This is a genomic window from Desulfonispora thiosulfatigenes DSM 11270, assembly GCF_900176035.1.
Taxonomy (GTDB): Bacteria; Bacillota; Peptococcia; order Peptococcales; family Desulfonisporaceae; genus Desulfonispora; species Desulfonispora thiosulfatigenes.
Genome location: NZ_FWWT01000005.1, coordinates 1 through 57,671 on the forward strand (window position 1 = coordinate 1; position 57,671 = coordinate 57,671).

General features: G+C 30.9%; 59 protein-coding genes, 1 pseudogene and 1 riboswitch. Of the genes and pseudogenes, 8 read left to right on the forward strand and 52 right to left on the reverse strand.

Features of this window, described 5'->3' with window-relative positions; all coding sequences use genetic code 11:
• Positions 1-154 precede the first annotated feature (154 nt).
• The 16 genes from B8965_RS00035 to B8965_RS00105 all read right to left on the reverse strand — a co-directional run bounded on the left by B8965_RS00035 (position 155) and on the right by B8965_RS00105 (position 14,110).
• Positions 155-457, reverse strand: a complete 303-nt coding sequence (locus tag B8965_RS00035) for a hypothetical protein (protein ID WP_084051824.1) — start codon at positions 455-457, stop codon at positions 155-157.
• Positions 458-486: 29 nt separating this feature from the next.
• Positions 487-1,647: a DEAD/DEAH box helicase gene (locus tag B8965_RS00040; protein WP_084051825.1), complete on the reverse strand. Its 1,161-nt coding sequence runs from the start codon at positions 1,645-1,647 to the stop codon at positions 487-489.
• A 246-nt stretch (positions 1,648-1,893) separates the two neighbouring features.
• Complete coding sequence (locus tag B8965_RS00045; RefSeq protein WP_084051826.1) at positions 1,894-3,102, reverse strand: methyl-accepting chemotaxis protein; 1,209 nt, start codon at positions 3,100-3,102, stop codon at positions 1,894-1,896.
• Positions 3,103-3,327: 225 nt separating this feature from the next.
• A complete protein-coding gene (locus tag B8965_RS00050) occupies positions 3,328-4,308 on the reverse strand; it encodes a LysM peptidoglycan-binding domain-containing protein (RefSeq protein ID WP_084051827.1) in 981 nt (326 codons plus the stop codon).
• A 149-nt stretch (positions 4,309-4,457) separates the two neighbouring features.
• Positions 4,458-4,589, reverse strand: coding sequence for a hypothetical protein (locus B8965_RS12835; RefSeq protein ID WP_278336301.1), 132 nt, complete (start codon positions 4,587-4,589; stop codon positions 4,458-4,460).
• A gap of 101 nt (positions 4,590-4,690) precedes the next feature.
• The gene (locus B8965_RS00055; RefSeq protein ID WP_084051828.1) at positions 4,691-5,575 is read right to left on the reverse strand and encodes a radical SAM/SPASM domain-containing protein; all 885 of its coding nucleotides are present in this window, start codon (positions 5,573-5,575) and stop codon (positions 4,691-4,693) included.
• Positions 5,576-5,779: 204 nt separating this feature from the next.
• Positions 5,780-6,157, reverse strand: a complete 378-nt coding sequence (locus tag B8965_RS00060) for a desulfoferrodoxin (protein WP_084051829.1) — start codon at positions 6,155-6,157, stop codon at positions 5,780-5,782.
• 42 nt (positions 6,158-6,199) lie between these two features.
• Complete coding sequence (gene rbr, locus B8965_RS00065; RefSeq protein ID WP_084051830.1) at positions 6,200-6,736, reverse strand: rubrerythrin; 537 nt, start codon at positions 6,734-6,736, stop codon at positions 6,200-6,202.
• Between the two features lie 84 nt (positions 6,737-6,820).
• Positions 6,821-7,399 carry a class I SAM-dependent methyltransferase gene (locus tag B8965_RS00070; protein ID WP_084051831.1) on the reverse strand — a complete coding sequence of 193 codons (579 nt, stop codon included), beginning with the start codon at positions 7,397-7,399 and terminating at the stop codon, positions 6,821-6,823.
• A gap of 65 nt (positions 7,400-7,464) precedes the next feature.
• Positions 7,465-8,577, reverse strand: a complete 1,113-nt coding sequence (gene mnmH / locus B8965_RS00075; RefSeq protein ID WP_084051832.1) for a tRNA 2-selenouridine(34) synthase MnmH — start codon at positions 8,575-8,577, stop codon at positions 7,465-7,467.
• A gap of 70 nt (positions 8,578-8,647) precedes the next feature.
• The gene (tenA, locus tag B8965_RS00080) at positions 8,648-9,319 is read right to left on the reverse strand and encodes a thiaminase II (protein WP_084051833.1); all 672 of its coding nucleotides are present in this window, start codon (positions 9,317-9,319) and stop codon (positions 8,648-8,650) included.
• Positions 9,320-9,331: 12 nt separating this feature from the next.
• Positions 9,332-9,928 (reverse strand): energy-coupled thiamine transporter ThiT, encoded by a 597-nt coding sequence (locus B8965_RS00085; RefSeq protein ID WP_084051834.1) that lies wholly within the window; start codon positions 9,926-9,928, stop codon positions 9,332-9,334.
• A 104-nt stretch (positions 9,929-10,032) separates the two neighbouring features.
• Positions 10,033-10,138, reverse strand: a riboswitch (TPP riboswitch).
• Between the two features lie 181 nt (positions 10,139-10,319).
• Positions 10,320-10,517 carry a cold shock domain-containing protein gene (locus B8965_RS00090; protein WP_084051835.1) on the reverse strand — a complete coding sequence of 66 codons (198 nt, stop codon included), beginning with the start codon at positions 10,515-10,517 and terminating at the stop codon, positions 10,320-10,322.
• Between the two features lie 271 nt (positions 10,518-10,788).
• A complete protein-coding gene (locus tag B8965_RS00095; RefSeq protein WP_084051836.1) occupies positions 10,789-11,544 on the reverse strand; it encodes an exodeoxyribonuclease III in 756 nt (251 codons plus the stop codon).
• 78 nt (positions 11,545-11,622) lie between these two features.
• Positions 11,623-13,269, reverse strand: coding sequence for a methyl-accepting chemotaxis protein (locus B8965_RS00100; RefSeq protein ID WP_159446224.1), 1,647 nt, complete (start codon positions 13,267-13,269; stop codon positions 11,623-11,625).
• Between the two features lie 184 nt (positions 13,270-13,453).
• Complete coding sequence (locus B8965_RS00105; RefSeq protein WP_084051838.1) at positions 13,454-14,110, reverse strand: hypothetical protein; 657 nt, start codon at positions 14,108-14,110, stop codon at positions 13,454-13,456.
• Positions 14,111-14,419: 309 nt separating this feature from the next.
• Here B8965_RS00105 and B8965_RS00110 point away from each other — a divergent pair.
• A pseudogene (locus tag B8965_RS00110) lies at positions 14,420-15,984 on the forward strand (FAD-dependent oxidoreductase).
• A gap of 191 nt (positions 15,985-16,175) precedes the next feature.
• Here the strand turns inward: B8965_RS00110 and B8965_RS00115 are convergent.
• The 6 genes from B8965_RS00115 to B8965_RS12855 form a co-directional block, all read right to left on the reverse strand.
• A complete protein-coding gene (locus B8965_RS00115) occupies positions 16,176-16,835 on the reverse strand; it encodes a TetR/AcrR family transcriptional regulator (protein ID WP_084051839.1) in 660 nt (219 codons plus the stop codon).
• 25 nt (positions 16,836-16,860) lie between these two features.
• Complete coding sequence (locus tag B8965_RS12840) at positions 16,861-18,117, reverse strand: efflux RND transporter permease subunit (protein ID WP_084051840.1); 1,257 nt, start codon at positions 18,115-18,117, stop codon at positions 16,861-16,863.
• A 59-nt stretch (positions 18,118-18,176) separates the two neighbouring features.
• Positions 18,177-19,964, reverse strand: a complete 1,788-nt coding sequence (locus B8965_RS12845) for an efflux RND transporter permease subunit (RefSeq protein WP_084051841.1) — start codon at positions 19,962-19,964, stop codon at positions 18,177-18,179.
• Positions 19,961-21,235 carry an efflux RND transporter periplasmic adaptor subunit gene (locus B8965_RS00130; RefSeq protein WP_084051842.1) on the reverse strand — a complete coding sequence of 425 codons (1,275 nt, stop codon included), beginning with the start codon at positions 21,233-21,235 and terminating at the stop codon, positions 19,961-19,963. The genes B8965_RS12845 and B8965_RS00130 overlap by 4 nt, the downstream gene beginning before the upstream one ends.
• A 212-nt stretch (positions 21,236-21,447) precedes the next feature.
• Positions 21,448-21,750, reverse strand: coding sequence for a nitroreductase family protein (locus tag B8965_RS12850; RefSeq protein WP_278336302.1), 303 nt, complete (start codon positions 21,748-21,750; stop codon positions 21,448-21,450).
• Positions 21,751-21,763: 13 nt separating this feature from the next.
• The gene (locus B8965_RS12855; protein WP_278336303.1) at positions 21,764-22,009 is read right to left on the reverse strand and encodes a nitroreductase family protein; all 246 of its coding nucleotides are present in this window, start codon (positions 22,007-22,009) and stop codon (positions 21,764-21,766) included.
• Positions 22,010-22,166: 157 nt separating this feature from the next.
• On the opposite strand from B8965_RS12855, the gene B8965_RS00140 reads away from it, so the two are divergent.
• From B8965_RS00140 to B8965_RS00150, 3 genes are all read left to right on the forward strand, one after another.
• Complete coding sequence (locus B8965_RS00140; protein WP_084051993.1) at positions 22,167-22,853, forward strand: response regulator transcription factor; 687 nt, start codon at positions 22,167-22,169, stop codon at positions 22,851-22,853.
• Positions 22,850-24,253: a sensor histidine kinase gene (locus tag B8965_RS00145; protein ID WP_084051843.1), complete on the forward strand. Its 1,404-nt coding sequence runs from the start codon at positions 22,850-22,852 to the stop codon at positions 24,251-24,253. The genes B8965_RS00140 and B8965_RS00145 overlap by 4 nt, the downstream gene beginning before the upstream one ends.
• 98 nt (positions 24,254-24,351) lie before the next feature.
• Positions 24,352-24,813 carry a DUF2680 domain-containing protein gene (locus tag B8965_RS00150; protein ID WP_084051844.1) on the forward strand — a complete coding sequence of 154 codons (462 nt, stop codon included), beginning with the start codon at positions 24,352-24,354 and terminating at the stop codon, positions 24,811-24,813.
• A gap of 295 nt (positions 24,814-25,108) precedes the next feature.
• Here B8965_RS00150 and B8965_RS12525 read toward each other — a convergent pair whose 3' ends face one another.
• Positions 25,109-25,264 (reverse strand): hypothetical protein, encoded by a 156-nt coding sequence (locus B8965_RS12525; RefSeq protein ID WP_200805834.1) that lies wholly within the window; start codon positions 25,262-25,264, stop codon positions 25,109-25,111.
• A gap of 211 nt (positions 25,265-25,475) precedes the next feature.
• Here B8965_RS12525 and B8965_RS00155 point away from each other — a divergent pair, with 211 nt between their 5' ends.
• The 3 genes from B8965_RS00155 to B8965_RS00165 all read left to right on the forward strand — a co-directional run bounded on the left by B8965_RS00155 (position 25,476) and on the right by B8965_RS00165 (position 28,022).
• On the forward strand, positions 25,476-26,615 hold the full coding sequence (locus tag B8965_RS00155; protein ID WP_341451525.1) for an MFS transporter: 1,140 nt from the start codon (positions 25,476-25,478) through the stop codon (positions 26,613-26,615).
• 65 nt (positions 26,616-26,680) lie between these two features.
• Positions 26,681-27,499, forward strand: coding sequence for an ion transporter (locus tag B8965_RS00160; RefSeq protein ID WP_084051846.1), 819 nt, complete (start codon positions 26,681-26,683; stop codon positions 27,497-27,499).
• Between the two features lie 73 nt (positions 27,500-27,572).
• Complete coding sequence (locus B8965_RS00165) at positions 27,573-28,022, forward strand: CBS domain-containing protein (RefSeq protein ID WP_084051847.1); 450 nt, start codon at positions 27,573-27,575, stop codon at positions 28,020-28,022.
• A 58-nt stretch (positions 28,023-28,080) separates the two neighbouring features.
• Here B8965_RS00165 and B8965_RS00170 read toward each other — a convergent pair whose 3' ends face one another.
• The 27 genes from B8965_RS00170 to B8965_RS00300 all read right to left on the reverse strand — a co-directional run bounded on the left by B8965_RS00170 (position 28,081) and on the right by B8965_RS00300 (position 54,743).
• The gene (locus B8965_RS00170; protein ID WP_084051848.1) at positions 28,081-29,289 is read right to left on the reverse strand and encodes an NADP-dependent isocitrate dehydrogenase; all 1,209 of its coding nucleotides are present in this window, start codon (positions 29,287-29,289) and stop codon (positions 28,081-28,083) included.
• A 94-nt stretch (positions 29,290-29,383) separates the two neighbouring features.
• Entirely contained in the window at positions 29,384-30,967 is a 1,584-nt protein-coding gene (locus B8965_RS00175; protein WP_084051849.1) for a ClC family H(+)/Cl(-) exchange transporter, read from the reverse strand.
• A 111-nt stretch (positions 30,968-31,078) separates the two neighbouring features.
• The gene (locus tag B8965_RS00180; RefSeq protein ID WP_084051850.1) at positions 31,079-31,345 is read right to left on the reverse strand and encodes a hypothetical protein; all 267 of its coding nucleotides are present in this window, start codon (positions 31,343-31,345) and stop codon (positions 31,079-31,081) included.
• Between the two features lie 163 nt (positions 31,346-31,508).
• Positions 31,509-32,735: a phenylacetate--CoA ligase family protein gene (locus B8965_RS00185; protein ID WP_084051994.1), complete on the reverse strand. Its 1,227-nt coding sequence runs from the start codon at positions 32,733-32,735 to the stop codon at positions 31,509-31,511.
• A gap of 4 nt (positions 32,736-32,739) precedes the next feature.
• Entirely contained in the window at positions 32,740-33,327 is a 588-nt protein-coding gene (locus tag B8965_RS00190) for an indolepyruvate oxidoreductase subunit beta (RefSeq protein ID WP_341451501.1), read from the reverse strand.
• Entirely contained in the window at positions 33,327-35,117 is a 1,791-nt protein-coding gene (gene iorA / locus B8965_RS00195; RefSeq protein WP_084051851.1) for an indolepyruvate ferredoxin oxidoreductase subunit alpha, read from the reverse strand. Before iorA ends, B8965_RS00190 begins: the two co-directional genes overlap by 1 nt.
• A gap of 406 nt (positions 35,118-35,523) precedes the next feature.
• The gene (locus B8965_RS00200; RefSeq protein ID WP_084051852.1) at positions 35,524-36,069 is read right to left on the reverse strand and encodes a permease; all 546 of its coding nucleotides are present in this window, start codon (positions 36,067-36,069) and stop codon (positions 35,524-35,526) included.
• Positions 36,066-36,545: a permease gene (locus B8965_RS00205; RefSeq protein WP_084051853.1), complete on the reverse strand. Its 480-nt coding sequence runs from the start codon at positions 36,543-36,545 to the stop codon at positions 36,066-36,068. Before B8965_RS00205 ends, B8965_RS00200 begins: the two co-directional genes overlap by 4 nt.
• Positions 36,546-36,589: 44 nt before the next feature.
• On the reverse strand, positions 36,590-37,363 hold the full coding sequence (locus B8965_RS00210) for a 4Fe-4S binding protein (RefSeq protein ID WP_084051854.1): 774 nt from the start codon (positions 37,361-37,363) through the stop codon (positions 36,590-36,592).
• 216 nt (positions 37,364-37,579) lie between these two features.
• The gene (locus B8965_RS00215; RefSeq protein ID WP_084051855.1) at positions 37,580-37,927 is read right to left on the reverse strand and encodes a four-helix bundle copper-binding protein; all 348 of its coding nucleotides are present in this window, start codon (positions 37,925-37,927) and stop codon (positions 37,580-37,582) included.
• 75 nt (positions 37,928-38,002) lie between these two features.
• A complete protein-coding gene (locus B8965_RS00220; protein ID WP_143334174.1) occupies positions 38,003-39,121 on the reverse strand; it encodes a diguanylate cyclase in 1,119 nt (372 codons plus the stop codon).
• A gap of 72 nt (positions 39,122-39,193) precedes the next feature.
• Complete coding sequence (locus B8965_RS00225; RefSeq protein ID WP_084051857.1) at positions 39,194-39,700, reverse strand: beta galactosidase jelly roll domain-containing protein; 507 nt, start codon at positions 39,698-39,700, stop codon at positions 39,194-39,196.
• Between the two features lie 241 nt (positions 39,701-39,941).
• Positions 39,942-40,592, reverse strand: coding sequence for a CBS and ACT domain-containing protein (locus tag B8965_RS00230; protein ID WP_084051858.1), 651 nt, complete (start codon positions 40,590-40,592; stop codon positions 39,942-39,944).
• A 14-nt stretch (positions 40,593-40,606) separates the two neighbouring features.
• A complete protein-coding gene (locus B8965_RS00235; protein WP_084051859.1) occupies positions 40,607-41,311 on the reverse strand; it encodes an ABC transporter ATP-binding protein in 705 nt (234 codons plus the stop codon).
• The gene (locus B8965_RS00240) at positions 41,304-42,086 is read right to left on the reverse strand and encodes an ABC transporter ATP-binding protein (protein WP_084051860.1); all 783 of its coding nucleotides are present in this window, start codon (positions 42,084-42,086) and stop codon (positions 41,304-41,306) included. The genes B8965_RS00235 and B8965_RS00240 overlap by 8 nt, the downstream gene beginning before the upstream one ends.
• Positions 42,087-42,100: 14 nt before the next feature.
• Positions 42,101-43,069 (reverse strand): branched-chain amino acid ABC transporter permease, encoded by a 969-nt coding sequence (locus B8965_RS00245; RefSeq protein ID WP_084051861.1) that lies wholly within the window; start codon positions 43,067-43,069, stop codon positions 42,101-42,103.
• Positions 43,070-43,072: 3 nt separating this feature from the next.
• On the reverse strand, positions 43,073-43,951 hold the full coding sequence (locus B8965_RS00250; protein ID WP_084051862.1) for a branched-chain amino acid ABC transporter permease: 879 nt from the start codon (positions 43,949-43,951) through the stop codon (positions 43,073-43,075).
• Between the two features lie 87 nt (positions 43,952-44,038).
• Positions 44,039-45,244 (reverse strand): ABC transporter substrate-binding protein, encoded by a 1,206-nt coding sequence (locus B8965_RS00255; RefSeq protein WP_084051863.1) that lies wholly within the window; start codon positions 45,242-45,244, stop codon positions 44,039-44,041.
• A gap of 492 nt (positions 45,245-45,736) precedes the next feature.
• Positions 45,737-46,336 carry an acetate uptake transporter gene (locus B8965_RS00260; protein WP_084051864.1) on the reverse strand — a complete coding sequence of 200 codons (600 nt, stop codon included), beginning with the start codon at positions 46,334-46,336 and terminating at the stop codon, positions 45,737-45,739.
• A gap of 31 nt (positions 46,337-46,367) precedes the next feature.
• Positions 46,368-47,108 carry an amino acid ABC transporter ATP-binding protein gene (locus B8965_RS00265; RefSeq protein WP_084051865.1) on the reverse strand — a complete coding sequence of 247 codons (741 nt, stop codon included), beginning with the start codon at positions 47,106-47,108 and terminating at the stop codon, positions 46,368-46,370.
• Positions 47,109-47,125: 17 nt separating this feature from the next.
• The gene (locus B8965_RS00270) at positions 47,126-47,905 is read right to left on the reverse strand and encodes an amino acid ABC transporter permease (protein ID WP_084051866.1); all 780 of its coding nucleotides are present in this window, start codon (positions 47,903-47,905) and stop codon (positions 47,126-47,128) included.
• 66 nt (positions 47,906-47,971) lie between these two features.
• On the reverse strand, positions 47,972-48,814 hold the full coding sequence (locus B8965_RS00275; RefSeq protein ID WP_084051867.1) for a transporter substrate-binding domain-containing protein: 843 nt from the start codon (positions 48,812-48,814) through the stop codon (positions 47,972-47,974).
• Positions 48,815-49,053: 239 nt separating this feature from the next.
• Entirely contained in the window at positions 49,054-49,980 is a 927-nt protein-coding gene (locus tag B8965_RS00280) for a radical SAM protein (RefSeq protein ID WP_084051868.1), read from the reverse strand.
• A 99-nt stretch (positions 49,981-50,079) separates the two neighbouring features.
• Complete coding sequence (gene uvsE / locus B8965_RS00285; protein ID WP_084051869.1) at positions 50,080-51,336, reverse strand: UV DNA damage repair endonuclease UvsE; 1,257 nt, start codon at positions 51,334-51,336, stop codon at positions 50,080-50,082.
• Between the two features lie 23 nt (positions 51,337-51,359).
• Positions 51,360-51,692 (reverse strand): CGGC domain-containing protein, encoded by a 333-nt coding sequence (locus B8965_RS00290; RefSeq protein WP_084051870.1) that lies wholly within the window; start codon positions 51,690-51,692, stop codon positions 51,360-51,362.
• Positions 51,693-51,817: 125 nt separating this feature from the next.
• The gene (locus B8965_RS00295; protein WP_084051871.1) at positions 51,818-52,915 is read right to left on the reverse strand and encodes a YibE/F family protein; all 1,098 of its coding nucleotides are present in this window, start codon (positions 52,913-52,915) and stop codon (positions 51,818-51,820) included.
• 139 nt (positions 52,916-53,054) lie between these two features.
• Entirely contained in the window at positions 53,055-54,743 is a 1,689-nt protein-coding gene (locus B8965_RS00300; RefSeq protein ID WP_084051872.1) for a methyl-accepting chemotaxis protein, read from the reverse strand.
• A gap of 218 nt (positions 54,744-54,961) precedes the next feature.
• Between B8965_RS00300 and B8965_RS00305 the strand changes: the two genes are divergently transcribed.
• Positions 54,962-55,528 (forward strand): pyridoxamine 5'-phosphate oxidase family protein, encoded by a 567-nt coding sequence (locus B8965_RS00305; RefSeq protein ID WP_242941890.1) that lies wholly within the window; start codon positions 54,962-54,964, stop codon positions 55,526-55,528.
• Between the two features lie 154 nt (positions 55,529-55,682).
• On the opposite strand, the gene B8965_RS00310 is transcribed toward B8965_RS00305, so the two are convergent.
• Positions 55,683-56,507 carry an undecaprenyl-diphosphate phosphatase gene (locus B8965_RS00310; protein ID WP_084051873.1) on the reverse strand — a complete coding sequence of 275 codons (825 nt, stop codon included), beginning with the start codon at positions 56,505-56,507 and terminating at the stop codon, positions 55,683-55,685.
• 226 nt (positions 56,508-56,733) lie between these two features.
• Positions 56,734-57,609, reverse strand: coding sequence for an SDR family oxidoreductase (locus B8965_RS00315; protein ID WP_084051874.1), 876 nt, complete (start codon positions 57,607-57,609; stop codon positions 56,734-56,736).
• Positions 57,610-57,671 lie beyond the last annotated feature (62 nt).

Sequence of the window (57,671 nt, forward strand, 5' to 3'; positions counted from 1 at the left end):
GTATCATTTCTTAAAATAATTACTCCTTCATTTTTCTAACTTTCTTTCTAATGAATTGAACTTTCCCGACCAACCTTCATGATTACCCGTCAACAAAATAAATAGGAGCTAATTTTTTTTAAACCTCTTAATAAGTTTTAAACTTTTGTCTTCATCATATTTTCTCCGATCTATCAAATCCCCCGTAATTACAATAATGTCGGGTGTTTTCTTTTTTTAAAATTTTAATCATATTTTTATTATTATTGCCAAACTTTTTACTATGTAGGTCTGATAGATGAATAATTTTAAAGCCTTTAAAACCTTTTAAAGATTTATTACTATTGATTTTATAATGGCTAATCATTAAACCATTATTTTCATAATATAAAAAACCTATTATAAAAACCACCAATGCTAAGACTAGAATTAGTTTACCTTTAATGGATCTCACCTCATTTTGAAAATCAAAAAGCATCTATCTTGAGGCTAGATGCTTTAATTGTACTATTTCTTTTTGTTAATCTTTTTATCTACGATATTACCTTTATACATATCTTTTTCTTCTATTTTAATTTTATATGCTCTTTCATAACTTTTTAACAAAAATAACTCTTTTTCAGTAATTATAGATATTGATATACCTGTAGCACCCGCTCTTGCTGTTCTTCCTGCTCTATGCAGATAAACGTGAGGGTCTTCTGGAATATCAAGACTGAAAATATAATCTATATCCTTGATATCTAATCCTCTAGCAGCTATATCAGATGCAAGTAAAAGATTAGTTTTGCCAGAACTAAAGTTATTTAAGGCTTTTTTTCGTTCTTCTTTCCCTACATCTCCATATATAGACTCCAACTTTAAACCATGATATTCTAAATTAGCTACTGACATTTCAATATTATAGGCATTATTAATAAAAGCAATTGCCCTTTTTGGATTAAGTGCATGTACTAATTTACGTAAAGTTAATAATTTATCTCTTCTTTCACAAACAAAGTACATATGTGTTATGTTTTCATTTACTATACTTTTTGGATTAATTTTAATTAATTTAAAATCCTTCATTATCTCTTTTGAGACTGTTAACGTTTTTTCGGGTATTGTTGCAGAAAATAGCATTATTTGCCTATCCTTTAACGTAGTCTTTATCACTGCTTTAATATCATTAAGATTATTCTTATCTAGTAATTTGTCGGCTTCATCTATGACAATTGTTTTAACTGTATGAGGCTTAATTTTTTTCAACTTTATTAGTTCTAAGATCCTTACTGCTGAGCCTACAATAATATGTGGTTTTTCATTTTTCAACACTTCTATTTGTCTTTTAATATTTACATTACCTATAATTACAGCTGAAGTAATATTTAAATCTGAATTATCTACTAAAAGTCTTATTTGATTATTAACTTGAATCGCTAGCTCATGAGTAGGAGCTAAAATAATTACTTGATTATCTCTTTTTTCAGCATCAATTTTTTGAAAAATCGGAATTAAATAGGCCAGTGTCTTACCACTACCCGTTTGAGCCTCTCCAATAATATCTTCATTCAAAAGTGCCTCTGGTATTACTTCTTCTTGTATCTTTGTAGGTTTTTCAATTTCTTGTAATTTTAATCCTTTAATTATATTCTGGTCAACACCAATTTCTTCAAACGTTTTATCCATATAATAATATTACTCCTCTATGTGTATAATTTAAATCTTCTCTTGGTTGAATTGTATCCTACTTTAAAAGTCTTTACAAATATAATATAAATAGGATGTATGTTTACTTATTATACCCAAACTTATAAAATTTAAAAACTTTCTGTTATACTTAACCCATTAGATAAAGCATAAAAAAGATGGTCTACTCGACTTTAAATAATCGAATAACCATCTGCAATAAATTTTCCAAAATTCAAATATAACTTAGTTCAAATGTGCGTGTTCAGCTAATCTATTTACCTCTCCTTGAACCTTTTGAGCTATTTCCGCAAGTTCTCCCCCTACTTTAGCTACTTCTTCCATAGCCATAGTTTGGTTTTTGCTTATATCTGTATTTTGTTCTGCTTCACTATCTAATTCTTCTACAGTACTTACAATTTTATTTAAACTATCCCTAATTTCATGAATTTCACTTATTAATCTCACAATAACATCATCACTTGTTTTTAATTTACTATTTGTTTCTGATGCCTTTTTACTAACTTCTAAAACAAGCTGAGTTATTTCATGTAAATTTTCATGAATATCCTTTGTGGCTAAAGCACTTCCTTCAGCTAATTTACGTACTTCTTCCGCTACTACTGCAAAACCTCTACCATTTTCTCCTGCTCTTGCTGCTTCAATTGCAGCATTTAAAGCAAGTAAGTTTGTCTGGTCTGCAATTCCTTTTATTGTATTAACAATATTTACAATACCATCTGCTCTTTTTGATAAAACACTTAAACCTGAAATGGTATTATCCATGGAATCATTTAAGATTTGGATAGATTCTTTGATTATTGCCGTATCATCAACAATTGTTTCTAATTGATCGTCAGTTTCTTTCATACTTTCTTTGAAGTTACCAAGTTTTTTGGTTTGAGACTCTGAGGTACTAGCCACCTGCGTACTCATAGCCAAAGTTTCTTCACTTGAAGCTGCTAATTCTTCACTAATAGAGCCCAGTTGTTGTGATTCTTGACCTAATATATCCATCATGTTCTTTTCGACAGTTACATCTTTTATAACTTCAATTGCACCAATAGTTTTGCCATTTGAATCAAAATAAGGTATATAAGAAATTAAGGTAGGTATTTCCTGATTTTTTTTATCTTTAATATCTACATAAACATCTCTCACAGGATCTTTTCCATTTTTTAAATGTTTTTGCACAACACAATTTTCACCACAAATAGAAGCCTTAAAGACATCATAGCATTTCATTTTGAATGCTTCTTCTTTAGTATAGCCTGTCATTTTTTCCATAAGTGGAGAAAATTCTATGATGTTAAAATCCATATCACGAATATAATAAGGATAAGGCATAGCAATTCGTAATCCATCACATCTTAATTGATCATCAGTTTTCACACGTTTTTCTTTTTCTACTTCAGTCTTTTCTATTTCTTGCTGCTTTCGATTAAAAAACTTCATCTCGTGCACCTCCACAAAACTTTCCTAAACTTTCATCTCTATTTTGTCGCTCATTTTGTTATACAATAAGGTATTATTTTTGCCATTAACCATATATTTACTTTAACATTTAACTATCTATATTCTAGATGCAAAGTAAATAACCCTTTAATTTGTTTTTATTTTTAGCTATAAAAAACCCCTTAAGCTTTAAATTTAGCGTAAGGGGTTAGTTCTTATTTTAAATTATTTAATTCCTGCTGCTATCTTAGCATTATTTTGATGTTGAACATCAATTTTTCCATCTTTATGTCTAGTACTATTTTTAAAATGAAGATCAAAATGACCATCCATTCCATTATTTTTTACCCAATCTAAATTATATCCTGCTCCATATCCTTCACTTCTCCAGGAAGTATGAACTCCACCTGGATCTTTATCATTTCCAGCATGAGGCATACCTGAACAGCTTGCTGCCAGCTTTCTTCCATTATAATGAATTATTACAGGTTTAGCTGCCCATTTAAACTGGCCGCCCCAAATTTCCTTCATAATTTTTGTATCATCCATGCTTAGAGTTTCTAACTCTGCATGATTTGCCCCTGCTGTTCTTTTTACCATAAAAGTTCTACCTGAATTAAAGTCTTCAACCTTTAAAACAGCTCCAATAGGTATTACATATTGAGCCTCTGTCCACCAATCTAAATACTCACCAAATTTTTCTCCTGGAGTTTCTTTTACATCAATATTATAAACTGGTACTTTTAATGTATCACCAATATGTATAACAGAATTTTCGTTTAAATTATTTGCTTTAAGAAAATCCTTAAAAGGAACTTGAAGTTCCATAGCTAATTTCCAAAGAGTATCGCCTTTTTTAACTTTATATGTATTTTCTGTACTTTCATCTTTATTAGGTTTAGGGTTTGTGTTTGTGTTTGTGTTTGTATTTGTATTTGTATCCTTCACAACTTGTCCACTATAATTTTGATTTGGAGTAGACCCTGGTATAGTAATAGTTTGTCCAATATAAAGGATTGTATTTCCTGTGGCTTTATTAGCGTTCATAAGTTCAGTACAACTAATATTAAACCTCTGACTTAATTTCCAAAAAGTATCCCCAGCTTTAATTTCATAATTTTCATTTTGGGCATTTGCTATACCTATACTTCCCGAGAGAACTGTTAAACCAACAACTGATGATAAAATCATTTTTTTAATATTCACACTTTTCCCCTCCAAATTATGTATTTACCAATTTTGCTATACCTATTATACCATTAAACATAGTAAAGTTGTTGCTTAATTTTCCAGATATTACTGGCAAAATAATGTAAAGGCTGTTGAACATAAAGTTCAACAGCCCCTTAATTATCTTAGAATTCTCTTTTTATTGATTGCTTTTTAGCATTTTTATTATGATTTTGTGCTTCTCTAGTTATAGGAGTCTGATAATTACATTTTCTCATTCTTGCTTCTTTGTTATCAGGTTGACTATCTTTAGGCATAATTAACACCCCTTTTCCGCAATTATTAAACAAATATAACAATTAAAAATCTTACAAAATTAGTATTTGCGAAAAGTCTAAGTTTTATGTAATAAAGCTTACTATTTAGTAAGCTTTTCAAATCTCTTTCTATATCCACATTTTTTACATAAAGGTTCTACTACTTCCCTTTGAGAAAAACCATTAACCATATTTAGGGACCTTTTATTATTAATGATTTCTGTGAATTTTTTTTCATAAATATTACCCAAATTAATCACACCATCTGAGTCTAAGCAACATGGGACAACAGTTCCATCTACTAAAATAGCAATTTGACTTCGTAGTCCATAGCAAAAACCTTTTTCGCTTATATCGTTGATACCTAAGTTTGGCCACGTAAATTTGGTTTCTTGACTTAAATAAATAGAGTTTACTAATTTTATTCCTTTACCCGGAGTTACCTTTTCTTCAATTTTAAAAGGCAAATTTAAGGAACTTTGAATATAATTAAGCATAAAGTCATTTTTAGACGATTTATTTTCTACGTTATTAGAGTTATTTAAATTCCACAGCCTAAGTTCGATAATTAAATCTGTTTCTTTAACTGCTCTATGCATGAAATCCAAAATATCTTTAATGTACTTTTCTTTTTCATTGAGGTTATTATTTTCACAGCTTTGTAAAGAAAAACTAATTTGTCTTAAAGCAGGGCTATTTAATAAAATATCCCCTGTTTTTTCTATCAAAGTTCCATTAGTGGTTAAATTTACTTTAAATCCTTCATTATCACTAATCTTAAGTAATTGTTCTAGTTCTGGATGAAGTAATGGTTCTCCTTTTACGTGAAAATAAAGATAATCAGTATATTTATTAATTTGATTTAATATTTTTTTAAAATTATCTATCGTTATATATTCTTGTTTTCTATTCGTTGGGGGACAAAAACTACATTTCAAATTACAGATATTTGTAATCTCTAGATAAATTCTTTTAAACTTTTTCATCAGAACATCCCTTTTCATATCTCGCATATAACGGATATAATTATCTATTTTTTATTTTCTAAAATGAGCTAAATATAATATTGCGGTCTTTATTTTTATCACTTCATTAACTATTATATCATTATTTGAAATTATACACATAAAAAGAGCACCTCCTCATCTTAGATTTTATCTAAGATGGGGGGTGCACTTCGATATAACCTTTTAAATATCTGCTTTCCATAATCCGTGTAAATTACAGTATGCATATACTTCAACATCATCTTTATCACAGGTTACTATTTTTGGCTCATCATTTGGTGAAAGCGCTATTCTTTCAACTGTATCATCTGTTACAACTACTACCCACTCAATAAAATGAGCTTCTGTCATCGGATGTGGTACTGAACTTACATCTACATGAATCTGATTATCCTTTTTAGTTACCACTGGGATATGTTTTTCATAAGCAGCTTCAGTAGTATTAGCTTCTAGCTTAACCATAGGCTGACCACAGCAAACTAATTCTCCTCCACCGTTTTTAATTAACTCTACTATGTTACCACATATTTCACAACGGAAAAAAGATACTTTCGATTTCATATTATTACCACCCTTCTCTTATTATTTTACTAATAATTAAACTTAATAGTTGTCAGCTTTAATTTGAAAAAATGCTTGTGGATGATCACATACTGGACATACTTCTAAAGCTTTTTTACCAACATGAATATGACCACAATTATCACATTTCCACTCTTGTTTTTCTTCTCTTTCAAAAACTTTTCCTTCGTTTAGGTTTTCTAGTAGTTTTAAATATCTTTCTTCATGTTCTTTTTCAATGCGAGCTACTTGTTCAAAAAGATAAGCAATCTTATCGAATCCTTCTTCTTTAGCTTCTTTTGCAAACTTTGCATACATGTCTGTCCATTCGTAGTTTTCACCAGCTGCAGCATCCTTTAAATTCTCTTTTGTATCTGGGATACCATCATGTAAAAGTTTAAACCAAATTTTAGCATGTTCTTTTTCATTATTAGCTGTTTCTAAAAACAAATCAGCTATATGATTAAAACCATCTTTTTTTGCTCTAGAAGCATAATATGTATACTTGTTTCTTGCTTGTGATTCGCCCGCAAAAGCTGCCATTAAATTTGCCTCAGTTCTTGTTCCTTTTAGATCCATTTCTTTTCCCTCCTATAAGTAACTATATAGTATATTTCAACATTCTATTTAAATGTCCTGTTTTTAATTTTAATTATTTAGATTTTAAGGTGTATTAACTGCAACTATACCATAAAAAAATTCCGATAAATTTAGAGTTTTATCTATTTCAAATCCTTCAGAAACTAATAAATCAATAACTTCATTTTTATCAATTCTATCTTGTATAGGGGGACCTTTTTTATCTTGTCCCATTTCCCATTCTATTATCGCTAATTTACCCTTATCTTTTAAAATTCGTTTAATTTCTTTTAAAAAGGTGTTTTTATCTTCAACTTCATGAAGTACATTTACTAGTAATGAAAAACTAGTTGATTTATTTTCTAGCTTTAGCTCATATTCATCAGTCTTAATACCTACAATATTAAAAGACTCAGCTACAGAAGCTCTTCTTTCCACCTCTGAAAGCATTTCATCTGACGTATCCAAAGCATATACCTTATTATTAGGATCAACAATGTTTGCAGCAGATATTGTAAAATAACCAATCCCGCAACCAATATCTGCTACTATATCATCTGTAGACAGCCCTAATATTTTTAATGTATCTAAAGGAGGTAAGTTCTGACGCCTCCACTCATTATCGAGCATATCTTTATTTTTAGATTCAAATTTATGTACCATAATTACCTCCTTGGATAAAAGCATATTCACTAAACTATCAGAAAAAAATTCCAGTTATATCATCTTTAGGCCAACATCTTAAAATAATCTATAACCTCTTTCGCATTACCTTGAAAAACCATTTCCCTGGTACACTTTTTCATTTGATAAGAATACATAGGATCATAGTATTCTTTTAAAAGTATTTCTATCCAATTTCTATGTAAGTCGGGTTTATTAGAACCAATTTGTATTTTAAATGCATCTTCAAATACATTTAAAAGTCTTTTATGACCTTCAACGCCTAATCTTTTCTGCAGCTTATTTATACTTCTAGTGATATAACCAGACCACTCTATAAGCCCTGTTGAATGTCCAAATGTATCTATATAATTAGCTTGTGACATGAGTACATACTCATTAAAGGTAATTTGAACCCGCTCTTCAAAAGGTACATTCAATACCACTAAATTACCCTTTCTAAAAAACTCAAATAACTCTTTTGGTATAAAACAATAACCAATATTTCGTGATTCATCTTCTAATATCATATATTTATGTTTCTCATGTTTATGTGAGATAAGAGCATAAGAAAGATTATTTTCAAAATCAATTTGACTAGGTTGTGGTGTAACATGATTTCCAAATGATGAACCACGATGGTGGGCAATTCCTTCTAAATCAATTGCATTTTTAAGTTCTTTTAGAAGTATTGTTTTACCAGAACCTGTATATCCTCCTAGTAAAATCGGTGTACTTATTTGTTTTTCCGGAGAAAGTTCTTCTATTAAATAATTCCTAAACGCTTTATATCCTCCCTGAAGACGCAGTACATCATTACCAGTAGCTTCTTTTATCCATTTTTGAGTTATTGCAGAACGCTGACCACCTCTAAAACAGTAAATCATAGTATTAGGGTGCTTAGTGATATAAGATGACCAGGCATCTATCCTGGACTTTCTTAAATCTCCAGAGACTAACTGGTGTCCTAATTTTACAGCTTCTTTATTTCCTTTTTCTTTATAACAAATTCCAACTAAATGTCTTTCTTCATCATTCATAAGAGGTAAATTTATTGCATTTAAAAAGGCACCCTTTTCATACTCTATAGGAGCTCTAACATCTATTAGTGGGATTTTTTCTAAGACAATTTTTTCAAAGTCATTATATGTATAATTGCTTAAACTAGATCTATTCATTTGTTAAGGCTGAGATTTCAGCTCCATTACTATACTCTGTTAATTTAATGTTTTCCATATAAATTCTCCTTTATTCAAAACTCATATCCCAAAATCCCATTTCATATCGACATGCTTCTAAAAAGATTGTCATTAACTTTTCTTTTTCTTCTTCGTCAATATCTTTACATATCCTATCCACAAGCTCACAAGACTTAATACTAAAATCTTCGAATCCTTCTCCAGCGTAATCTTCAATCCAAGGATAGTAGTAATTGTCTTTAGCATTATTATTACCATTTTTAATACATTGTTCTTTTAAAGTTTTTCCTATATATTCATAAGTTAGTGTACAAGGAAGCGCAGACATAAAAATCTCTTTAATATCCCCACCCTCTTTAAAGCTTAACATATAATCTAAATATGCTCTATTTGCAGGTTCAATTTTCATATTATCAATCATAAAAACATCAAGATTAAAATCTTTAAGATATCTAATATGCATATTAGTTTCTTCTGCAATTACAACACCTATACATGTATGTAAAAATTGCAAATCTTCTATTCTATCAGATAATAAGAATGCATGTGCATATACCTTACCATAATCCTTTAGATATAATGTGTCTTGTATAAGATACTTTTTAAATTTTTCTTTTTCTAAACTTCCATCCCCTAGTCCCTTAATAAAGGGATGTTTCATGTAATCTTCATAATATTTTTTCACTCTCTGATCTTCAATAATCATTTTAGCAAAACTCATATTTTCACCCTCTTATAATTTTACTAATTCTCTAAATTTATTTAATGGTAACAATGTTAGAACAATTGAACTAGCTAATGCTTCTACTCCATATCCAAGCAAACTATATCCTGCCGCATAATACCAGACATTCATACCCTCTGGTGCAAAATGACCAAAGAAAATTATTCCTGAATAAATACTAAATAAAATAGATATAATTGAAGCAAATATAGCCCCTAAAAACAATTTACTCTTTTTATCAATACCAAAGATAGGAGTAAATGCTATCGCCATCATTCCACCTAAATAATCTAGGGGTATTTGTAATGGGAAAAAGGGTGGAGCAACGACAATTTTGGTAAGTCCAACAACAATACCACAAATTAGCGCTTCTTCCTTTCCGGCTATCACAGCTAGTACCATAATAGGAAGTATAGATAATAAACTACAGCCTCCTCCTTGTGGAAATGGCACTATTTTAATCATGTACAAAACAAGGGTTAATGTTGTAACAACTCCAATTCTCGTTAACCTTCTTGTATCTAATTTAAATCCTTTTAGATTAACACAAGTTATAACACTAAGTACTACTGTGAAAATCACTGCTAAAAAAATTGCTATACTCATTCTATTTTCCCCCTTTTTATAGAAAAATGCAACTTTCTCTGATAAGTTAATTAGAATTTTGCAATAAAAAAAAACGTGCACCTAACTGGTTAGCACGTTTAAAAATACTAATATAACATATTTCCTACGCTGGCATTACCCAGATCAGGTCAGAGGTCAGAAGATACATCTTCTATCTCAGCCGTTTACACAGCTCCCTTATATTTTTCTAAATTATATCTTAAATTTCTAATTTATTCAATATTTTAATAATTATCTGCGATTATCTAATAATATTATTAACTCTCTTTATTAATAATATCTGCCTTAATATAAAAACCGACAGAAGATACAGATATATTTTTTCAGTAAAAAACCTCTTAAAGAATTAACTTTAAGAGGTTTAAATTGACTAGATAACTGTGATGTTTTCAGCTTGAGGACCTTTAGCTCCTTCAACAACGTCAAAAGATACATTTTGACCTTCTTCAAGAGTTTTGAATCCTGTTGAGTTGATTTGTGAAAAATGTGCAAATACGTCTTTACCATCTTCACCTGTAATAAAACCAAAACCTTTTTCTGCGTTAAACCATTTTACTGTACCATTCATATAATAATACCTCCGAAATTTCATTCCTTTAATCCTGTGCAAAAATTATTAGTACTAAAATTCCCGAAATAACAATACCAAATCTAAACTTAGTAAACTCAGAACATATTACATAATAAATATTTACTGCTGAATTAAGGTAAGTTCATTCTATCATGAATTTATATTCTGTGCAAGTATTTTTATGATATTTTTTATTTTTTTTTGCATTTATTTATAATTATATTTTTCAAGTGTAAATTTACAGGTATTTTATTAGTTTAAAACTTTATTATGCGTCTACTTCTAACACTACGGGACAGTGATCACTCCCCATAATTTCTGCATGAATTTGGGCATCTTTTATTTTGTCTTTTAACTTTTCCGAAACTAAAAAATAATCTATTCTCCACCCTACATTTTTTTCTCTTGCTCTTGCCATATAAGACCACCAAGTATAAGCTTCAGTTTTTTCAGGATAAAAAAATCTAAAAGAATCAATGAATCCAGCCTCTAAAAGTTTAGATATTTTATCTCTTTCTTCATCAGAAAACCCTGCATTTTTTCTATTTGTCTTGGGATTTTTTAAGTCGATTTCTGTATGAGCAACATTAAAGTCACCACAAGTTATAACAGGCTTTTGACTATCTAACTTTTGTAAATATGCTTGAAAATCATTTTCCCAATTCATACGATAATCCAATCTTAAAAGCCCTCTTTGCGAATTTGGTGTGTAAACATTTACAAGATAGAAATTAGGAAATTCCATTGTTATAACCCTACCTTCTTGGTCATGTTCTTCTATTCCTATGCCATAAGTCACAGATAAAGGGGTATATTTTGTAAAAATCGCTGTACCAGAATATCCTTTTTTAACTGCATAATTCCAGTATTGTTCATATCCCTCTAACTTTAAATCAATTTGACCTTCTTGTAATTTTGTCTCTTGAATAGAAAATATATCAGCATCTACTTCAGTAAAGTAATCTAAAAATCCTTTTTTAACACAAGCCCTTATACCATTAACATTCCAAGAAACCAATTTCATCTAAAAAACTCCTTATATAAATATTTGAACCGTTTACAAGATATAGTTGAAAACGAGATTATAATAATTTAAAACTATTTAAATTGCAAATTTATTTACAATTTCTTTAAGTTTAGTTGCTAATTCACTTATAGAATTAGTATTTGCAGATACTTCTTCAAAAGAAGCCGTTTGTTCTTGTACTGCAGCAGCTACGTCCTGAGTGCTATTACTGTTTGCTTCAGATATTTCACTTAAAACAACTGAAGCATTTTTAATATTTTCAAATTCTGCTAAGACAATTCCTACTATTTGTTTAATTTCTTCTGATTCTATTAGTGTAGTATTAGAATTTGCTAAAATTAATGATAACTGGTTTTCTAATCCTTCCATAGAATCTTCTTGAATTTTAATTTTAGCTACTAATTCATCCATAGATTGATTAACATCATTACTTTTCATACCCATATTTTTAACTATTTCATTAATATTACTAGCTGATTTATCTGTTTCTTCTGCTAATTTTCTAATTTCGTCAGCTACCACTGAAAAACCTCTTCCATGTTCTCCAGCACGTGCTGCTTCAATTGAGGCATTTAAAGCCAATAAGTTGGTTTGTCCAGAAATATTTTTAATAAGTTCTACAATTTCTCTAATATTTATTGAATAATGATTTAAATCATTAACAACCTGCGAAGCTGATTCAATTGCAGTAATAAAATCAGTTAATTCTTGGGATTGTTTGAATACATATTCATTACCCACCTTTACAGAATGCTCGGTTTCTTTAGAATAACCCAATGTCATATTTGCTTTTTGATTTACATTTTTAAGTTCTACTTGAAGTTTATTTATTAAATCTAGTAACTTCTCTATTTCATTACCTTGAGTAATAGATCCATCTGAAACCTCCTGAGATGAATAAGCAATTGACTCTGTAGATTGAGTTAATTCATGAGTAGTGATAGCAATTGTATTCATATCAGTTGCTATTAAATTCGAAGCCTTAGCAATTTCTTGAACTATTTTATGTATATCATCTATAAAAAGATTAAAATAGTTAGTAAGTGTTCCTATCTCATCTTTACTATTAGTCTTAATTCGTTTAGTTAAATCACCTTGACCTGAGGATAAATCTTTTAATTCATTCATCAAAACTTTAAGTGGTTTTAGAATTCCTTTATTTAACAAAAGTATTGATAGTATACCAATCAGCAAGGCTAATATTAAAAAAACTGAATTAATAGTTTTGGCCGTAAGAACCTTATTTCTTGAATAAAGCGAAAAATCCGTTACTAATTCATTAATTTCTTGTACATATGTATCTATTTCAGTATTAATAATCGCTAAAGATGTTTCATCTTCTTTCTCCATGATATTCATAAAAGCTGGTTTATATCTTTCATCCCACTGATTTTTAATTTTCTCCAAGCTTTTTTTTGTTTCTTCATGTTTTAAGGGTTTTAATCCTAGAGAATCATTTCCATTTTGAATATTATTAATAATATCATCAAAAGTTTTTATTTTTTCACCTAAATCCTTTTTAGCTGTTAGATTATTTTCAAATATAATCATATTTGATACTTGTGCCATTCTAAAAGTGGTAGCCCTTAATCTGCCTGAGAAATTTATAAAACTAGAATCCGATTCAAGCATTTGGTACGTTGAATAGTTGACTGTAACAACCGATAAAACAGTTATTATCATTAGTAGAAAGGTTACTATAATCTTTGTTTTAATTTTCATATAAACCTCCATAATTTAAGTTTTTTATAATAATTTAGTATAGCATATTTAGTAAGCCTTTCCATATTTTCTTGAATAGAAAAAACAAAAGACCACTAGCTTTGCTAGTGACCTTTTAAAAATTTCATTACATATTTTTTATTTTTAAACCTTTTTAAATAATTAACTTATTGAATTAAGTTAATTATTTAGTAACATCCGTAATTAGTACATCTTTAGGTAATTCGAAAATATTTTCAGAAATTTTTTCGGTTTTAATATTTTTATATTCCATAACTACTTTTTTATCACTATCAAGTCCTTCTTCTACCTTTATAGGTAGATTGCTTTTAGTCGAAAACCACATTTTTAAAATTTCTTTTCCATCTTTATTAACTTCAGAGATAACTTTACATTCCTCATCAGCATAAGTAGTAGTTTCTACGATTTTTGCGTTTTCTAAATTTATATTTTTTATATAATCACTTGGTTTTTTAATACTTTCGTTTTCTGGATTTTTTACATTCATTTTTATCGCCATCTTTTTAGTAGGTAAATAAGTATAAGAGATGTTTTTATTCATATCTAAAATGTAAATTATCTCTTCTTCATCAGCCATGAATTGATTTTTAACCCACTTATCCTTTGTCCAATTTTTCCCTTTTGTAACCTCTTCTTCTGAGGTCATGATGAAATCATATGATAAATCCTTGATTTTTTCTGATTTTTCAAAAAGAGTGGCTATTTTTTCTTCTTTGGCACTTCCTTTATCCTTAGATACTGAATCATCCTTATTTCCACAGGCAACGAGGAATGTACTAAGTACTAAAGACAATAAAACTAATAAAGCTATTTTTTTCATATACAACTCCTCCTTAATAAAATAATATTTTCCTAACCTTACATTCAGGTCTTTCATAATTAACTATCCCCACTAATAATAACATATTATTACAAATAAACACATCATTTATTTAGGTAAGTTAAATTGTCTTACATTTTAACATAACTTAACCTCTTATTACTATCTTTATTCTATTTTTTTATTTTTGTCTTTATTTAAAAGAATTTGACTTAATGTCTTGAGATAATATTAAAATGAATAATTTTCTAATATAAGTGAAAAATAGGGTAAGTATTTCTCTTTTAAATTCATGCTTTGGAGGAAAATATGCACATAGATAAAGAATATCCTTTTTCCAAATCACCACAATCATATTGGCTGGCTTCCACCCCTGTAACCAAGTATCCTGCTTTAATGGAAGATGTAAAAGTTGATGTTGCTATCATTGGCGGAGGCATTACAGGCATATCCTGTGCTTATGAGCTTGTTCAAGAGGGTTTAAAAGTTGCCATTTTAGAATCTGATCGGATTTCACAAGGTACAACAGGACATACTACTGCAAAAATAACTTCCCAACATGGTCTAATCTATAACAAAATTAAAAACCAAATTAGTGAAGAATTTGCAAAGCAATATGCTGATGCCAATGAATATGCCCTGTCCTTTATTAGAAAAACTGTAAAAGAACTTGAGATAGAATGTAATTTAACTACCGAATCAGCCTATGTCTTTACGCAGCAAGATGAATATATCCAGGAAATCAACAATGAAATAGCTACCGCTTCTAACCTAGGTCTTAGTGCAAGTTTTGTAAATCAATTACCTTTTAGTTTACCTATTAAGGCAGCTATTCGTTTTGACAATCAAGCTCAGTTTCATCCTCGTAAATATCTTTTAAAGTTAGCACAGGAATGTATAAATAAAGGCGTCCAAATATATGAACAAAGTAGAGTTGTTGATATTATTGAAGGCAGTCCCTATATTTTAACTACTGGTCAAGGGAAAAAATAACCGCTGAAAAGGTTATTATTGCTTCTCATTATCCCTTTTATAACAAAGCCAATCTTTATTTTAGCAGAATCTCTACAGAGAGATCTTATGTAGTAGCAGTTAAAGCTGTGGATAAATATCCTGGAGGAATGTATATTTCAGCCGAGGATCCTACTAGATCCTTAAGAAGCCAAGATACTGAAAATGGAGAACTACTCTTAGTAGGTGGAGAAAATCATAAAACAGGACAAGGTGTTAACACACAAAACCATTATGATTTATTAGTTAATTACTCTAGAAAATTATTTAGCATAGAAGATATTCCCTATCGCTGGTCCACCCAAGACTGTATGACTGTGGATGGACTCCCATACATAGGTCAATATACAGAAAAAACACCCAATATGTATATTGCTACAGGTTATGGAAAATGGGGAATGACTAATGGTACAGCTGCAGGTATGGTTATAAAAGATTTAATAATAAAGGGAGATAGCCCTTGGAAAGATGTCTATAATCCATCACGTCAAACCATTAAAGCTTCTGCAAAAAAATATATTACCGAAAATTATAATGTTGCACGAGAACTTTTAAAGGGTAAACTTTCTCCCCTTCCAAATAAAGTTGAAATTAAACGTGGAGAAGGCAAGGTAATTGAAGCTGATGGACAAAGATGTGGCGCATTTAGAGATACCCTTGGTAAACTCCATATAGTAAATACAACATGTACCCATCTTGGATGTGAATTAACTTGGAATTCAGCTGAAACCTCTTGGGACTGTCCATGTCACGGATCTAGATTTTCCTATAAAGGAGAAGTAATTGAAGGCCCAGCAATTAAACCTTTAGATGCCCGTAATGATGTTAATTTAATTGAACGATTAATTAAAGAGGACTTTTAATTATTTAAATATCTACAGCTAGTTAAGTGTACTTAATTTGAGAAATTAAAGAAGGTCTGTATTTCAAACATTTATTAAAAATGATATGCTCCCCTTATAGTAGACAGTTAAAATAATATACCTGTTTGCTATAGGGGAGTTTTATTATAGGGAAAAAATCTAAGGTATTATTTGAAATAAAAATAACTTTGTTATGTTTTTAGTCCCTTAACTAAAAATTCTATCATGGTTTCAATCTCCTGTTCATCATTCCAGTCTTGGTTAGGGGAAATCAGAAAACGAGTTACAGCATACCCTGCTATTGTACTAAAGATTAATCTCGCTATGGTTTCATAAGGTAATAAAACTATTTCACCCTGCTCCTGAAAATATTCAATTGCGAGTTGTATTTTAGTCATTATTCTTGTTGTTAGGATTTCTTTAACCATCTGTTGTAATTCAAGATGAAAGGAAATTTCGTTAGCAATTATTTTTAAAATAGCTTGATTGTTTTTAATAAATTCAAATCTGTCTTTAATAATTGTACGTAGGAAATCTGCAAAATCCACATACTGTTTTTCCAGTATACTCTCAAAATCCTTTAGAACAATCGGGGCTCCTAAACCTACAATAGTTGGAGAAACTATACTAAAAAGCAAGGCTTTCTTGGTTTTATAATGACGAAAAATAGTACCCTCAGCAACTCCAGCTTTTTGAGCAATTTCACTAGTTGAAGCTCCCGCAAAACCTTTTTCGCTAAAAACAGCTACAGCTGCTTTTAAGATATTTTTTTGTTTTTCTGTAAGATTTTTTTCTGTTTCAAGGTATTGCTGTAAGAGAATACTTAAAGCATTATCACTTAAGTTTTGCATTTAATAGCTCCTTTCATTTTTCCCCTTATTCTAGAGCTTTAAGTCCTAATTTTTCTTTAATATCTTCAAAACTTGCATATATTAAAGGTATAATTATAATAGTTAGAAATGTAGCTGATAACATACCTCCAATAACAGCTATTGCTAAAGGTGAAAACCTTTCAGAACCTAAGGCTAGCTGTAATGCTAATGGAAGCATTCCTACTACATCTGAAAGAGCAGTCATCATTATTGGTCTAAATCTTGTCCTGATAGCTCCTACTATTGCTTCTTCTATATTCATACCTTCTTTTCTTTTATCCTGTATATACCCAATTAAAAGTATAGAATTATTAACAACTGTCCCCGCTAACAAGATAAAACCTAAAAGAACGGGCATAGATATATATTTATTTGCAAGGGCTAAGGCTGGAGCTATACCTATAATTACTAAAGGTATGGCTGACATAATTGTTATTGGATGTAAAAAAGATTTAAACTGGGGAACTAAAATCAAATAAACAAAAATAATCGCCATAGAAAGTAACATAAGCATATCTTTCATGGAATCTGATAAAGCCTCTTGTTCTCCAGTAAGCTTGGCACTATATCCTGTTGGCAAGGGATAATTATCCAGTATTTTATTAATATCTTTAGTTATATGGCTAAAGGGACGATCATGGGTATAACCTAAGATGTCTATATTATACTCTAAATTATCCTTAGTTATAATGTTAAATCTTTTTGTAATATCAATAGATGCAACTTCCCGTAGCGGGACTTTAATTCCAAGAGGAGACTGAATAGCTACATCTAATAGATCATCCACAGACTCTCTATAATCATCCCTATAACTTACTGTTATATCGATATTTTTAGCTTCATCTAAATTCATTGTTGTATTTTTAAGACCTTCTATTGAGCTATATACTTGACTAGCAATAACTCTATTATTAAGACCTAATTCTATGATTCTTTGCTCATTTGTTTTAATATTGAGTTGTTTATTATTCATATCAAAACTCTTATAAACATTAGTCGTGCCTTCTACTTCTTTTATCTTTTCCTCCAAGCCTAGTGCCATTGTATATAATATTTCTTGATCCGGTCCACTTATTTTAATATCTAAAGGAGCTGGAGAAGTCCCTATTGCCGTTCCTCCCTTTTCCTTAACTACAAATCTTTTTATATCTGGAATTTTAGTAATTTTCTTTCTTAATCTTTCTTGAAATTCCCAAATGGTTTCATTTCTTTGTGTTCTATTATTCAAATTAACTGTTATCATCCCTTGATTCGTTCCCATTATTCCAAAATCGCCAAGCTGATTACTTCCTTTTTCATATCCTAGCTGTGAATCATAGCTTATAATATTTTTTCTTTTTCTAACAATTTTTCAATATCCTTAATTGTCTCAGTAGTATCCTTAATGTCAGTTCCATCTTCCATTTCTATTGAAATAAAAGTAGTTCCGCTATCAAATTTAGGAAGCATTTCTACACCATTTGTAATTAAAAATCCTCCACTTAAAACCATTAAGACAATTATGGATATATACGACTTTACCTTATTACCAATAACATACTTTGAAAGTCTTAAATAAAGATTTAACAATTTGTCCATCATTTTATTAAAAGGATTTGTTACTTTACTAATATTTTTTTCTACTTTTGGTAATCTAAATGGATCAAGTAATACTGTTAATAAAGGTATTATAGTTAGTGCTATAATTAATGAAGATAAAATAGCAAATATTATAGTCATTGATAAAGGTCTGAACATCTCCCCTACAAAACCTTTAATAAAGATAAGAGGCACTAGAACAATTAAAGTAGTAGTTGCTCCTGCAATAGTTGGAAGAGCTATTTCATTGGTTCCATCTATAGCTGCTGATACTATATCTTTTCCTAAAACATCCTGGTGTCTTACAATGTTTTCCACAACTACTATAGCTCCATCGACAACAAAACCAATACTCAAAATTAATGCTGAAAGTGTTACTAAATCTAGCTTCATTCCAAATAACTTCATAAGTCCTAAAGTAGCTAAAAATACTAACGGCATCGAGATAGAAACTACTAATGATTGATTTATCTTAGTTATAAACAAAATAATTACAAATACAGTTAAAAGGATAGCCGTGAAAACACTACTACTCATATTATTTACCATTTGCTTCGTAAATGTTGAATCATCCTGAGCTACCTTAAAATCAATAAAGGGATATTTCTCTCTTAATTCTTCAAGCTCTCCTTCTACATTTTTTATCACTGTTTCTGTATTATCATTAGTTTTTTTAGTAATCATTAAAGCAATTGCTTCTTCTCCATTAAATCTATAAGAGCTTTCGAGCTTTTCCGTTGATAAATCTACAGCAGCAATTTCTTCTAAATAAACAAAACCCCCGCCATTTAAAGGAACCATAGTTTTTTTAATATCATCAAGTGTTTGAAAACTTTCTTCAATCCTAATTAAGATATCTTTATTCTCATGAGTAACTTTACCCCCAGGGGCTTTAATATTATTTTGCTTTAAAATTTCAGATACTTGTTCTAGCGAAATCCCATAAGCTACTAACTTATCTTTATCTACTTTTACTTGGATTTCATTATTATAACCTCCAAATAATTCGACAGAAGCAACTCCCTCTAAAAGCTGAAGATCATAAGCAATTTTATCGTCAGCTAATTGCCTAATATCTCGCATACTTAAAGATTTACTATTTAAACTTATGGTCATAATTGGTTTATCAGCTGTACTAAATTTTAAAACCCTTGGTTCCATTATTTGATTTGGTAAGCTTTGTCTAATTCGACTAATGGAGTTTTGAATCTCAATTGCCGCTTCATCTATATTTCTACTATAATCAAATTCTAACTGGATAATTGCTATATTATCTTGGCTAGTTGATTTAACATTTTTAATTCCTTCTAGTTTTCCAAATTCATCTTCCATAGGTTCTACTACATCTGTAACCACATCTTGAGCAGCAGAGCCTGGATACTGGGTTATCACTGTAGCCATCGGTGGATTTGTATCAGGAGATAATTGAGTACTCATTGTGAACCTAGCGTAAAAACCAAAGATAACTATACCTATAATTATAGTTAAAATTAAATATTTGTTTTTAACAGAAAATTTACCTATATTCATAAATTACCCACTCCTTGATAAACAAATATTTTTGCACCATCGTATAATGTAGTTATATTTTTATAGGCAATTTTATCTCCCTTTTTTAAACCCTCTAAAACCTCTACTTTATCTCCTACTTTTAATCCTGTCTTAATTTCTTTTTCAAATACTATTCCATCCTTTTCTACATAAACAATTTTTTTATTTTGTAATTCTTTAATAAAGGCACTCTCTATTAATATTTCTTCTTTTAGATCCTCATTAAGGATAAATCTTACCTTTTTACTAGCGCCCATTTTTAAGTCTTTTTTATCTTTTAGAGAAAAGGAAACTTCTACTTCACCTAACTTGGTAAGAGGATTAACACTTGGCAATATATTGGTAATATTTCCTTCAATATGGTATTTATTAAGATCGCTTTCAATAATAGCGCTTGTTCCTAACTTAAGCTTAGCTAAATCTACTTCGCCTACATTTACTTTAACTATCAGATTATCTAAATCATCAATAATTGCTAAAGGTTTTCCCATCATAGCTAAATCACCTTCATTGTAGTTAATTAACCTGATTCTGCCACTTATAGGTGCTGTTATCACTGTTTCCTGAACATTCAAATTTAATTCATTGGTTAGAGCATCTATTTCTTTTATTTGGGTTGTTACCATATTTTCTTCATGAATAAGTTTATTATATGAATTCTCCGAGGTTGCTTTTAATTCTTTTAGCTGAATTGCCATTACCTCTTGTTCATGAACTACTTCATCATAAGAATTTTTCGGAATAGCTCCATTTTCATAGAGAACTTTTTGTTTTTCTACTTGAGTACTTAAAAAGTCATAATTACTTTGTAAAGCTTCTATTTTCTTAACTAGTGGATTTTTTTCGTAATAATTATTAATTTCTTTATTTAAATAATTACGATTAACTTGTAATGTTTCTTTCTTATGCATAGTAGTATCTACTTTAGCGCTAAGCTGCTTGTCATTTAAACTTGCAATAACATTTCCTTTACTCACAAAATCTCCTTCTTTAAACTTTAACTGGCTTACCTCCGAAGTTATTTTAGGGGAAATGGCAACTGCATTTTTACTTTCGATTATTCCCACATAACTTATTTCGTCCCTTAGTTCTCCTGTAGCAACTTCCATAATAGCTGTAGGTATGCCTAAGTCATTTTCTTCTGCAACTATCAACGATTTTCTTTGGTTTATTTTTTTTACAGAGACAATACCAGTAATTATGATTCCTACTATAATAATTACTATCAATATCTTTCTTTTTTTCAGCATAATAACTATTCCCCTTTACCAATATTTTAGCGTAAATCAAAAGTTTACAATCAATACATCCACAATGAGTGATTACTCACTTTATATTAACTTAAAATATTTCCTGTGTAAAGCAAGAATAAATAAGTTTAGTTTTAATAAAAAAAGGTTCATTAAAGTATAGATTATCTCCTTTAATGAACCTTAGATTTATATCAAATTATGTTTGTAAATTATTTTATATAATTAACTAGGTTTTCTTTTCTTTGAGGTGCTTTTGCGGATTGATGTTTTTTCTTTCCTAAAGCAACTGCATGTATTTGTCTATAACCTTCGGGTAGTTCTAATTCTTTTAGAAAGCCTTTGCCTTCTTCACTATTTAATAAAAGAGCGATAAATCCTATCCAGCAGGATCCAATGTCTAATGATTCTGCTTGAATCAGCATATTTTGAGTAGCTGCTGCACAGTCCACAGGAGCCTTTGGATTTTTTTCATCTCCTGAAATAAATATTACTGTTGGTGCGTTATAAAACACATGAAAGTTTTCGCTATTTCCTACATTTTTTTACATGAGGATGCTCAGATTTTTTTGCTAATTCTTTAAAACTAAGATTCATGCGATCTAGTAAATCCTTGTTTTGTACAACGGTAAAATACCAAGGTTGCTGATTTACTGCACTTGGTGCATAAATACCTGCCTCCAAAATAGCCTCTAATTCTGCTTGTTCAATCTGCTCAGGCAGAAAAACTCTAGTGCTTCTTCTAGATTTAATTATTTGTAAAGTATCATTCATTTAAATCTCTCCTTTACTATATTTTTACCATAATTTATATTAACATATAATCACCTACTATATTTATCAACATTTATTGCTAAAATAATACTAATTAAATCAAGCAAATTTCTCCTTCTAAACAAATCAAAATTAAAGGTGGGATACTGTGAATAAAATGAAAATTTTAATTATCGATGATGAAGAACGTATCCGTGAAATGATTAAAGAATATCTTAGTCAAGAAGAATTTGATGTTAATGAAGCATCTAATGGTTTAGATGGTCTTGAGCTTATTAAACAAAATGATTATTCTCTGATAATTTTAGATGTAATGATGCCTAAAATGGATGGCTGGAGTACCTGTAGAGAAATTCGTAAAATATCAAAAGTGCCAATCATTATGCTCTCAGCTCGCGGAGAAGAATATGATAAACTTTTTGGTTTTGAATTAGGTGTTGACGATTATATAGTGAAGCCCTTTAGTCCTAAAGAACTACTTGCTCGTATGAATGCAATCATAAGAAGAAGCTCCTTAACACAGGAAAATAAATCACTTGAAAATAAATTTAAGGCCGAAGGACTTGTAGTAGAATTTGATTCCCGAAATGTCTATGTAGATGAAAATTTAATTAGTCTTACCCCCAAGGAGTATGAATTATTAAACTTTTTTGTCCAAAACACTAATATGGTATTTTCTAGAGAACAACTCTTAACTTCTGTCTGGGGATATGATTTTATGGGAGACTTTCGGACAGTAGATACTCATATTAAAATGCTTAGAGACAGTCTGAAATCTTATCGTAAATTTATTAAAACAGTATGGGGTACGGGCTATAAATTTGAAACTGGAGAAAAAAAATGAAAAGTATTCGCATAAAACTTTGGGCTGGAATGATGATTCTTGTTGTGGTCATGCTTATTTTATTATGGCTTTTTCAAATTGTTTTTTTAGAAAAATTTTATACTGATATGAGAGTCAAAGAAATAAAAAATGCAGGTTATTCTATTATTAACGAATTAGAAAATAATAATATACAGGGAATTGGAGATAAATTAGACCTTTTTACCTATAATAATAATTTAAGTCTTGAAATTATTGATGCTACCGGAAATACTATCTATAAAAGTACAGGAATGAATAATAATTTTTCCATGATGATGCATCACAATATGCACCAGGAAAATTTCAAAAAAATTATTATAGGTGAAGAAATAGCAATTTTACAAACCCATCCTCGTTTTGGAAATAAATTCATGCAAATAGGGTTGCCTATACAAATATCTGGTAATATCCAAGGAGCACTTTATATTAACATGCCCCTAGCCCCTGTTGAAGATACTGCTTTAATTTTAAAAAAGCAATTTCTCTACATATCGATTATATTATTTTTAGTAGCCTTGATTCTTTCTTTTATCATAGCTAATAACTTTCTTAAACCCATCTTAAAAATCAAAAAAACAGCAAAAAAAATGGCTTCTGGTGATTTTTCGGATCGCATAATATCTTATAGTCAAGATGAGATTGGTCAATTAGCGGAAACCATAAACTACATGGGTCAAGAATTAGCTAAAATTGAAGAACTTCGCAAAGAACTCATTGCTAATATGTCCCATGAATTACGAACTCCTTTAAGTATAATCAGAGGTTATGCTGAAACAATTCGGGATATCACAGGTAATACTCCTGTTAAGCGTGAAAAACACTTAGAAATTATTATTGAAGAATCAGAACGCCTAAGTAAAATGGTTGATGATATTCTTAATTTATCGCAAATGCAAGCGGGATACCTTGACTTAAATTTGCAGAAAACCTCCTTAAATTATTTATTAAATCGGATTCTTAATAAGTATGAACTTTTAAGTGAAAAAACAGGTATAACCATTTCTGCTCATTGCCCAGCTAAATTAGATCTAATAATTGATGAAACTAGAATTGAGCAAGTTTTTTATAACCTTATCAATAATGCTTTTAATCATACAAATGAAAATGGTCAGATTTCTATCCTTGTTGCTAACTATAATGATTTTATTAGGATAGAAATTAAGGATACTGGAGAAGGTATATCTGAGCAAAATCTTGTGCATATCTGGGATAGGTATTATAAGGGAGATAAAACTAATGAGGCTAAAATGGCGGGAACAGGACTTGGACTAGCTATTGTTAAAAACATCTTAGAAGCACATCATGCTTTATATGGGGTTACAAGTAAAAAAGGTGAGGGTACTACATTTTGGTTTGAACTAAAAAATAAAAATCTTTAATAATTTACTCTTTTTTCAAGCTTCTATCATACTTCTATCACATTTAATAATTATAATAGCACTATAACAAAAAACAAATTATAAGGAGTGAAAAGATTATGATTAAATTAAAGAAATTGGTATCCGTAGTAACAATTGTAGGTGTACTTGGTGTAGGCGGAGTTGCCTTTGCTTCAGGTCTTAAAACGCCTGCCGACATTACTTCTGAATTAACCGGAAAAACTGTAGCGGAAGTTAGAGAGGAAAGAGCTTCAGGTAAAACTTATGGGGAAATGGCAAAAGAAACAGGAAAACTTGAAGAATTTAAAACTCAAATGTTAGAACAAAAAAAGGAAATTCTTGATCAAAAAGTAGAAGAAGGAAATTTAACTAAAGAACAAGCTGATGAAATTTACACTAAAATCAAAGACAATCAAGCAACTTGCGATGGTACTAGCGAAGCAAAAATAGGCCAAAAACATGGTGTAGGATTTGGCAAGGGTCAAGGTAACGGAATGGGTAGAGGCGCAGGTATGAGAAACGGTCAAGGTATGGGTTGTGGTCAAAATTTAAATAGATAAGTATTATTAAGCCAGCAAAGATAATTTTATATCTTTGCTGGCTTTTTTATTATGGTTTAAAATTATCGATAAAAAACCCTTCTTTTCAGAATAATTTAAAATATATCTAAAAAGAAGGTTATACTTAAAATTAATTATATTATTTTTGAGAATTATTATTGTACTTTTGAGCTTCTCGTACTAGTGGGTTTTGACAATTACCTTTTTTAACTCTAGCTTCCTTACTATCAGGCTGACTCTTTTTTGCCATTATTAAACCCTCCTTTTGCCTTTAAAGCATTTTTACTTCATAAAATTACTCAATTGGGTTTGCTTTTTCATGTCCTCTTTTTGCTTTACCTTGAATTTCAGGAACAGGCTTCATTGAGTTTTTCGGGAATTTTTGTTTCTTGTTACTCTCTGTTCCATGAGGTTCACTCGGGTCTGGTCTTCTCATTCCTGCCTTTGCCATAATTATAGCCTCCTTCAAAATTCAGATAAATACAAATATAGTATTTGCAAAAAAGGAGATTATATACAAGGGAATTGGTAATAAAGTTAAAATAGATTATAATATATTAAACTTATAGTACTATTTATATAACTGTATACATTTATTTTTTTGAAATTTTATTAAGGAGGAGATTATAATTACTAAACAACCTTTATGGACAAAGAATTTTATTTTAATTTCTTTAGTTAATTTATTTATTTTTACGAGCTTTTATTTTTTACTTCCTACTCTCCCTATCTATGTGATAGATGTCTTACATGGTGATGAAGGAAATGTAGGCTATATTGTGGGTACACTTACTATTGCAGCTGTTCTAGTTCGTCCACTCTCTGGCTATCTTTTAGATACCTTAAGCAGAAAAAGAATTTTAATTATTGCCTTAATTGCCTTTACTGTTACAACTTTAGCCTACAATTTTGTTACTAGTTTAGTTATGCTTTTAATTTTAAGAGCAGTCCACGGCTTTTCTTGGGGTTTTGTCACCACGGGATCAGGTACGATTGCAAGTGACATTGTTCCTGCTTCACGAAGAGGTGAAGGAATGGGTTATTATGGACTTGCAAATACAATTGCCATGGCTGTAGGTCCTATGCTAAGTCTTTTTATCTTAGATTACTATGGATTTAGCTATCTCTTTAGTTCTGGTTTTGTGATTGCGATTTTTGCTCTACTGTGTGTGCTTGGTATACAAGGTTATGAAGGTAATCCAAATCAGGGAAGGGAAAAGCCAACAATTAGTTTAGAAAGTTTTCTCGAACCTAGAGCTTATTCTTTATCCATTGTTTTATTTTTTGTTACCTTAACTTATGGTGGAATTATCTCATTTATAACTCTTTATGCTGGGCAACTAGGTATTCAAAATGCTGGTATATTCTTTCTAATATATGGTGCATCTCTTTTATTTGTGAGACCTTATGCAGGTAAAACGTTTGATAAAAAAGGTCCTAATCAAATTATGATTATTGGATTTATAGCTTTAGTAGTTTCTTTCACAATGCTGTATCTAGCTAATGGTTATTTACTTTTCGTTTTAGCTGCTATCAGCATGGGAATTGGCTTTGGGATTATTCAGCCTACCATTTTAGCAATGGCTATTAATCGAGTTGAACCCTTTAGGAGAGGTGCTGTAAATGGTACTATCTTTACAGCCATGGATCTTGGTATTGGACTTGGATCGATTGTAATGGGCTTATTATCTAATAAATTAGGACTATCACTTATGTATTTAGTTTGTGCATTTTTAATAATAATCCCAGCAATAATATTTTATTTAAAAGATGCTGATAAAAAAAATACTAATTATAATTAAGGTCAATAAAAAACGCACTTAAATCAAATACTATTATTAATCTAAAGGTTTCAGGAGTTGACTTTATGAATGATAATAATATAAAAAGTTGGAAAGTTTCCCTATATAAAATTATTTTTGAAGCGGATACTCCTTTAGGTAAAGCCTTTGATGTTGCTTTAATATTCTTTATAATGTTTAGCAGTATTATTGTTATGGCGGAAAGCGTTGAGAGCATAAAATATACTTATGGCGATGATTTGCTCGTCTTAGAATGGTTTTTCGTTATTATTTTCACTTTAGAATATTTTTTACGGATTATAACTGTACATAATAAATGGAAATATATTTTTAGTTTTTATGGTGTAGTCGATTTATTAACTATTCTTCCTGCCTTTCTTAGTTTATTAGTCCCTAGTGCTCATTTTTTACTGGTTATCAGGGTATTAAGGCTACTACGTCTTTTTAGGGTTTTTAAAATGGTGCGTTATGTTGAGGAATCAGGTATTCTCCTAAAAGCTTTAAAAGCCAGTCGACCTAAAATTACGGTTTTTCTGTTTACTATTTTTTCTGTTATAACAATCGTTGGTTCTTTAATGTATATTATCGAAGGTCCAACCAATGGTTATGCTAGTATTCCCGAATCCATGTACTGGGCAATTGTTACTATTACTACAGTAGGTTATGGTGATATTTCACCTCAAACAGCACTGGGAAAACTTCTTGCTAGTACACTTATGATTATGGCTTATGGTATTTTAGCTGTTCCCACAGGAATAATCTCTTTTGAATTAGCTCAGGCAAGTAAGACCCCTGTAACCACTAGAACCTGCCCTGATTGTGCTTTAGAAGGTCATCCTCCTGATGCTATTTTTTGCAAGAAATGTGGTGAAAAACTACTATAGTAAGGTCTAATAACTAATAATTATGCTATAATAAATAAACATACTTTATATGTTATCGAAAGGAGTTGTCTAAATGAAGGTTAAAGATATTATGCAAACCAATGTTATTACAATCAATACTGAGACACAAATCAAAGAAATTGCAAAAACATTAGTAGAAAATAATATATCAGGTGTTTTTGTAGTTGATTCTTCAAATATTTTAGTAGGAGTTGTTAGCGAGGGAGACTTATTACATAAAGAAACAAACCCTCGTGCACCTGGGGCTTTTGGGTTATTAGGAGCTATTATTTATTATAGTGGTGTAAAGCAATATGAATCGGACCTTAAAAAACTAATTGCTTTAAAAGCCTCTGAAATAATGACACCTAAAATCATAGAAATTTCACAAGATGCTGAAATTGAAGAAGCTGCTTCTTTAATGATAAATAAAAAAATCAAACGTTTACCTGTCATGGAAAATGGAAAAATAATCGGAGTTGTCACTAGAAGAGATGTAATTAAAACCTTGATGCAAGATTAAATTCTTGCTTCAAGGTTTTTTATGTTTTTTATTTTTTTATATTAATAAGCTTTAATTCCTAAAGAGCTTTTACTAGTCTTTGATTTATTTCTGCTAAAAATTGTGTTGTAGTAACTGCTTGTACTTCACCACCGGCTAAAGCAGTTAAATCTTTAGTCATCACGCCTGCTTCAATAGTTTCAAGAGAAGCCTTTTCAAGCTTATTTGCAAAATTAATTAAATCTTCATTATTATCTAATTCTCCACGTTTTTTTAGCGCTCCTGTCCAAGCATATAAAGTGGCAATTGGATTTGTAGAAGTTTCTTTTCCTTCTAAATGTTGATAATAATGTCTTGTTACCGTACCATGAGCTGCTTCAAATTCATAATGACCATCTGGCGAAACTAGTACTGATGTCATCATCGCTAAACTACCAAAAGCAGTAGCTACCATGTCTGACATCACATCACCATCATAGTTTTTACAAGCCCAGATAAATCCACCAGAGCTACGAATAACCCTTGCTACAGCATCGTCAATTAAGGTATAAAAATACTCAATTCCTACAGTTTTAAATCTTTCTTCATACTCTTTTTCATAAATTTCCGCAAATATATCTTTAAAGGTATGGTCATATTGTTTAGAAATAGTATCTTTGGTTGAAAACCATAAATCTTGTTTTAAATCTAAAGCATATTCAAAACAAGCTCTTGCAAAGTTATCAATAGAATAATCCGTATTATGCATTCCTTGAATAATTCCTGGAGCATCAAAATCATGAATTAATTCTTTAGAAACTTGTCCATCTTCATCTGTAAATACAAGTTCTGCTTTACCTTTTACTTTAGTTCTCATTTCTACGCTTTTATATACATCACCATAAGCATGTCTTGCAATAGTAATTGGATATTTCCAGTTACTAATAAATGGTTTAATATTTTCAACAATTATCGGACTGCGAAATACTGTTCCATTTAAAATAGCTCTTATTGTTCCATTAGGACTTTTCCACATTTGCTTTAAATTATATTCCGTAATTCTTTGAGCATTAGGGGTGATAGTTGCACATTTTACCGCAACTCCGTATTTTTTTGTAGCTTCAGCTGCATCAATTGTAATTTGGTCGTTAGTTTCATCTCTCTTTTTTAAACCTAAATCATAATACTCAGTTTTTAAATCTATATATGGTAATAAAAGTGTGTCCTTTATTTGTTGCCAGATTATTCTGGTCATTTCGTCTCCGTCCATCTCTACTAAAGGAATCTGCATTTTAATTTTCTCTACCATAGTCATCCTCACCTTTCATTGCTAATTCTAATTCATTATACATTAATTTAACTTTAAAGAAAATAAACTAAGCCTTTACTTATTGTATACATTATTAACCTTCGTCTAAATTTCTACCCATTTCTAATAATTCTTGATTTGTCAGAGCTGCTTTATCTTCATTTACTAACACATTTAAACAATCACCTGAATAAATCACCGTATCTCCTCTAGGGATAATTTCTTTTTCTCCTCTTTTAATAGCAACAAGTAAACAGTCCTTTGGAAGTTTTAAATCCTTAATTTGTTTACCATCCATTTCACAATCGATGCATACCGGTACTTCTAGCACAGTTTTACTTTTACTATCGCCAACAGTCTCGTATATTCCATTACTTTTTAAAACTCTTTCTAACAATGATTCATATATTGGAGCTGATTTTAATAAATCTGCAACAACATAAGCTACTAGGGAGATGATCGTTAAAGAAAGTAAGTGAGAAAAAGACCCAGTCATCTCAGTTATTAAAATACTGCCCGTAATAGGTGCGCGAACAATAGCAGTAAAATATCCTGCCATGGCTAAAATTATAAAGTTATTTATATATTCTGGACTAAAATTAAAGAAATGTACTAAAACATTTCCATAAATAGCCCCCGTTAATGCGCCTAATACTAATAAGGGAAAAAAGATACCACCTGGAGCACCAGAACCATAGCTAATCATTGAAAAGACAAACTTAACTAATAAAACTATCATTAGCATTTTCATTGTAATACTACCCTCAGTTAGAGCATCAATAAGTCCGTGCCCACCACCTAAAACCTGCGGAAGAGTAAATGCTAATATACCGGCAACTAAAAATGGAATAACATGTTTAAACTCAACGGGTATCCATTTTAATTTAGAATACAATTCTTGGGTTTTTATTAAGCTAAAATTATAAAACACACCAAAAATTCCCACTATAATTCCTAACACTATAATATATCCATAACTATTTAATGGTAAGGTGCCTACATTTTCAAAACTAAAGACAGGCTTTAAGCCAAAAAAATGTGATGAAATGAAATCTGCTGTTAACGAGGCAGATAACGCAGATAATAATATAAGAGGTGAGAAATGCTTATGAACTTCTTCTAAAGAAAACATTACCCCAGCTAGAGGAGCATTAAATGCAGCAGCAAGACCAGCACTAGAACCACTAGTAATTAAATATTTTTCTTCAATTTTCAATCTTTTAAATATTCTACTAAAACCTTGTCCCATCGCAGCACCTAACTGAATGGAAGGGCCTTCTCTTCCAAGCGATAAACCTGCCCCTATTGAGATAAAGCCTCCGATTACTTTTTTTATAACAATAGACACCCAATTCATTTCTAATTTTCCTAATAGTTGAGCTTTGACTTGGGGAATACCACTACCACTTATTAATGGTTCTCTTTTTACAAGGATTCCCACTATATAGGCTAGGAATATTAAAATTAAAAACCATAAAGGTATTAATAATCCTTTTTCAATATTTAAGTTCAAAAAATACGTTCTAAGCTTTTCAGCATCATCTAAAATTATCCTATAAAAAACAACTAAAAATCCTGCAAAGATACCGACAACAATACCTTCTAACATTAGCTTAAGTCGAAATTTATGCCAATGAGATAAGGTGTTATAAGTATTGTTTTTATTAATTTTCGCCATTTTATGCCCCTTTCATTTTAATTTTTCTATACATAACCTTTATTATAGAATTTATGTACTAAATAATCAATAAAAGACACTCATTATCTCATGAGTGTCAGCATATTTAAATCAATTGTATTTATATGTTGTATGGTCATTTCCTAAATAGTGTACATTTGCAGTAATTGTTACGATATTATTATCTTCATGTTGAATTTCAATATCAGATGGTCTTCCATCATCACCTCTATTTTCTAAATGATGATTTAAAATTTCAGTAGCTACTTCATTATTAAACTGATTATAAACTTTGTTATATTCATCCACTGGAATCTCTAATACTAGACTATGAAGACCTTTCGTCACAGCTCTTTTTTCTATAATATCATTTAACAATTTATCTAACCTCCATTAAAGATTTATCATAACTAAGAAATTATCTTAAAATTTCTTACTATTATTTTCTCTCTATTGGAGGTTTTTATGTCAGTTATCTAAAATTATTTCTTATTTTTTATTTTAACTAGAAAATATTGTATTTAACTATCTTTATTAACTCTTAATATCGATTATCAAAGATACGCGTAGATTTTTTTTCACTTCTTGGAAGCTCTCCCATAGCTACAGCCTTTGGTAAAATAGTGAGGCCAATTTTTGTTTTACAATATTTGCTTACATTTTTTTCAACATTTTCTTTATCTGCAATATTCTCAATTTCAAAAAACAATGTCATAATATCTTTTCCCTGTAAATGGTCAATCATTACTTGATACTCACTACTAGCTCCTTCTATTTCACGTAACATTTCATCTATTTGTCCAGGATAAATGTTAACTCCTTTAACTTTAACCATATCATCTGTGCGACCGATAAGAGTATCAATCCTCGGAAACTTAAGTCCACACTCACATTCTCCAGGTAAAAAACGCGTTAAATCATGGGTACGATAACGAATTAAAGGAGCTCCTTCTTTTCTAAGAGTAGTAATTACTAATTCCCCTATTTCCCCTTTAGGAACCTGCTCACCTGTGTTTGGATCAATTATTTCAAAATATACATAATCATCCCAATAGTGCATACCACATTCATGATCGCAACTCATAGCAATCCCTGGCCCATAAATTTCTGTTAAGCCATATATATCATAAAGCTTTACCCCTAACTCATTAGCAATACGACAGCGCATTTTTTCGCCCCAACGCTCTGAACCTATTATTCCTTTTTTAAGATGAATTTCATCTCTAACTCCACGCTTAGCAATTTCTTCTGCTAAAAGTAAAGCATAAGAAGAAGTAGCACATAAAACTGTACTTTTTAAATCCCTCATCATTTGAATTTGTTTATCAGTATTACCAGGTCCCATAGGAATTACCATTGAACCTAATAGCTCAGCTCCCGTTTGAAAGCCAATTCCAGCTGTCCACAGTCCATATCCAGGGGTAATTTGCACACGGTCTAAATTAGTCATTCCTGCTGTTTCATAACAACGCTTAAACATTATAGCCCAGTCTTCAACATCCTTTTGTGTATAAGGAATAATAATTGGCGTACCTGTTGTACCAGAAGATGAATGAATACGAACTATTTCACTATCAGGAACACCAGCAAGCCCTAGTGGATAAGCATCTCTTAAATCACCTTTATTGGTAAAAGGTAACTTTTCAAAGTCTTCCTTACACTTAATTTCAGTTAAATCAATTCCTGCAAACTTATTACGATAAAACTCACTAACCTTGGGAAGTTTAATTAATAATTCTCTAATTATCTCAAACTGTTCTCTTCTCATCATTCTACACTCCTCTAAAAAATTCAGCACCTTGATGCAGTGCTTTTAAATTCATCTCTACAAACCTTTCAGCTAATCTATCTTTAATTGTTGCCCTAACTTCTTCTAAGCTCATTTCCAGTGCTCCACTTGCTACAGCTGCTCCTAATAAGGCAATATTTAATACCTTAGCTGAACCACAATCAGCACAAATTTTTTCACTATCTACAACGATTAAGTTAGTTATAGTATTTTTAAGATAGGAAATCATTTCACTTCCATTATAATCAGAATTAGAAAGAGAGGCTGTAATTGGCTTAATTGCCTTTTGGCTCACAATAACTGTACCATTTTCCTTTAAATAACCCAAAGAACGAACTGCTTCAGCTGGCTCAAAACCTATAATTAAATCAGCTGATTTTAAAGGAATTAAAGGAGAATGAATATTCTCACCAATACGCACATGACTTACCACACAGCCACCCCTTTGTGCCATGCCAATTGTTTCGGCAGTACGTGCATTTAAGCCTTTATTCATAGCAGTTTGAGCAATTAATTTAGAGGCTAAAATGGTACCTTGTCCGCCTACACCTGCTAAAATACAATTAATCATTATTTAGCACCTCCGATTGCATCAAATGGACAAACCTGGGCACAAATTGAACATCCATAACAAAGGGCAGAATCAATTTGTACTTTGCTGTCTAATTTAACAATAGCTGGGCATCCTAATTCTGTTATACATCTTTTACATCCTGTACATTTATCCTCATCAACAACATATAAAGGGGATGGCTTTGTAACCGCTATACACGGAGACTTAAAAATAACAGCAGATACTCCCTTAATAGTAGCAGCACCTTTAACTACACTAATTGCCTCTTTTAAATTTAAAGGATCACAAGTAGTTACATTTTCTACACCTAAAGCTGTAAGCACTTTACTAATATCTATTTTTTCTGATACATTTCCCATCATGGTTTTACCTGTACCTGGATGAGGCTGATGACCCGTCATCGCAGTGGTAGAGTTATCTAACACAATTAGCACTATATCAGTTTCATTATAAATAGCATTTACTACACCAGGGATACCTGAATGAAAAAAGGTCGAATCTCCAATAAAGGCAAAATTTTTAGCATCTGGCTCTGCTCGGTGAAGTCCTTGGGCAATTGTAATCCCAGCTCCCATACAAAGGCAAGTATCTACCATATTAAGAGGGCTAGCATTTCCTAAAGTATAACACCCTATATCACCTGAAAAAACGGCTTTTTGGCCTTTCATTGCTTGTTTAACAGCATAAAAAGAAGCTCTATGAGGACAACCAGCACAAAGTACAGGTGGTCTAATTGGTAATTCAGGTATACCTTCTTGAATATCTATTTTTTCTAAAGCGATATCTAAATAACTAGCTACAGCTTTTATCACTATTTCTACGGTGTTTTCTCCTGCCTGAGGCATATGCCCTGTTAATTTTCCCTTTATTTTAACGGATAAATTATACTTTCCACATAAATACACCAACTCTTTTTCAATAACAGGGTCTAATTCTTCAATTACTAATACTTCTTCTAACCCTGTTAAAAACTCTAGGGCTAATTTTTCTGGAAAGGGATGTGGGGTTGAGACCTTAAAAAGCTTACTCTCACCTTCTAGTTTTGCTAAAGCTTCCGAAGTATAAGCAAAACTAATTCCTCCCGTAGCAATCCCCTTTTTTCCACTACCTACGACAGAATTAAAACGATAAGAAGAAAAGTCTTTACTTAAAATAGGCGTGCGTGCTTCTATTTTTAAATGATTTTGATAAGAAAGACGTGGAAAGATAACCCATTTAGGATCTTTAATAAAACCTTCTACCTGAATTTCATGTTTCTTATCATCTACTTCAATAGAGGCACAACCATGGCACACTCTAGTGGTTGGTCTGAATATAACTGGTGTATTATATTTTTCGGAATAATTAAAAGCATCTTCAATCATTAAATAAGCTTCTTCTGGAGATGAAGGATCAAAAACTGGCAATTTCGAGAAAATACCAAACTGACGAGTATCTTGTTCTGTTTGCGATGAAATAGGGCCTGGATCGTCAGCGACAACAATTACCATACCACCTTTAATACCAATATAAGCAAGACTCATCACTGGGTCTGAGGCAACATTTAATCCAACCTGCTTCATCGTTACCAGTGTACGCATTCCCGCATAAGCAGCTCCTGCAGCAACCTCTAAAGCTGCTTTTTCATTTATAGACCATTCAACATAAATCTTTCCATTGTTTTTTTTAGCAATTGTTTCTAAAATTTCTGTTGATGGAGTTCCAGGATACCCTGTAACAACTCCCACTCCTGCACGAATTGCTCCCATTGCAATAGCTTCATTTCCCATTAATAGCTCTTGTGCCATGTAATAACCTCCTAAAATAACTCAATCTTAAAAATAAAAAAAGCTCATCCTCAGCATATATGCCAAGGACAAGCTTTATAGCCTGTGGTACCACCTTGATTGGTTATAAAAACCCTCTCTGGTGCAATATTACATTGCTCATCGTTAACGCTGATGCCTGCGTTGCTAGCTACTAAATCTTAAATAATTAAGGTTTTTCACCGCACCCTCTAGAGCCCATTTATCTGTGCTGTTATCTGTCAAACTCCCACCATCATTGACTCGCTGTAAGTTCATATCACAGTTTTATTTCTCTATCCTAGGTTTGTTTAATGTTTATTTAATTTATATTTTGTAAATTGTATCATTTTAAAAATATAAAAGCAATATTAATTCAAGTTTTTACATAGTTTGCTAGGTTATTTTATTAAACACCTTGGGTTGCGATACTATTTCTCTCATAAACATCCTTTTTCTCTTTTTCACTTAGGATTCTTTCTGATAAATATGCGATAATTGCAATCCCCGGTATGTTAAGCAAAAACCTTATAAGCATAAAATTCCACCCTAGTGAGGATGCTTCAAAAAGTAGTAGGGGAATTTTTGTGGTTGACCATGCTCCAATGAAAATCAATACATTTGAAAGCTTACTTCCCTTTTTGAGCAATATACCAGCTACTGGAAAAGCAGCATACAAAGGTCCTGCTGCCATAGAACCTAGAAAAAAAGCAATAATAATTCCTCTAAAACCTGAATTATCACCCATCAACTTTATCATAGTTTCCTTTTCTACCCATACATCCATTAGTCCTAAAAGAATAAAAATGGGAGGAACAACAGAAAGCATCTCTAGTGTATTTTTCCATGTTATAGATAAGGATTTTTGCCCAATAGTAGGTTCTATTACTAAAAAGGTTATTTGTATTAAGAGTAAAATTATAAAAAATAAATATCTTCTTAATAATTTGTTCATCCTAATATCGCCCCCATCACAATTGCTACAATAAAGGAAAATCCTAAACCCATAATATTTCTAGCTAATGCTGTTTTTTTACCAAAATACTGTATTTCTACAGGAATAGTTACTATTCCAACCATCATCAAAGTTGAAACAAACATTGTTATCTGCATGTATCCTGCTCCATTTTTTAATAAAGCATCTACTAAAGGAAAGGCGACAAAACCAGGTATAAGTGTAATAGAACCCAAACCGCCTGCTATAATCATTCCAAGCCAACCTGATTCTTTTCCTAAAAGCTTAGAAATTGTGTCTTGATCTAATATCGAGAGCATTAAACCAATAATTAATAAAATAGCTAAAAATTGCGGAAGTATATTTTCAAATGTTTTCCACGCTTTTTTTAATCCCATTTTTGTTTTCTTTTTATCTTTACTAAAAGATAAAATAACCATGCCTATCGCTAATATATATAATATTTTTGTAAACATTTTTTCCCTCCCCAGCTACATAACTATATTCTTTTTTTAATCTCTTAATTCATTACCTTTGCTGAGTCCTCTTTAACCTTTAATACTCCTTTTTCAGTTTTTAAGGATAAAAGATCTTTAGGACAATTTTCTATGCAAGTAGAGCATTTAATGCAGTTTAGATTATTGAATTGGTTATTCTCCGTGAAGTTTAAATATGGTTTTAACTGAAATGGACAAACTTTTGCACATTTACCACAATTAAGACATGCATCTTTATTAGATATAGTCAGTTTTTTCTCAGTTTTTTTACTTACACCTGACACTCTTCCAAGGGCGTGAGTTGCTTTTTGAATGGAACCCATAGGACAGAATTGACACCAAGTTCTTGGTGTAGTAAAAAGAGCTAATGTTCCACCAACTACTAATACAACTAAATAAGTAGCAACTAGTACAAATCCTAATTTATCTGGAAAAGTATATGTTCCCCAGGCATCAAAAGCATTTAAAATTCTTCTTGTAAAGTTATACATAAAAAAGATAAAAAATAAGACAATAAAAGTTCGTGATTTCAAAAACTTTGGAATATTTCTATTTTTACTATATGGAAGTAATATCTTATCAAATAAACTACCATGAGGACAAAAATTACCACACCAATATCTGCCGGTAAAAAAACCACTTATCATTAAACTAGCCATAATTGCTAAAACAAGTAAACCTAATTTTGGTACCCATAGTCCACCTATAGCTACGAGGATAGTAAATAACCATCCATGTTTTCTGATAGGTGAAAAGGTACGATTTGTCTTTATATAATAATTGTTTAATTTATTCATAAAAACCTCCTGACAAAACATGTTATTTATACCCCCGAGGGGTACTATTGAATTATATTTAATATCTCTATGTTTGTAAAGAGTAATTTAAACATAACTTCTCTTCTTTATTTATAGTATATTTTATCTTAAACATTAGAAAGCCTATTAAGGATTGAATCCTTAATAGGCTTTCTAGGTAAAACCTTTAATTTTTAATATCTTTGTTACAGCTGATTACATGGATGCCATTTTTCTACATTCATCTGCACATTGACGGCAAATATCAGCACATTTTTGGCAATGATCATCTTTAAACATCGCACATTCCTGTGCACATTTATCACAAATTTCTGCACAAACCTGACAATGTTGTTTAGAAAATTGACCACTCATAGACATCATACCTACTGACATTTGACACATCTGTGCACATTCCACTAGGGTGCTTACACAATTTTTTCTTTCCTTTAAATCTGGCTCATTTAAACATGCCTCAAAACACTCATAACATGCTCTACTACATTTTGCACATGAATCTATACATGCTTGATACTTATCAGTTTTATTTGTTACGATACCCACTTTAAAACCCCTTTTCCTAAAAATATCTATTACTAGTTTATATTTCTCAATCAAAGGGGTTCTTATACATTATAATTATTTGGTTTCTTCAAAATGCGTGACCTTATTTCTTCCATGATGTTTTGAATAATATAAAGCCTCATCTGCCTCTTGAATTAAAGTTTCGGAGTGGTCGATTTCTTTACTAGCATGCCAGGTTGTAATGCCTAAGCTAATTGTTATTCTTATACTATTATTTTCTTTATTTCTATAATCTTCAATATCCACTCTTAGCCTTTCAGCTATTTCTAACGCACTTTTCTTATCATAATTTTTCAGTAAAATTGCAAATTCTTCTCCTCCATACCTAGTTACTAAAGCATCTCTAGGGGAATTTTCCGTTAGAATCTTTGAAACAGCTTCTAACACTTTGTCGCCCATTAAATGTCCATAGATATCATTAAACTTTTTAAAGTGATCTATATCTAACATAATTAAAGAAATTGACCCTTTTATTTTATTCTTATTTTTAACTATCTCGATTAACTCATTTTTAAAAAAACTTTGTGTGAAGAGTCCCGTAAGTCCGTCTCTGCTTGCTTTTGTATATAGGTTAATATGTTCAAAGGCCAAATCTAGCGCAATTATGCCTAGAAAAAATATGAGCGCATAAACATTTAATTGAAGTCCTAACGGAGAATATTGGCCTATTATTTGAAAATAGATATCATGACTACACATGACCAAAACAATAATGATCCACGGAGTCATTTTTTTAATATAAATATTTTCTTGAAAATAGTCATAAATAACTAAACCAATTATATAAAAAAAATCAGCTGCAAAAATTATAAAATAAAACCTTCGAAAAATATAGTAAGATACTAAATCTTTAAAAAAAATAATGCCAGCTATTATGACTACAACTCTAATTACCATATTTATTTTTTGTGGCCTAAGCACTGATAGTTCTGAAAATTCTCTCATAAATAGCGTGAAAAAAATGGGTATAAAAAACATACTGGAGAATATTATTTTTTGAAAAAGCAAGTAGGAAATTGGAAGAATAGTAATAAAATAATTTCCATAATATATAGCTGTAACGAAACATAATAAGGAAAAATATAAATACTTTTTTAGCTTCTTCATTTTTAGATAAAGAAAACCGAAATAAGCTGATACAGCAAGTAAAATGATCATATTACTAAGATACATATTAATATAGCTAATATCATACAATGCAATTTTTTTCTGTACGTCTTTAGCATTCTCAATGCTTAACGGCTCTTAGGGACCATATTCATACGTACTATGGGTTCGTATTGCGATGATATTTTCTTGACCATATACAATTAATTTCTTTGGAATAAAGTACCCAATTTTTTTATTCCAATTACTAAAAAGGTTATGAGTGTCAGCAATAGTTTTACCAATCAAATTACCATTAAAATATACACTATGGTAATTTGCCATCCTCTGAACATAAAGCATTAAATCTTCTTCCTTTAATTCCTTAGGAATAAAGATCTTCTTTCGAAACCATATCACTTTATTTACCTTTTCTTGTTCTTTTTTTACAATTACATCGGTATATATAAAAGGTGCCTCTTTCCAGGTGCTATCTTCATAATCTGTAATCATAAAATCTGGGGAATCATTTACAGAATATAGCCAATTACCATTCAACGTTATTTTATTTGGAGTATCATCAGACTTGATAGATATATTTATAATAATCAAAATAGATAATAAGAAAATAAAAAGAAGTGATAGTATCCATCCTTTATCTTTCATATCTTTTCCCCCAAATAATACCTTATTAAATAAATAATTTTACTATTAATTAGAAAAACACTACAGATGCTTGCTATTTAGTATATTCCTATGTTTACCATTAGTTCTTAATCTAAAAATTTTCTTAAAAAAGGGGCTACCTCAAAATGAATATTAATTCATTTTGAGGTAGCCCCTTTTACTATTGGTATAACATATACATAACATAATATTTTATTTTATTAAATTTATTTAACTTTTGCTAATTATTATCATAGCTTTTAAGCACATGAATAACCTTGTAACCACGTTCCATCAGAGCCTGTTCAATTTCAGTAGTATTGGAGCTATTTATTCTAATTATAACATCACTTGTACTACCACTACCTTTATAAACTGCAATATGGGATACATTTACGCCAAAAGATTTTAATATGCTAGACATTTCTGAAAGTGATCCAGGCACATCCTTAGCTTCGACAGTTATTCTTGTACCGGCATCTCTAAAGCCTAATAAGTCAATAAAAGCATCAAAAATATCTGTTTCAGTTATAATCCCGACAAGCTTATCGCCTCTCATTACAGGTAAGGCACCGATTCGATTATCCCTCATTAAAATTGCAGCTTCTTCTAAGAGTGCATCTTCTGAAATAGCAATAGGGTTTTTACTCATGGCATCTTTAACAGTTGCTTTAGCTAACAAATAATTAACTTCATAAATACTTAGTGTAGTTGCATTAGACGGGGTTACCTTTTGTAATTCCTTCTCTGTAACAATTCCCACTAACTTTCCACCCTCAAGTACTGGTAGCCTCCTAATTTTATGCTTAGACATTATTTCAAAAGCATCCGTAATAATGTCCTTAGGGGAAATTGTATATGGATTTGCAGTCATTCTACTTTTTACAAACATAATAATCCTCCTTTCTAACCTCCTAAATAAGCTTTCGTCACATCTTCACTTGCTAATAATTCCTTTGAAGTACCACTAAGAACAATTCTACCTGTTTCTATAACATAAGCTCTGTCAGCTATAGATAGAGCCATATTAGCATTTTGTTCTATTAGTAGTATAGTCGTTCCTATTTCATTTATATTCTTAATAATTTTAAATATCTCCATAATGAGTAAAGGTGCAAGTCCCATAGATGGTTCATCTAAAAGTAAAATCTTTGGCTTAGACATAAGAGCACGTCCCATAGCGAGCATCTGTTGCTCTCCTCCTGATAATGTTCCAGCCATCTGTTTGTTTCTCTTTCCCAAAATGGGAAAAAGCTCATAAACATTGTTCATATCCTTACGTATTTCTGCCTTATCACGTCTTAAGTAAGCCCCTAGTTCTAAATTTTCTAGAACAGACATACGTGAAAAAACGCGTCGTCCTTCAGGAACATGAGAAACACCTAAACTAACTCTATCTGGTGCTATAATTTTATTTAATTCTTTGCCATCTAAAGATACTGTACCACCTGAAGGCTTAACAAGTCCAGATATAGTTCCAAGTGTTGATGTCTTACCTGCACCATTTGCTCCGATCAAGGTAACTATTTCACCATCATTAACTGTTAAGGAAATATCTTTTAGAGCGTGAATGACCCCGTAGTGCACATTTACGTTTTTAAGCTCAAGCATTCACTTCGCCTCCCAGATAAGCTTCAATTACTCGTTTGTTTGATTTAATCTCTTCAGGTACCCCAGAGGCAATCAACATCCCATAATCTAAAACATTTATTCTCTCACAAATTTTCATAACTAAAGACATATCATGTTCAATAAGTAAGATAGTTAAATTAAATTCTTCGCGTAGCCATTTAATGCTTTCTGTTAGAGCTGCCGTTTCAGCTGGATTCATTCCTGCAGCCGGTTCATCTAATAATAATAACGAAGGCTTAGTGGCAAGTGCTCTTGCAATTTCCAAATGTCTTTGTTCTCCATAAGATAAGTTTTTTGATAAATCATTTTTTTTGTTATCAAGTTTAAATATTTCCAATAATTCATTAGCCATTTTTAAAAGTTCTTTTTCTTCTCTATAATAAGCGGGAGTATGAATAAAAGATGCTCCCAGGCCATATTTTACATTTTGGTGCATAGCTATTCTCACATTATCTAAAACAGTTAAATCTTTAAAAAGACGTATATTTTGAAAGGTACGTGCTACCCCAAGTTTAGTAATATCATAAGGCTTACGCCCTGCGATACTTTGTTTTTTACCATCTATGTTTAACGTAATACTTCCAGAGGTTGGAACATATACACCAGTTAATAAATTAAAAAGTGTTGTTTTACCTGCTCCATTTGGTCCAATTAGTCCTACTAGTTCTCCCTTTTGTAAATCCATATTTACATTTGAAACAGCAGTTAGACCACCAAAAGATTTCGTTAATTTTTCTACTTGCATTAGTGACATTTTCCCACCTCCTCTTATTCTACCTTAGAAGACTTATTTTTATTAAACATTTTACCCCATTTACCAAATATCTCAAGAGATAATTCTTTTGACCCCATTATTCCTTGTGGTCTATAAAGCATAATAATAATTAATAATAATGAATAGATTATCATTCTAATTGCTGGAAATGCCTGTAAATAGGTAGTAAGAGCTGCTAGTAAAATAGCTGCAATAATAGAACCTGAAAGACTCCCTAATCCCCCTAAAACTACGATTACTAGAAAATCGATTGATTTTAAAAATCCAAAAAGATCAGGTTTTAAGAAATAAAAATAAGAAGCATATAGTCCCCCTGCAATACCAGCAAAAAATGCGCCCATTGCAAAGGCTATAATTTTATATTTAGTTGTATTAATACCCATAGATTCAGATGCAATCTCATCTTCTCTGATTGAAATACACGCACGTCCATGAGAAGAATTAATAAAATTGCTTATGATTAAAATGGTTCCCGCTGTAAAAATAAACATCCATACCCAATTTGTGTATTGTGGTATCCCACTAAGCCCTGCAGCACCATTAGTAATCTCTAAGTTTAAAAAAACAATACGGATAATTTCAGCTAACCCTAAGGTTGCAATAGCTAAATAGTCTCCCTTTAATCTAAGGGTCGGTATTCCAACTAAAAAACCTACAAAAGACGCTAAAATAGCACCTGCAAATAAACCAATTAAAAAACCAACAATGGAATCAAATTCTAAAGAAATAATAGCGCAGGTATAAGCTCCGATAGCCATAAAACCTGCATGACCAAGTGATAATTGTCCAGTAAAGCCTACCACTAAATTAAGGCTAACTGCCATAATAATATTAATACAAATAAGAGCCAAAGTAACTTGTAAATAATCATTAATAATATTTAATGAAATCAGTACTTGCACAATTGCAAAGGTGGCAAGAAGCAAGACTGGTTTTGTCATATTTTTTAATATATGCTTCATAATCTACACCTTTTCTTTCGTATTTTTTCCTAATAGACCCGCAGGCTTGATAATTAAAACTAATATTAATATTGAAAATACAACTGCATCTTTTAACATAGAATTTCCATACCCAGAAACTAAAGTTTCAGCCACTCCAATAAAATATCCTCCTAGCATAGCACCTGGAATAATCCCTATACCACCAAATACTGCGGCAACAAAGGCCTTAAGCCCCGGCATAATTCCCATTAAAGGATCGATTGAATTATAATAAATACCAACTAACACACCTGCTGCCCCTGCTAAGGCAGAACCTATAGCAAATGTATATGATATAGTTCTATCAACTTTAATTCCCATGAGTTGGGCAGCATCAGCGTCAATAGAAACAGCTCTCATAGCCTTTCCGACTTTTGTTTTATGCACAATAAATTGTAGTAAAAGCATTAAAACGATTGTTATCAATATAATATAAATTTGTTGCATATTAATTATTACTTCACCTAAGTGAAAGGTTTTATCCGTAAGTACATTAGGATAAGAACGTACCGTAGGACCAGCCACAAACATAGTACTGTATTCTAAAAATAAAGATACACCTATAGCTGTAATTAAAGCAGCAATTCTTGTTGCATTACGAAGAGGTTTATATGCTATTCTTTCAATTGCAACACCAAGAACAGAACAAACAACCATTGCTAGTACTAAAGCAGGAAAAAAACCCACATTTCCATATGTAATAGCAGCAAATCCTACATAAGCTCCTATCATATAAATATCTCCATGTGCAAAGTTAATTAAATTAATAATACCATAAACCATTGTATAACCAAGAGCAATTAGTGCATATATACTACCTAAAGAGACACCATTTATTAACTGTTGCAAAAATTGGTCCAATTGTAAAACACCTCCTGATGACTTATATTAAACAAACAAGTTAGAGCCTAAGCCCTAACTTGTTTATTTAACTTGTTAAATGATAACTTAAGGTCCAACTTTCACACTAGAAGCTTGAACTCCATCTTTAAGTTCAATTACAACTATTGCTTTAACAGGGTTATGGTTTTCGTCCATGCTAAATGATCCAGTTACACCTGTAAAATCTTTAGTAGCAGCAAGTGCATCTTTGATTGCTTCTGGATCATTTGATCCAGCACGTTTTACTGCATCAGCAATGAACTTACCAAGGTCATATCCTAATGCATTGAATGCATCTGGATCTTTTTTATATTTATCTTTAAAGTTTTTGATGAAATCCACAACGACTGGGTCTTGGTCTAAAGATGAATAGTGATTAGAAAAATAAACACTATTTAAAGCTTCAGCACCAGCAAGTTCTAATAATTTTGGTGAATCTAATCCATCAGCTCCTAAAATAGGTGCTGTAATTCCTAAATTACGTGCTTGTTTAATTAAAAGACCAGCTTCTTCATAATATCCTGGTAAAAAGATAACATCATATTCTTGATTTTTAACACTAGTTAGAATTGCATTAAAGTCTTTTTCTTTTGCTATGTAACCTTCTTCCGCTACAATAGTTCCACCACCATCAGTAAAAGTTGCTCTAAAGTTTTCTGCAAGTCCTTTAGCATAGTCACTAGAGTTGTCTTTAATGATTACAGCCGTCTTCGCCTCTAAGTTACGAGCAGCAAAGTTTGCCATTGCAGTTCCTTGGAAAGAATCACTAAAGCAAAGTCTAAAAACATATTCCTTAGCACTGCCTGGTACAATTTTACCATTTTTATCAAGCTTAACTGTTACATCATCTGCTGTAGCAGAAGCAGAAACCATTGGAATTTTATTTTTCATTGCTACAGGTTCTTGAGCTTTAAAGTTACCAGATGTAGCAGGTCCTAAAACTGCAACTACTTTATCATTAGTCATAAGTTTAGTTGCAGTAGAAGTTGCTTCAGCTGGTTCTGATTTATTGTCATACTCAATAGGCTCGATCATTTTTCCGTCAATCCCGCCAGCAGCATTGATTTCATCAAAAGCCATTTTAATTCCATCAACAGAACTTTGACCATATGAAGCTACTCCACCAGATAATTCATAGTTAATACCAATTTTAACTGTTTTGTCGCCTTCTCCATCTTTTTCAGCTGCAGGTTTTTCATTACTGCAACCTACTAAAGCACCAGCAAGAAGTACTAAAACTAACATAATGCTAAATAGTTTGTTCTTGAACATAGATAAATCCTCCTCTGTGAAATTTTAATAGTGTATTAATTAACTATCACTATTATATATTAGTTTTTTAATTTCAACAATAGTTGAAAATATATTCTGAATATAAATTTATTTAAAGCATCTAATCTTCGCTATTCTACTCATTTTTATCCTTTAATGCGTGTTTTTCCGACTTTGTTTTATAATTATTCTATACTAGTACACCTTGTATATTAATATTTGACTTATATATTCATTCTGTTATATATTACATTTAAATTGACATAGTTACTGTTTAACTATTTTGGTTAGTGTAAGACCTATTTTATGTTTTCACTGAGTTCGTTAATTTAATATCTACTTTGTGTTTTTAATCTTAGTTATCGAAAAAACATTTGTTAGCAATCAAGATAATTTAGAATTTATGACACAAAAAAACAGACCCTTTTGAACTGCTCTACCTTCTAATTGAAGAGCATAACTTTAGGTCTGCTTTTTAATATTCTTATTTTTTTATTTTACAGGTCCAATCGGCAAAACTGTTTTACCATATACTTCATTTATCACCTGAGCTAGAGCCGTATAAATAGCTGAAAATCCACAAACTATTCCTTCATAACCTGCAATCATTTTAATTGTTTCATTACCTGTAAAATCTCCTAAAGCAAGAAGAAAAAACAAAATTGTTAACGTTCCAAAAACTACTTGTAACGCTTTAGTAATTTTAAGGGTTCCGATAAACATAACAAAGGTAAATAATCCCCACATAAAAAGATATGTTGCCATTGCAAGGTCATCTGCTGCTTCTGCCCAACCTAGTCGTGGCATTACCAGAAGACCAACTAATGTAAGCCAAAAGAATCCATAAGAAATAAAAGCTGTTGTTGCAAATGTGTTATTCTTCTTCCATTCCATAATACCAGCAATTATTTGGGCAAACCCACCATAAAATATACCCATTGCTAAAATCATCGCACTAAGAGGAAAAAATCCCGCATTATGAACATTAAGTAAAACTGTGGTCATACCAAAAGCCAATAATCCTAGTGGGGCTGGATTTGCCGTTTGATCCTTTAAACTGGCAATTATCATACCCTTATCATCTTTCTTCATTAACTTACCTCCATTATGATATTTTATATTTTTAACCTTGAGTCAAAGTGCGCTTTAAAAATTCTCTAGTTCGCACTTCTTTTGGGTTATTAAATATTTGTTCTGGTTTACCTTCTTCTGCTATAACACCCTTGTCCATAAACACAACCCGATCAGCTACATCTTTTGCAAAGCCCATTTCATGAGTTACAATTAACATCGTAAGACCAATTTCAGCCAGTTCCTTCATTACCTTTAGAACTTCTCCTACCATTTCAGGATCAAGAGCTGATGTTGGCTCATCAAATAGCATTACATCAGGATCCATAGAAAGGGCTCTAGCAATTGCTACACGTTGCTTTTGACCACCTGATAATTGTCTAGGTTTAGCATTAATATATTGCTCCATTCCCACCACTTTAAGGTATTTCATTGCTACCTCTTCGGCTTCTTCTTTAGAACGTTTCAATACTTTCATTTGACCTACAACACAATTACTTAAAGCATTATGATTATTAAATAAATTAAACTGTTGAAACACCATCCCAAGTTTTGTCCGATAAGCATAAATATCATGTTTATCATCTAATATATTTTCTCCCTGATAGATGATTTGACCACCACTTGGCTTTTCTAAAAGGTTTACACACCGAAGAAGGGTAGATTTGCCAGATCCAGATGATCCAATGATGCACACTACTTCACCTTTTTTTACTGAAAAATTAATATCTTTTAATACTTCATGAGATCCAAAGGATTTGCTTAGATGTTGAATATCAATTATCTTTTCCAAATTTTCTCCTCCTTCGTTTAATATTTGTTTTTATTTCCTTGATTCTTACGCACCTTATCTTCAGGTCTTTGTACTTGCATTTGATTTCCGCTCATAATGTAATTATCAGGACCATCTAATTTTTTCTCTATAAAACGTAAAATTCTTGTTACTGTAAAAGTCATTACAAAATAAAGGATACACGCCACAAAAAACGATTCAAAATATCTAAAGTTATTACCCGCAATTGATTTTGTTTGGAAAAATAACTCAGTTACCGAAATTACATTAAGCACAGAAGTATCTTTTATGTTAATTACAAACTCATTTCCAGTTGCTGGCAAAATGTTACGAATTACTTGTGGTAAAACTACATTAAACATAGTTTGTAGATGATTCATACCAATAGCATGAGCAGCTTCAAACTGTCCTTTGTCCACAGAAACTATACCGCCACGCACAATCTCAGACATATATGCTCCTGTATTAATAGAAACAATAAAAATAGCTGCTACTAATCTATCTACATCTATTCCAAAAGCTAATGCTGAACCATAATAAATTACCATGGCTTGTACAATCATAGGAGTTCCACGGAAAAATTCTATATAAAAAGATAAAAGACCATTAACTATTTTAAACGTTATTCTTTTTATTCCTTGTTCAGGCATAGGGATAGTACGTATAACCCCTATTAAAAGACCAATGATGGATCCCAAAATTGTACCAACTATGGAAATTAAGAGAGTCACACCAGCTCCGCGAATGAACATTGGTCCATTTTCTGAAATAATTCTAAGTATCCATTCTAAGGACATATTTTTACCTCCATCATAAGCATTATGAAACCGACTGCATATGACGCACTCGGTTTCAAATAATCATTATTGAGCTGCTGGTTGATTCTTTATAGCAGTATCCATAATTTGTGTACGTTCTTCTTGTGAAATTTCTGCTAAAATCTTATTAATTTTTTCTGTTAATTCACTACCCTTTTTTACTCCTACTGCGATTGCTGTATCATCATCAGATGTAGTAAATCCATCCTTAAATTCTACCATTGCATATTTTTCATTTGCATTAGTTGCACTAACTCCTTCAGGACGTTCTGATACATAACCATCAATAACACCTGATTCAAGAGCAACTCTCATTGCTGGGAAGTTATCCATTGCCGTCCCCTTTTTCACATCCTTAATTTGGTCAATTACAGAATAATGAAAAGTATTTAATTGAGCTGTTACCTTTGCTCCTTTAAAGTCTTGGATAGAAGTTGCTTTTTCAAATTCTCCGCCTTTTTTAACAACCATGACTAAATCTGATTTATAGTAATTATCGGAAAAGTCAATTGTCTCTTTACGTTCAGCTGTTGGTGACATACCTGCAATAATTACATCAATTTTACCTGATGTTAATGCTGGCACTAAACCATCCCATTCAGTTTTCACAATAACTAATTCTTTATTTAAACCTTTAGCAAGCTTTTTAGCAATTTCTACATCATATCCACCTGCATATTCAGCATTGCCATCAATTTTAACACCATCATTTGAGTCATTCATTTGTGTCCAGTTAAAAGGGGCATATCCACATTCAAGACCAACTTTTAAGGTATCAGTTTCCCCTTCAGTAGTAGTTTGTTCTGCATCATTGTTAGAACCACATCCTGCTAGTAACATCACAAATGTTAAAGATATAGCTACTAGTAATAATAATTTTCTTTTCATTCAATTCTCTCCTCCTAATATTAATAATTTAATATACCATTTCGAACCTTATAAGACCATTCTCTTAAGAAATTTACCTATTTAAAATTTCCTAAAGATTCTTTACTCTAACGATTAATTTATCATTATTTCTATATGATTTCAAGTATAATCTGATATATTCTGACTTATTTCGTTGTAAATTTTACCCAGGTAAAAAAATCCTTCTAACCTTAAGCTAGAAGGATTTTTGTTTACAATCATTTTAGTCTATAAGTTATATACCCTTTATAGTCTATTACGTCTACTTGCTCATCTTTTTTCAAATCACTAATAATTTCATCAATATTGGTGCATTCACGTGATTTCAAAAACTCTTCAATTTCAAATTGATTCATAGGATGACGCTTAATTATACTTAATATTGCTTTCAGGTCATCCTTAATTTCACTTTGAAACCCTAGTGATTTAAGTAGATCTATTGATATTCCACCCAGTTTTTCTACTGCATATAACATTTTTTCAGAATTAATTTCTTTAACATAGGATTCAGCTGGAGGCCTCACAGGAGTATTTAAATAAAGTCTATCATATTTAATGTTATTTAGTAATTTAGCATAGTTATTTAGAGCCTCTTCATCATCATTAACTTCATCAATGAGCATAATCTCTAGCCAAAGCTGACCTTCGTATTTTTCTGAAAATGTCACTAATCCCTTATATACTTCATCATAATTTAGTTTACCATAAGGTCTATTGATTTTTCGATATGTAGTATTGTCATAAGCATCCATTGAAGGTAAAACTATATCAGCCTTACTTAATTCTAATTGTACATTTTCATCATATAGTAATGCAGCATTTGTAATTACCGCTACTGGTTTATCGGTTCGTTTTTTGATTTCAGAGATAAGATCACCCAGACCTAAATATAGCGTAGGCTCTCCTTCCCCGACAATGGTAACTACATCAAAATTGGGACTATTTGCTATTGTCTCTTCGAATTCTGCGATTATGTCTTGCACAGGATAAAACATTTGCCTTGTATTAGCTAAGTTATATGTTTTTCCAAGTTGACAATAGGTACACGCATAATTACAAGTTTTCTTAGGAATAGGGCTAACCCCTAGAGACAGACCCATTCTTCTAGAAGGCACAGATCCAAAGATATATTTCATTTCTTTCATTAAGACACCCTCCTTATCTCCTTTTGAGTTATAGATCTTAGCCTTTTACTTTAAAACACAAAAAACAGGATAAACTTATAATCTTATTTTATTTGCATTTTACAGAAAAAAATAAAATGAATTCAAAAGATAGTCTTGCTCATACTTAAGAGTTAGTTTCCATAAAAAGTTTTTAATTGTTTTGATTTTTACCTTACCCTGTTTATATTTTTCTATATTTTTCAAAAAGGAATCCTTTTCTTGTTTTGTCACAATTTTTTTAAAATATCCCCATACATGAAGAGCTGAATTAAGCAAATCTCCTGGTATAGGCTCCTTTTCTAAAGCACCTTCGATAAGATTATAAAAGGCTACTACAGGATAATCGGATTTATTTTTCAGTAAATGTCTAATTTCGGTATAATTTACAGGTGCATATTCTAAAACAGTATATTTATATCTACTCCACTCTTCTTCCAATCTCTTAATTTTCTTACTAGATGAAATACTATTAATACACTTAATAGCTGATAAATTTTTATCCTTCACTTCTAACATTATATCGATATCTTTATCTTCTAAGTTTGTATAAAATTGCAAAAATTCAATAATCCTAATAGTTTTAGAGTGTGATCCTGCTTTTTTTAAAGGATCTTGCTGCGAATAATGAATTTTTTGTTTTCCGTCTTTTTCCTGCCATGTTTTATTACATTCCCTTATCCAGTAACTATCGGTTTCTATAAGTTCCGGTGAGTTAATTGCATTATGCAAATTATCATAAATAACCGGAATCTTAAGTTTATTTCCAATATTTAATACCTCTTCTATTGTATATGATTTATCATCATTTTCAATTACCAAGCGTTGTTTTACATTATCCTCTAAGAGACGATAATTTGAGATAAATCGTTCAGTAGCAAGTTTTTTATCATTATAGACGCCACCTATATGGAGAATAATTTTACTACTAGCATCCATATCAAGACTATCTAGCACCCGTGCATGGTAATTTAAATCAGCTATTGCTCTTTCTACTACCTCTTCACTAGGCGAGTTTAATACCGTATACTGACCAGGATGCATCGAAACCCTAATACCATTACTTTTAATTTTTTCACCTATTCTTTTAAAATGAGGGGCAAATTCTTCCCACCAAGAAAGGGTATTAGCCATACTTGAACCAAATGGGATTATATCAGAACTAATTCTAAATAACTTAATCTTATTTTTAATATTGTACTCAATAATGTTTTCTAATGAAGTTAAATTATGTTTAATTAATTCTGACAATTTATCAGTGGTTGCATTTTTAAGTAAACAATTTTTTTGATCCGTATTTAAAACTCCCATTGTTAAGCAAGCATAACCAATACTCATCCTAATCACCCTTCTTATTTTACTTAGTGAGTGTAATCAATAAATCTAATTGATTCTCCTACCTTTTTTCTAATGGCTTCTTTAATTTTTTCAGCATGAGGGCAAGGGAAATCAAACGGATTGCCTTTTGTAATACATGAACCAAAAGCAATCGTATCTGCTCCTCTTTTAACCATTTCAGCAGCTCTAGATACTGCTTTTTTTCCTGGACACCCACCACAGCTGTTTATTCCAATTAATTCAATATCCTCTTCCACACCTTCAAAAGCAAGTGTTTTGGTGTTCATAACCTTAATACATGTAGTTGCTGGGCAATGATCTTCTGTTTGCATACATCTTATTAATCCTACCTTCACTTCATACACCCCTTAATGTTATTAATTTTTGTTATTTAATTAAAATCACTTCTTACATTTTATTTTACGCTATTACTAGCATATGTCAATAATGGCGTGCTACTACTTTGTTAAAAACTAAAATTCTACTGTTTTTCTTTTTTAAGAAAAGTAACTGCAAAAAAAGCTGTAATAGGTATAGTTAAGATTAAACCAATACTACCTGCTATTGACCTCACAATTTCAGTAGCTACTATGTCCATATTTATCAGTCTAATAAAAGGAGTTTCATAAGCTAAAAATAATAATAATAGTGGAATAAAACTACCTGTATAAGCTAAAATTAAAGTATTAGACATTGTTCCCATAATGTCTCGCCCAACCTCCATACCAGATTTAAATAGTTCTGACCTAGAAAGGTTATTATTAGCATTATGAATTTCTTGGATAGATGACGCAATACTCATTGCCACATCCATTACTGCACCTAAAGCACCTAAGATAATACCAGCAAAAAGCAAGTTTCTAAAATCAAATGTTATTTCCTGAGGAATATTCATGAGCATACCAGCCTCTTCCATAGACATACCTGTAAGTTTTACTAACTTTGCTATTATAATGGAAATTATCCCTGCAATAACAACTCCTGAAATTGTACCAATAATAGCAGCATAACTTTTTTTGTTTAATCCTGAGACAAGTATAATTGTTATTAATGTAATAATAGTAGAGATGATAATAGTCAGAAACAGGGGATTAAATCCTTTTAAAACTAAGGGTAAAAACATTCCAAATATTAATAAAACAGTAAGAGAAATTGTAATTACAGATTTAAATCCTTTACCTCTTCCTACAAAGATTAATAAAAGTAAAAATGCAATAACTAACAATTTTACTACTGAATCTCTAGCATAATCAGTTATATGTACATTTTTGCTTTCCTCAAATTCCTCAATAGCTAAAAGCACTTTATCCTTTTCTTTAACAACAATATTATAAAGAGAATTATCAGTTAAAGCATTTTCAATATTAACTATCTCACCTTCATATTTACCAGTGAGAATTTTTAATTTTACTTGTTGATAATCATAAGAATAATCTCCTTCCATATGTTTATCTTCTACATTAAGTACTCTCCCTTTTTCAAAGGAAATAATAGGTTCGTCCACTACAGTATCAGCAAAGGCAATGTTACTACATAAAAGTATTAATATTAAAACTGTTAAAATTATATTTTTTTTCATTTTATTCTCCTTTATTTAAAGATATTTTAGTCACTTAGATATTTTATCTAACAAAAACAGATTTATCAATGTCAAGAAGTGCTAAAAAAATGTCATACCCCTTCTAAAATAAGGTGCATGACATTTACCTAACTAAATTTTAAACTTTAAAACTTCCTATTAATGTTTGCAGGTCTTGAAATAACCTTGTTAAATCTTTACTTGCTTGTGATATAGCCTCGATTGAGATAGATTGTTCCTCCATAGATGCTGATGCCTCTTGAGTTCCTGCTGCATTTTCTTCTGCTACAGCTGAAAGTGTCTGTATCGTGTCTAATACTTCATTTTTTTGTGATTCCATTTTATTACCTGATTGATTTATGATTAATACAGCTTCTCTTGATTTTTTAATTGCTTCAGCAATTTCTTTATATTTATTTTCTGTCTGATCTACGTTTTCGATTTGTTCTTTTAAAATTTGTTCTACTTCTTGCATAATTTGAACGGCTTTAGTTGCATCTTGACGCAAAATTTTCACTCTATCATCAATTATCTTAGTCGAATTAGCAGATTGTTCAGCAAGTTTTCTAATTTCATCAGCTACTACTGCAAAGCCTTTGCCATGTTCTCCTGCTCTTGCTGCTTCTATAGCTGCATTTAAAGCAAGCAAATTTGTTTGCTCTGCTATTGATGCAATCAGATTACTAGCTTCACTTATCTTTTCAGAGCTTTCATTAGTTTTAATAATACTTTCATATACATTAGTTGTTGCACTACTACTTTCTTTTGTTTTTGTAGCAAGTGCCTCCACTACTTCTAAACCTTGCGCTACTAACATATGTACCTGTCCAGAGGAACTTTTTAATAAATCTACGTTATTTTTATTTTCTTCAATAATATTACCAAGGACGACTAATTTCTCAGACCCCTCATTTGTATTTTGAGACTGAGCCTGTGCACCTTTAGCTATTTCATTAATTGTTAAAGCTACTTCTTCGGAAGTAGTCGCTGATTGCTCAGCTTGAGCTTTAAGTTGTTCAGAGGATAACTGGATTTTTTGAGATAACTCTTTTACTGTTATGACAATGTTATTAACAGTATCAATAAAAGAATTTAAATAAAGTGACATCATTCCAATCTCATCTTTTGATTCCACATTAGCACGTTTGGTTAGGTCTCCCTCTCCGGCAGAAATTTCTTTAAGTATCTCTGTCATTATATGTAAACGCTTTATTATTATTTTTTGTATATTAAAATAAGATATAAAACTAATTAATATCACTAAAATAAATAATATCAGAGAATTTCTGTATAAATTATTGATTTTTAAAGCTATTTTATTATTTCCCTCAATAAACTTAGCGTCTACTTGTGTTAATAATAATTCAATACTTTCGTTTATCTGTTCAGCAAAAGGGTCGAATTTTTCCATATAAATATTACCTGCATCTGTGCCTTCTGCAATATACGCATTAGCCATTTTTGTTCCCATCTGATAATACTCATCTAAATCCAGAGCAAGTTGAGCTAATGTATTTTCATCTACACCTAATTCTTTTAATCTTGTAATTTTAGCTTTAGCATCTTCATAATAATCTGAAGCCTCATCAAAACCATCATCAAATCCCGGTTTTGCCCGAGTAGCAGAAATATCTGTAAGCCACTGTTGAATTTGAATAATATCCTTTTGTAAATTAAGTGAGGTAATCATTACGGGTGTATTCTTATTTTGATGCTCTTCAGTATTTTCACTTATACTATCTAAAGAAGTTAGTGTATAAATCATAAGTGACCCCATTATTAAGATAATTCCTAGCATCATTGCGCCAAATTTTGTTGATATTTTCATCTTTTCTCCCCCCATTACTTAAGATTTGCTAATCATAACTTTACATATGTTCTTAATTATACACTTAATTTTTTCAAAAGTTAATAATCTTCTTAAAAGGTTACTCTTAATTTTTCTAGGAAATACTTATAATAAATACTACATTAGCAGTTAAGAAGTTTCTCTTAAGAATTATAAAAATATGCTACACTTTATGTAAAAAGTAATGGAGGGATATAATGACTGAAATGCGTCGTAAAGATCGAGAAATGAATACAAAATTTGCTCAAAATGTTATTGATGGGGCTAATTTTGCTACATTATCAATGATAGATAATGTAGGGTTGCCTTATGGAATTCCAATTTCTTTTGTAAGAGATGGGGATATAATCTATTTTCACTCAGCTTTAGAAGGAAAAAAAGTAGATATTTTAAAGAAAAACCCCTTAGTTTCCATGTCCTTTGTCGGGAAAGTAGAAGTTCCACAGCTGTTTACACAAGATGAAATTAAAAGTTTAATCGCCGAAAATAAATTTTCTCTGTTAGCCCGTAAAGTTTATACCACCGAATTTGAATCTACTATTGTATCTGGAAAAACATCCTTGCTTGTTAATAAAGAAGAAAAGATCAAAGCATTACGTCTGATTTGCCAAAAATACACTCCTAATTATATGGACTATTTTAGTTATGCTATCGAATCAAGTTTAAACCATACACTTGTTTATCGTTTAGACATAGAAAAAATTTCGGGGAAAAGAAAAAGATTTGATGAGCATGGCGAAGAAATGAAATGGGGCAGAATGTAAAATTAATCATGGTTTTAAATTAAATATAGTAATTTATTTTAAAATAGGCATAAGCTAAGGTATTTTACCTAACTAATGCCTGTTTTATGTAAAAGATTAAATAAATTCTACTTATTAAAAATAAAGCGTAAAATAATATTCTATAAATTATTAATTAGCCAAATATAATGAAATACCCAAAAACTAAAATACCTAAAATAATCCGATACCACCCGAAGGCTTTAAAGTCATTATTTTTAATGTATCCTAAGAGGAATTTAATAGCAATTATCGAAACTACAAAAGCTACAATCATCCCTGTAAGCAAAATATACATTTCCATTTGAGTAAATGTTAAGCCAAACTTTAGAAGTTTTAAGGCACTTGCTCCAAACATTACTGGAATAGACAAGAAAAATGAATATTCTGCAGCAATAAATCGTGATGTACCTAAAATAATTGCCCCTAAAATAGTTGCGCCTGATCGAGATGTACCTGGAATTAAAGATAATACCTGAAACATTCCAATTAAAAAGGCTGTTTTATAGGTTAAAGCCTCAAAACTAGTAACACGACCATATCTACCTCTATTTCTATTCTCGATAACAATAAATAAAATTCCATAAACTATAAGCATTATTGCAACAGTTTGATAATTGTAAAATTGTTCATTTAACCAATCATCGAATAATAATCCTAAAACTGCAGCAGGAATAACCCCTACAATTACCTTATACCAAATACTCATAGTTTCTTTCTTTTCAAGTTTAGACTTTCTTAGTGAAAAAGGATTTAACTTATGAAAAAAAAGTAAAACAACAGCCATAATTGCCCCTAGCTGAATAACTACAAAAAACATTTCTTTAAACGCTGCTGTCGCATTTAACTGCATAAACTCCTCAACTAAAATCATATGACCAGTACTACTTATAGGTAGCCATTCAGTGATACCTTCAACAATTCCTAAAAATACTGCCTTTAATAATTCAATGAGAAACATCCTACTTTACCTCCACACTTAAGTATAATTTAAAGCAAAAAAAGTTCGAGATCCAAAATGAATGACTTACTTAAAAATGCATTTTAGCCTCTATACTAAGATATTATTTTATCACATAATTATGTAATTATCATTTAAACTAATTAAACCTAAATCAACAACCACTCTCAAATATTTATGTGAAAGTGGTTCTTGATAAATCTATCACAGCATTTTAGTAAATTAATCATGGTTTTTTAGTAAATGATTCTCTATTATTTATAACAAATTCTTCAAGAGAACCTGGTTTCTTACCCGTCAAATTAAAAAACCCATCTGTCACTTCTGCCGCAGTTCCCATTCTCGTCATAAAATAAAGTGCAATAGTAACGTTAACATAGCTTTTATTTAATCCACGTTTTTTTATATAATAATTTCTATACTTTAAATAACCTGGATTAGCATAAGTAATTTTTCTTTCCAGAACCTTACTTAATATTTCTGCTACTTGATAATAATCTAAGGCTTTTCCACCTGTAATTGTATGAGCAGTATTTTTATATTTATCTACTTGATTAAGAACGGTTGCAATTGCTAATCCTATATCAGCTGCATCTATAAAGCTAGTTTTACTTTTTCCAGCAGGTACAAAAATTTGATCCATTTCTCGTATTTCAACAGCATGAACGCCTGATATGTTTTGCATAAAAAAACCTGGTCTAATATGGGCATAGGGAATTTTTGAATTTTCGATGTATTTTTCAATCTTATAATGGGGTGGAATTGTATTTTTCTCAATACCCATTAAAGATAGAAACGAAACCAATTTAATGTTGTTATCTTTCATAGCATCAATAAAGGGATATAACTCCTCCGGTTTACCAAGATGAGGTGGTCTCATCAAAAATACTCTGTCCACATCTTTAAGAGCATTTTTAAATGTATCATTTTTAGTAAAGTCAAACAAAGCAATATCTACTCCTGTATTACTATCAAATATTCCCTTTAACTTATTTAAATCCGTGCCTGCAGCAACTATTTTTTCTCCCATTTTTAATAACTCTTTGATTACATATTTCCCAACATTTCCAGTAGCACCTGTTACTAATATTTTCTTTTTAATTTTAAATCTTCCTCCTGCTTTTAACTGCTATTTATAGTAACTAAATATAAATTTCCCCTAAA

Bases quoted from the DNA above. Each gene is read 5' to 3' on its own strand.
- tenA (WP_084051833.1), bottom strand. From the start codon at position 9,319: ATGAGTTTTGCTAAAATGATTATTGAAGATCAGAGAGTGAAAAAATAT.
- B8965_RS00230 (WP_084051858.1), bottom strand. From the start codon at position 40,592: ATGTTTGTAAAAAGTAGAATGACTGCAAATCCATATACAATTTCCCCT.
- B8965_RS00040 (WP_084051825.1), bottom strand. From the start codon at position 1,647: ATGGATAAAACGTTTGAAGAAATTGGTGTTGACCAGAATATAATTAAA.
- B8965_RS00260 (WP_084051864.1), bottom strand. From the start codon at position 46,336: ATGAAGAAAGATGATAAGGGTATGATAATTGCCAGTTTAAAGGATCAA.
- B8965_RS12525 (WP_200805834.1), bottom strand. From the start codon at position 25,264: ATGGCAAAGGCAGGAATGAGAAGACCAGACCCGAGTGAACCTCATGGA.
- B8965_RS00270 (WP_084051866.1), bottom strand. From the start codon at position 47,905: ATGTCCTTAGAATGGATACTTAGAATTATTTCAGAAAATGGACCAATG.
- B8965_RS00095 (WP_084051836.1), bottom strand. From the start codon at position 11,544: ATGAAATTGGTTTCTTGGAATGTTAATGGTATAAGGGCTTGTGTTAAA.
- B8965_RS00045 (WP_084051826.1), bottom strand. From the start codon at position 3,102: ATGAAGTTTTTTAATCGAAAGCAGCAAGAAATAGAAAAGACTGAAGTA.
- B8965_RS00185 (WP_084051994.1), bottom strand. From the start codon at position 32,735: ATGAGAAGAGAACAGTTTGAGATAATTAGAGAATTATTAATTAAACTT.
- B8965_RS00275 (WP_084051867.1), bottom strand. From the start codon at position 48,814: ATGAAAAGAAAATTATTATTACTAGTAGCTATATCTTTAACATTTGTG.
- B8965_RS00210 (WP_084051854.1), bottom strand. From the start codon at position 37,363: ATGAATAAATTAAACAATTATTATATAAAGACAAATCGTACCTTTTCA.
- B8965_RS00060 (WP_084051829.1), bottom strand. From the start codon at position 6,157: ATGAAATCGAAAGTATCTTTTTTCCGTTGTGAAATATGTGGTAACATA.
- mnmH (WP_084051832.1), bottom strand. From the start codon at position 8,577: ATGAATAGATCTAGTTTAAGCAATTATACATATAATGACTTTGAAAAA.
- B8965_RS00255 (WP_084051863.1), bottom strand. From the start codon at position 45,244: ATGTTCAAGAACAAACTATTTAGCATTATGTTAGTTTTAGTACTTCTT.
- B8965_RS00205 (WP_084051853.1), bottom strand. From the start codon at position 36,545: ATGTTTACAAAAATATTATATATATTAGCGATAGGCATGGTTATTTTA.
- B8965_RS00140 (WP_084051993.1), top strand. From the start codon at position 22,167: ATGAAAATTTTAATTATCGATGATGAAGAACGTATCCGTGAAATGATT.
- B8965_RS00145 (WP_084051843.1), top strand. From the start codon at position 22,850: ATGAAAAGTATTCGCATAAAACTTTGGGCTGGAATGATGATTCTTGTT.
- B8965_RS00160 (WP_084051846.1), top strand. From the start codon at position 26,681: ATGAATGATAATAATATAAAAAGTTGGAAAGTTTCCCTATATAAAATT.
- B8965_RS00245 (WP_084051861.1), bottom strand. From the start codon at position 43,069: ATGAAGCATATATTAAAAAATATGACAAAACCAGTCTTGCTTCTTGCC.
- B8965_RS00175 (WP_084051849.1), bottom strand. From the start codon at position 30,967: ATGGCGAAAATTAATAAAAACAATACTTATAACACCTTATCTCATTGG.
- B8965_RS00200 (WP_084051852.1), bottom strand. From the start codon at position 36,069: ATGAACAAATTATTAAGAAGATATTTATTTTTTATAATTTTACTCTTA.
- B8965_RS00220 (WP_143334174.1), bottom strand. From the start codon at position 39,121: ATGTATCTTAGTAATATGATCATTTTACTTGCTGTATCAGCTTATTTC.
- B8965_RS00170 (WP_084051848.1), bottom strand. From the start codon at position 29,289: ATGGTAGAGAAAATTAAAATGCAGATTCCTTTAGTAGAGATGGACGGA.
- iorA (WP_084051851.1), bottom strand. From the start codon at position 35,117: ATGGCACAAGAGCTATTAATGGGAAATGAAGCTATTGCAATGGGAGCA.
- B8965_RS00090 (WP_084051835.1), bottom strand. From the start codon at position 10,517: ATGAATGGTACAGTAAAATGGTTTAACGCAGAAAAAGGTTTTGGTTTT.
- B8965_RS00035 (WP_084051824.1), bottom strand. From the start codon at position 457: ATGCTTTTTGATTTTCAAAATGAGGTGAGATCCATTAAAGGTAAACTA.
- B8965_RS00115 (WP_084051839.1), bottom strand. From the start codon at position 16,835: ATGCAAAACTTAAGTGATAATGCTTTAAGTATTCTCTTACAGCAATAC.
- B8965_RS12840 (WP_084051840.1), bottom strand. From the start codon at position 18,117: ATGGGAACGAATCAAGGGATGATAACAGTTAATTTGAATAATAGAACA.
- B8965_RS00100 (WP_159446224.1), bottom strand. From the start codon at position 13,269: ATGAAAATTAAAACAAAGATTATAGTAACCTTTCTACTAATGATAATA.
- B8965_RS00055 (WP_084051828.1), bottom strand. From the start codon at position 5,575: ATGAAAAAGTTTAAAAGAATTTATCTAGAGATTACAAATATCTGTAAT.
- rbr (WP_084051830.1), bottom strand. From the start codon at position 6,736: ATGGATCTAAAAGGAACAAGAACTGAGGCAAATTTAATGGCAGCTTTT.
- B8965_RS00280 (WP_084051868.1), bottom strand. From the start codon at position 49,980: ATGAAAGAAATGAAATATATCTTTGGATCTGTGCCTTCTAGAAGAATG.
- B8965_RS00165 (WP_084051847.1), top strand. From the start codon at position 27,573: ATGAAGGTTAAAGATATTATGCAAACCAATGTTATTACAATCAATACT.
- B8965_RS12845 (WP_084051841.1), bottom strand. From the start codon at position 19,964: ATGAATATAGGTAAATTTTCTGTTAAAAACAAATATTTAATTTTAACT.
- B8965_RS00295 (WP_084051871.1), bottom strand. From the start codon at position 52,915: ATGAAAAAAAATATAATTTTAACAGTTTTAATATTAATACTTTTATGT.
- B8965_RS00225 (WP_084051857.1), bottom strand. From the start codon at position 39,700: ATGAAAGATAAAGGATGGATACTATCACTTCTTTTTATTTTCTTATTA.
- B8965_RS12855 (WP_278336303.1), bottom strand. From the start codon at position 22,009: ATGAATGATACTTTACAAATAATTAAATCTAGAAGAAGCACTAGAGTT.
- B8965_RS00305 (WP_242941890.1), top strand. From the start codon at position 54,962: ATGACTGAAATGCGTCGTAAAGATCGAGAAATGAATACAAAATTTGCT.
- B8965_RS00300 (WP_084051872.1), bottom strand. From the start codon at position 54,743: ATGAAAATATCAACAAAATTTGGCGCAATGATGCTAGGAATTATCTTA.
- B8965_RS00085 (WP_084051834.1), bottom strand. From the start codon at position 9,928: ATGAGTATAGCAATTTTTTTAGCAGTGATTTTCACAGTAGTACTTAGT.
- B8965_RS00310 (WP_084051873.1), bottom strand. From the start codon at position 56,507: ATGTTTCTCATTGAATTATTAAAGGCAGTATTTTTAGGAATTGTTGAA.
- B8965_RS12835 (WP_278336301.1), bottom strand. From the start codon at position 4,589: ATGCCTAAAGATAGTCAACCTGATAACAAAGAAGCAAGAATGAGAAAA.
- B8965_RS00130 (WP_084051842.1), bottom strand. From the start codon at position 21,235: ATGCTGAAAAAAAGAAAGATATTGATAGTAATTATTATAGTAGGAATC.
- B8965_RS00150 (WP_084051844.1), top strand. From the start codon at position 24,352: ATGATTAAATTAAAGAAATTGGTATCCGTAGTAACAATTGTAGGTGTA.
- uvsE (WP_084051869.1), bottom strand. From the start codon at position 51,336: ATGAGTATTGGTTATGCTTGCTTAACAATGGGAGTTTTAAATACGGAT.
- B8965_RS00070 (WP_084051831.1), bottom strand. From the start codon at position 7,399: ATGGTACATAAATTTGAATCTAAAAATAAAGATATGCTCGATAATGAG.
- B8965_RS00105 (WP_084051838.1), bottom strand. From the start codon at position 14,110: ATGAAAAAAATAGCTTTATTAGTTTTATTGTCTTTAGTACTTAGTACA.
- B8965_RS00235 (WP_084051859.1), bottom strand. From the start codon at position 41,311: ATGCTTGAGCTTAAAAACGTAAATGTGCACTACGGGGTCATTCACGCT.
- B8965_RS00240 (WP_084051860.1), bottom strand. From the start codon at position 42,086: ATGTCACTAATGCAAGTAGAAAAATTAACGAAATCTTTTGGTGGTCTA.
- B8965_RS00190 (WP_341451501.1), bottom strand. From the start codon at position 33,327: ATGATTAATTGTATTTTAGCAGGTGTAGGCGGACAAGGTACCATTTTA.